At 71.4% G+C, this 57154-nt stretch carries 51 protein-coding genes and 1 pseudogene (2 of these 52 only partly in view); 15 read left to right on the top strand and 37 right to left on the bottom strand.

Going from position 1 to position 57154, the window contains the following annotated elements; genetic code table 11:
• Positions 1–517: the 3' portion of a LysR family transcriptional regulator gene (locus tag ACWC91_RS09560; RefSeq protein ID WP_450642337.1), read on the top strand. 407 nt of this gene lie to the left of the window's left edge; only the last 517 of its 924 coding nucleotides appear in the window; the start codon falls outside the window, past its left edge; it ends in the stop codon at positions 515–517.
• A gap of 39 nt (positions 518–556) precedes the next feature.
• Here the strand turns inward: ACWC91_RS09560 and ACWC91_RS09555 are convergent, their stop codons facing one another.
• The 8 genes from ACWC91_RS09555 to ACWC91_RS09520 form a co-directional block, all read right to left on the bottom strand.
• Positions 557–1165 (bottom strand): TetR/AcrR family transcriptional regulator, encoded by a 609-nt coding sequence (locus ACWC91_RS09555; RefSeq protein ID WP_450642339.1) that lies wholly within the window; start codon positions 1163–1165, stop codon positions 557–559.
• Positions 1166–1300: 135 nt separating this feature from the next.
• Complete coding sequence (locus ACWC91_RS09550) at positions 1301–1975, bottom strand: 3-oxoacid CoA-transferase subunit B (protein ID WP_225075850.1); 675 nt, start codon at positions 1973–1975, stop codon at positions 1301–1303.
• Positions 1975–2670, bottom strand: a complete 696-nt coding sequence (locus tag ACWC91_RS09545; protein WP_225075851.1) for a 3-oxoacid CoA-transferase subunit A — start codon at positions 2668–2670, stop codon at positions 1975–1977. Before ACWC91_RS09545 ends, ACWC91_RS09550 begins: the two co-directional genes overlap by 1 nt.
• On the bottom strand, positions 2667–3860 hold the full coding sequence (locus tag ACWC91_RS09540) for a thiolase family protein (RefSeq protein WP_450642341.1): 1194 nt from the start codon (positions 3858–3860) through the stop codon (positions 2667–2669). The genes ACWC91_RS09545 and ACWC91_RS09540 overlap by 4 nt, the downstream gene beginning before the upstream one ends.
• Positions 3857–5116, bottom strand: a complete 1260-nt coding sequence (locus tag ACWC91_RS09535; RefSeq protein ID WP_450642348.1) for an FAD-dependent oxidoreductase — start codon at positions 5114–5116, stop codon at positions 3857–3859. Before ACWC91_RS09535 ends, ACWC91_RS09540 begins: the two co-directional genes overlap by 4 nt.
• A gap of 28 nt (positions 5117–5144) precedes the next feature.
• Entirely contained in the window at positions 5145–5780 is a 636-nt protein-coding gene (locus tag ACWC91_RS09530) for a maleylpyruvate isomerase N-terminal domain-containing protein (protein ID WP_225075853.1), read from the bottom strand.
• A complete protein-coding gene (locus tag ACWC91_RS09525) occupies positions 5777–6604 on the bottom strand; it encodes a fumarylacetoacetate hydrolase family protein (RefSeq protein WP_450642343.1) in 828 nt (275 codons plus the stop codon). The genes ACWC91_RS09530 and ACWC91_RS09525 overlap by 4 nt, the downstream gene beginning before the upstream one ends.
• Positions 6605–6606: 2 nt before the next feature.
• Positions 6607–7767 (bottom strand): cupin domain-containing protein, encoded by a 1161-nt coding sequence (locus ACWC91_RS09520; protein WP_450642345.1) that lies wholly within the window; start codon positions 7765–7767, stop codon positions 6607–6609.
• 78 nt (positions 7768–7845) lie between these two features.
• On the opposite strand from ACWC91_RS09520, the gene ACWC91_RS09515 reads away from it, so the two are divergent.
• Complete coding sequence (locus ACWC91_RS09515) at positions 7846–8622, top strand: IclR family transcriptional regulator (protein WP_450642346.1); 777 nt, start codon at positions 7846–7848, stop codon at positions 8620–8622.
• Positions 8623–8849: 227 nt separating this feature from the next.
• Positions 8850–10496: an MFS transporter gene (locus ACWC91_RS09510; protein ID WP_450642347.1), complete on the top strand. Its 1647-nt coding sequence runs from the start codon at positions 8850–8852 to the stop codon at positions 10494–10496.
• A gap of 123 nt (positions 10497–10619) precedes the next feature.
• On the opposite strand, the gene ACWC91_RS09505 is transcribed toward ACWC91_RS09510, so the two are convergent.
• Both ACWC91_RS09505 and ACWC91_RS09500 read right to left on the bottom strand, forming a co-directional pair.
• Positions 10620–12212, bottom strand: coding sequence for an MFS transporter (locus ACWC91_RS09505; RefSeq protein WP_450640134.1), 1593 nt, complete (start codon positions 12210–12212; stop codon positions 10620–10622).
• 184 nt (positions 12213–12396) lie between these two features.
• Positions 12397–12867, bottom strand: coding sequence for a MarR family winged helix-turn-helix transcriptional regulator (locus tag ACWC91_RS09500; RefSeq protein ID WP_450640135.1), 471 nt, complete (start codon positions 12865–12867; stop codon positions 12397–12399).
• A 497-nt stretch (positions 12868–13364) separates the two neighbouring features.
• Here ACWC91_RS09500 and ACWC91_RS09495 point away from each other — a divergent pair, with 497 nt between their 5' ends.
• Positions 13365–13730, top strand: coding sequence for a hypothetical protein (locus tag ACWC91_RS09495; RefSeq protein ID WP_450640136.1), 366 nt, complete (start codon positions 13365–13367; stop codon positions 13728–13730).
• 405 nt (positions 13731–14135) lie between these two features.
• Here ACWC91_RS09495 and ACWC91_RS09490 read toward each other — a convergent pair whose 3' ends face one another.
• Together ACWC91_RS09490 and ACWC91_RS09485 are read right to left on the bottom strand one after the other, a co-directional pair.
• On the bottom strand, positions 14136–14579 hold the full coding sequence (locus ACWC91_RS09490; protein ID WP_225075862.1) for a PIN domain-containing protein: 444 nt from the start codon (positions 14577–14579) through the stop codon (positions 14136–14138).
• Complete coding sequence (locus ACWC91_RS09485) at positions 14576–14830, bottom strand: ribbon-helix-helix domain-containing protein (protein WP_225075863.1); 255 nt, start codon at positions 14828–14830, stop codon at positions 14576–14578. The genes ACWC91_RS09490 and ACWC91_RS09485 overlap by 4 nt, the downstream gene beginning before the upstream one ends.
• Positions 14831–15411: 581 nt before the next feature.
• Between ACWC91_RS09485 and ACWC91_RS09480 the strand changes: the two are divergent.
• Positions 15412–18845, top strand: a pseudogene (locus ACWC91_RS09480) (type ISP restriction/modification enzyme).
• A 147-nt stretch (positions 18846–18992) separates the two neighbouring features.
• Positions 18993–19397 carry a HEAT repeat domain-containing protein gene (locus ACWC91_RS09475; RefSeq protein WP_450640137.1) on the top strand — a complete coding sequence of 135 codons (405 nt, stop codon included), beginning with the start codon at positions 18993–18995 and terminating at the stop codon, positions 19395–19397.
• A 764-nt stretch (positions 19398–20161) separates the two neighbouring features.
• On the opposite strand, the gene ACWC91_RS09470 is transcribed toward ACWC91_RS09475, so the two are convergent.
• The gene (locus tag ACWC91_RS09470; RefSeq protein ID WP_376502323.1) at positions 20162–21547 is read right to left on the bottom strand and encodes a class I SAM-dependent RNA methyltransferase; all 1386 of its coding nucleotides are present in this window, start codon (positions 21545–21547) and stop codon (positions 20162–20164) included.
• Positions 21548–21657: 110 nt separating this feature from the next.
• Positions 21658–23718, bottom strand: a complete 2061-nt coding sequence (locus ACWC91_RS09465; RefSeq protein WP_225075867.1) for an APC family permease — start codon at positions 23716–23718, stop codon at positions 21658–21660.
• A gap of 410 nt (positions 23719–24128) precedes the next feature.
• On the opposite strand from ACWC91_RS09465, the gene ACWC91_RS09460 reads away from it, so the two are divergent.
• Positions 24129–24800, top strand: a complete 672-nt coding sequence (locus ACWC91_RS09460; protein ID WP_225075868.1) for a potassium channel family protein — start codon at positions 24129–24131, stop codon at positions 24798–24800.
• A complete protein-coding gene (locus ACWC91_RS09455) occupies positions 24800–25468 on the top strand; it encodes a potassium channel family protein (protein WP_141357530.1) in 669 nt (222 codons plus the stop codon). Before ACWC91_RS09460 ends, ACWC91_RS09455 begins: the two co-directional genes overlap by 1 nt.
• Before the next feature lie 126 nt (positions 25469–25594).
• Here ACWC91_RS09455 and ACWC91_RS09450 read toward each other — a convergent pair whose 3' ends face one another.
• The 8 genes from ACWC91_RS09450 to ACWC91_RS09415 form a co-directional block, all read right to left on the bottom strand.
• A complete protein-coding gene (locus ACWC91_RS09450; RefSeq protein ID WP_225075869.1) occupies positions 25595–26362 on the bottom strand; it encodes a DUF3159 domain-containing protein in 768 nt (255 codons plus the stop codon).
• Between the two features lie 3 nt (positions 26363–26365).
• On the bottom strand, positions 26366–26764 hold the full coding sequence (locus tag ACWC91_RS09445) for an OB-fold nucleic acid binding domain-containing protein (protein ID WP_141357534.1): 399 nt from the start codon (positions 26762–26764) through the stop codon (positions 26366–26368).
• Positions 26765–26805: 41 nt separating this feature from the next.
• A complete protein-coding gene (locus ACWC91_RS09440) occupies positions 26806–27489 on the bottom strand; it encodes a response regulator (protein WP_225075870.1) in 684 nt (227 codons plus the stop codon).
• Positions 27486–30029 (bottom strand): ATP-binding protein, encoded by a 2544-nt coding sequence (locus ACWC91_RS09435; RefSeq protein ID WP_450640141.1) that lies wholly within the window; start codon positions 30027–30029, stop codon positions 27486–27488. The genes ACWC91_RS09440 and ACWC91_RS09435 overlap by 4 nt, the downstream gene beginning before the upstream one ends.
• Positions 30030–30306: 277 nt before the next feature.
• Complete coding sequence (locus tag ACWC91_RS09430) at positions 30307–30999, bottom strand: ABC transporter ATP-binding protein (RefSeq protein ID WP_225075872.1); 693 nt, start codon at positions 30997–30999, stop codon at positions 30307–30309.
• A gap of 193 nt (positions 31000–31192) precedes the next feature.
• The gene (locus ACWC91_RS09425; protein ID WP_225075873.1) at positions 31193–31960 is read right to left on the bottom strand and encodes a DUF3710 domain-containing protein; all 768 of its coding nucleotides are present in this window, start codon (positions 31958–31960) and stop codon (positions 31193–31195) included.
• 1 nt (position 31961) lies between these two features.
• Positions 31962–32513 carry a dUTP diphosphatase gene (gene dut / locus ACWC91_RS09420; protein WP_225075874.1) on the bottom strand — a complete coding sequence of 184 codons (552 nt, stop codon included), beginning with the start codon at positions 32511–32513 and terminating at the stop codon, positions 31962–31964.
• The gene (locus ACWC91_RS09415) at positions 32510–33094 is read right to left on the bottom strand and encodes a PaaI family thioesterase (protein WP_225075875.1); all 585 of its coding nucleotides are present in this window, start codon (positions 33092–33094) and stop codon (positions 32510–32512) included. The genes dut and ACWC91_RS09415 overlap by 4 nt, the downstream gene beginning before the upstream one ends.
• 57 nt (positions 33095–33151) lie before the next feature.
• On the opposite strand from ACWC91_RS09415, the gene ACWC91_RS09410 reads away from it, so the two are divergent.
• Positions 33152–33628 carry a DUF3093 domain-containing protein gene (locus ACWC91_RS09410; RefSeq protein WP_376502329.1) on the top strand — a complete coding sequence of 159 codons (477 nt, stop codon included), beginning with the start codon at positions 33152–33154 and terminating at the stop codon, positions 33626–33628.
• Between the two features lie 45 nt (positions 33629–33673).
• Here ACWC91_RS09410 and ACWC91_RS09405 read toward each other — a convergent pair whose 3' ends face one another.
• The 4 genes from ACWC91_RS09405 to ACWC91_RS09390 form a co-directional block, all read right to left on the bottom strand.
• Positions 33674–34672, bottom strand: coding sequence for a hypothetical protein (locus tag ACWC91_RS09405; protein ID WP_450640144.1), 999 nt, complete (start codon positions 34670–34672; stop codon positions 33674–33676).
• Between the two features lie 13 nt (positions 34673–34685).
• On the bottom strand, positions 34686–34982 hold the full coding sequence (locus ACWC91_RS09400) for a DUF4193 domain-containing protein (protein WP_003997302.1): 297 nt from the start codon (positions 34980–34982) through the stop codon (positions 34686–34688).
• Between the two features lie 393 nt (positions 34983–35375).
• Positions 35376–36623 (bottom strand): sensor histidine kinase, encoded by a 1248-nt coding sequence (locus tag ACWC91_RS09395; protein ID WP_388478441.1) that lies wholly within the window; start codon positions 36621–36623, stop codon positions 35376–35378.
• A gap of 6 nt (positions 36624–36629) precedes the next feature.
• Positions 36630–37283 carry a response regulator transcription factor gene (locus ACWC91_RS09390; RefSeq protein WP_028424348.1) on the bottom strand — a complete coding sequence of 218 codons (654 nt, stop codon included), beginning with the start codon at positions 37281–37283 and terminating at the stop codon, positions 36630–36632.
• A 425-nt stretch (positions 37284–37708) separates the two neighbouring features.
• Here ACWC91_RS09390 and ACWC91_RS09385 point away from each other — a divergent pair, with 425 nt between their 5' ends.
• Positions 37709–37882 carry a hypothetical protein gene (locus tag ACWC91_RS09385; RefSeq protein ID WP_019981855.1) on the top strand — a complete coding sequence of 58 codons (174 nt, stop codon included), beginning with the start codon at positions 37709–37711 and terminating at the stop codon, positions 37880–37882.
• Between the two features lie 78 nt (positions 37883–37960).
• Here the strand turns inward: ACWC91_RS09385 and ACWC91_RS09380 are convergent, their stop codons facing one another.
• Both ACWC91_RS09380 and ACWC91_RS09375 read right to left on the bottom strand, forming a co-directional pair.
• Positions 37961–38776: an inositol monophosphatase family protein gene (locus tag ACWC91_RS09380; RefSeq protein ID WP_225075879.1), complete on the bottom strand. Its 816-nt coding sequence runs from the start codon at positions 38774–38776 to the stop codon at positions 37961–37963.
• 8 nt (positions 38777–38784) lie between these two features.
• Complete coding sequence (locus tag ACWC91_RS09375; protein ID WP_450640147.1) at positions 38785–39912, bottom strand: ferrochelatase; 1128 nt, start codon at positions 39910–39912, stop codon at positions 38785–38787.
• 151 nt (positions 39913–40063) lie between these two features.
• Between ACWC91_RS09375 and ACWC91_RS09370 the strand changes: the two genes are divergently transcribed.
• The gene (locus ACWC91_RS09370; RefSeq protein ID WP_450640149.1) at positions 40064–41302 is read left to right on the top strand and encodes an MFS transporter; all 1239 of its coding nucleotides are present in this window, start codon (positions 40064–40066) and stop codon (positions 41300–41302) included.
• Positions 41262–42581 carry a D-arabinono-1,4-lactone oxidase gene (locus tag ACWC91_RS09365; RefSeq protein WP_376502338.1) on the top strand — a complete coding sequence of 440 codons (1320 nt, stop codon included), beginning with the start codon at positions 41262–41264 and terminating at the stop codon, positions 42579–42581. Before ACWC91_RS09370 ends, ACWC91_RS09365 begins: the two co-directional genes overlap by 41 nt.
• On the opposite strand, the gene ACWC91_RS09360 is transcribed toward ACWC91_RS09365, so the two are convergent.
• Positions 42505–43344 carry a hypothetical protein gene (locus tag ACWC91_RS09360; RefSeq protein WP_450640150.1) on the bottom strand — a complete coding sequence of 280 codons (840 nt, stop codon included), beginning with the start codon at positions 43342–43344 and terminating at the stop codon, positions 42505–42507. The two genes, ACWC91_RS09365 and ACWC91_RS09360, sit on opposite strands and share 77 nt — an antisense overlap.
• 488 nt (positions 43345–43832) lie before the next feature.
• Here ACWC91_RS09360 and sepH point away from each other — a divergent pair, with 488 nt between their 5' ends.
• Positions 43833–44858 carry a septation protein SepH gene (gene sepH, locus ACWC91_RS09355; protein WP_141357563.1) on the top strand — a complete coding sequence of 342 codons (1026 nt, stop codon included), beginning with the start codon at positions 43833–43835 and terminating at the stop codon, positions 44856–44858.
• A gap of 124 nt (positions 44859–44982) precedes the next feature.
• Here sepH and ACWC91_RS09350 read toward each other — a convergent pair whose 3' ends face one another.
• Positions 44983–45834 (bottom strand): sulfurtransferase, encoded by an 852-nt coding sequence (locus ACWC91_RS09350; RefSeq protein WP_225075884.1) that lies wholly within the window; start codon positions 45832–45834, stop codon positions 44983–44985.
• A 300-nt stretch (positions 45835–46134) separates the two neighbouring features.
• Here ACWC91_RS09350 and ACWC91_RS09345 point away from each other — a divergent pair, with 300 nt between their 5' ends.
• Positions 46135–46938 (top strand): VOC family protein, encoded by an 804-nt coding sequence (locus tag ACWC91_RS09345; RefSeq protein WP_450640153.1) that lies wholly within the window; start codon positions 46135–46137, stop codon positions 46936–46938.
• Between the two features lie 140 nt (positions 46939–47078).
• On the opposite strand, the gene ACWC91_RS09340 is transcribed toward ACWC91_RS09345, so the two are convergent.
• From ACWC91_RS09340 to ACWC91_RS09315, 6 genes are all read right to left on the bottom strand, one after another.
• On the bottom strand, positions 47079–47483 hold the full coding sequence (locus ACWC91_RS09340; RefSeq protein ID WP_225075886.1) for a hypothetical protein: 405 nt from the start codon (positions 47481–47483) through the stop codon (positions 47079–47081).
• Between the two features lie 562 nt (positions 47484–48045).
• On the bottom strand, positions 48046–48696 hold the full coding sequence (locus ACWC91_RS09335; RefSeq protein WP_225075887.1) for a thymidine kinase: 651 nt from the start codon (positions 48694–48696) through the stop codon (positions 48046–48048).
• A gap of 62 nt (positions 48697–48758) precedes the next feature.
• Positions 48759–49970, bottom strand: a complete 1212-nt coding sequence (locus tag ACWC91_RS09330; RefSeq protein WP_225075888.1) for an alkaline phosphatase family protein — start codon at positions 49968–49970, stop codon at positions 48759–48761.
• Positions 49970–50566 (bottom strand): DUF5998 family protein, encoded by a 597-nt coding sequence (locus ACWC91_RS09325; RefSeq protein ID WP_141357577.1) that lies wholly within the window; start codon positions 50564–50566, stop codon positions 49970–49972. Before ACWC91_RS09325 ends, ACWC91_RS09330 begins: the two co-directional genes overlap by 1 nt.
• 161 nt (positions 50567–50727) lie before the next feature.
• The gene (locus ACWC91_RS09320; protein ID WP_450640156.1) at positions 50728–51969 is read right to left on the bottom strand and encodes an amidohydrolase; all 1242 of its coding nucleotides are present in this window, start codon (positions 51967–51969) and stop codon (positions 50728–50730) included.
• The gene (locus ACWC91_RS09315; protein WP_450640157.1) at positions 51966–53387 is read right to left on the bottom strand and encodes an MFS transporter; all 1422 of its coding nucleotides are present in this window, start codon (positions 53385–53387) and stop codon (positions 51966–51968) included. The genes ACWC91_RS09320 and ACWC91_RS09315 overlap by 4 nt, the downstream gene beginning before the upstream one ends.
• Before the next feature lie 109 nt (positions 53388–53496).
• Here ACWC91_RS09315 and ACWC91_RS09310 point away from each other — a divergent pair, with 109 nt between their 5' ends.
• On the top strand, positions 53497–54516 hold the full coding sequence (locus ACWC91_RS09310; protein ID WP_225075891.1) for an Lrp/AsnC family transcriptional regulator: 1020 nt from the start codon (positions 53497–53499) through the stop codon (positions 54514–54516).
• A gap of 44 nt (positions 54517–54560) precedes the next feature.
• Here ACWC91_RS09310 and ACWC91_RS09305 read toward each other — a convergent pair whose 3' ends face one another.
• Positions 54561–57154: the 3' portion of a bifunctional acetate--CoA ligase family protein/GNAT family N-acetyltransferase gene (locus tag ACWC91_RS09305; protein WP_450640158.1), read on the bottom strand. It continues 613 nt past the right edge of the window; only the last 2594 of its 3207 coding nucleotides appear in the window; the start codon falls outside the window, past its right edge — the gene reads right to left on this strand; the stop codon is at positions 54561–54563.

Raw genomic sequence — 57154 nt, 5'->3', positions numbered from 1 at the left:
ACGCGCCACGCTGCGCGTGCGGACGATCACGGTGCCGACCGAGGCCACCTTCACCGAAGGGGGTGTCGACGCCGTACTGATCTCCGAGGGGCACTTCTCGCCGTATCCGCGCGAGCGGCTGTACAACGACCGCTGCGTGGTGGTGGCCTCGCCGGACACCCCGCCGCGAGCGAGTGCGCTCGACCTGCTCACCACCGAGCCGCACATCGTGGTCGACACCGACCGGCGGGTCTTCCCCTACTCGGTGCTGGAGGACAAGGGGATCCCCTACCGCGTCGGCCAGTGGATCTCCGACTTCCTGCTGGTGCCGTTCCTCGTGGCCCGCGCCGGCGGCGTCGCGCTCCTGCGGTACCGGGTCGCCGCCACCATGCGGACGCTCGCCGACGTGCGGATCGAGGAGTTCCCGTTCCCGCTGCCCGGGCTCGGCATCGACATGGTGTTCAACCCGCGCCTGTCCGACCGGTCCTTCGTCGCATGGCTCCGGGCGCTGCTGTTCGACGCCGCGGCCGAGAACTGAGACCGGCCCGGCCCGCGGCGGCGGTCAGGTCAGGTCAGGTCAGGTCAGCAACCGCACCCAGCTGGTGCTGAGCTCGTCGAGCATCTGCTCGCGCGTGAGCTTCCAGTCCGCACCGTCCCAGTGCTGGGCGACGTAGTCCAGCTCGGCCATCGCCAGTACACCCCGGAAGCGGCGCTGATGGGGGGCGAAGCGCCCGGCCGCCGCCAGTCCGTCCTCGATGTCGCTGATGGCCTCCTCCAGCCATCGCTCCACCAGGTCGACAAGTTCCGGGTCGACCGCCGCGGCATCCCGGCCCACGCGGATGATCGGCCGGATCGCCGGCCAGCTGTCGGCGGTACGCCGCAGCCAGGCGGTGATCGCCTCCGGCGTCCCGTCGGCCACGGTCGCGACCAGGCCCTGGGCCGTGGAGCCGTGCTCGGGGGAACTGACGCGCTGCAACGCCTCGTTGAGCTGCTCGTCGATGAGCGCCTTCATCAGCTCGCTGCGGGAGGGGAAGTACGCGTAGAACGTCACCCGGGTGGTGCCCGCCGCGGTCGCGATGTCGTCGACCGTGGTGGCGGCGTACCCCTTCGTCTTGAACAGCTCGAGTCCCGACTCCAGCAGCAAGCGGCGCGTCATCTGCTTCTGCGCCTGTCGAAGGTTCGCCATGGCGGGATCCTAACGCGCCGCCGCACGGCGACCGTACACACCGGCTCCGCGCTGCACAGGCCGCACAATCCCTTGACGGACCGTAAAGCATGTTGGGGCGGCCGGTGCCGGGCGGCGCACGGCACCGGCCGCGGCTCAGTCGAGCAGGTCGACGGAGAGCCGCTCGCGCAGCTCGGCCACCGTGATGCCGTACGTCTCCCGCACACGGACCCCGTCCGGGCCGGGCTCGAAGACACCGTGGTCGGTGTAGACGAGGCTCACGCAGGCGGCGCCGGTGAGCGGATACGTGCACGCGGGCACCAGCTTGGGGGCACCGTCCCGGGTGAACAGCCTCATCATCACCAGCACCCGCCGCGCCCCGACGGCGAGGTCCATCGCTCCGCCCACGGCCGGGATGGCGTCCGGGTCGCCGGTGTGCCAGTTGGCCAGGTCGCCGTGGCGCGAGACCTGGAACGCCCCGAGGACGCACACGTCCAGGTGACCGCCGCGCATCATCGCGAAGGAGTCCGCGTGGTGGAAGTACGCCGCCCCGGGCAGCTCGGTGACCGGCACCTTCCCGGCGTTGGTGAGGTCGGTGTCCACCTCGTCGCCCACCGCGGCCGGCCCCATGCCGAGCATGCCGTTCTCGGTGTGCAGCACGATCCCGGCGTCGGCCGGCAGGTGCTCGGCGATCCGGGTCGGCTGCCCGATGCCGAGGTTGACGTACGCGCCGGGCGGGATGTCGCGGGCGATGCGGGCCGCGAGCTCGTCGGTGGTGAGCGGCCCCCGGTCGGCGTGCTCGACGGGGGCTGCGGCGTGGGTCGTCGTCATCAGCGGGCTCCTTGCACGGTGAGCCGGCGGGCCTCGGCCCGGACCAGACGGTCGACGTAGATGCCCGGGGTGACCACGGCCTCCGGGTCGATCTCCCCCGCGGGCACGATCTCGGTGACCTGGGCGACCACCGTGCCGGCCGCGGTGGCCATCACGGGCCCGAAGTTCCGGGCCGTCTTGCGGTGGACGAGGTTGCCCATGGTGTCCGCGCGATGCGCGGAGATCAGGGCCACGTCACCCTTGATCGGGTGCTCCAGGACGTAGGCGCGCCCGTCGATCTCCCGGATCTCCTTGCCCTCGGCGAGCGGGGTGCCCACGCCGACGGGGCTGTAGAAGCCGCCGATGCCCGCACCGGCGGCCCGCATCCGCTCCGCCAGGGTGCCCTGCGGCACCACCTCCAGCTCCACCCGGCCGGCCCGGTACAGGTCGTCGAAGACGTAGGAGTCGCTCTGCCGGGGGAAGGAGCAGATCACCTTGCGCACCCGTCCGGCCTTGAGCAGCGCGGCCAGGCCCACGTCCCCGTTGCCGGCGTTGTTGGACACCACGGTCAGGTCGCCTGCGCCCTGCCGGATGAGGGCGTCGATCAGGTCGAACGGCATGCCCGCCAGGCCGAACCCGCCCACCAGGACCGTGGAGCCGTCCTCGACGCCGGCCACGGCCTCGTCGGGCGTGGCGGCGACGGTCGTCGCGCTCATCGTCCGCTCACCTCGCCGGTGACGTTCTCCAGCACGACGGCGAGGGCCTGGCCCACGCCGATGCAGATGGCCGCGACACCCCAGCGCTCCCGCCGCTCGCGCAGCACCTTCGCCAGGGTGGCGAGGAGCCGGCCGCCCGAGGCGCCCAGCGGATGGCCGATCGCGATGGCGCCGCCCCGGGTGTTGACGATCTCCGGGTCGATGCCCCAGGCGTCGGCACAAGCCAGGGACTGCACCGCGAACGCCTCGTTCAGCTCCACGGCGCCGACGTCGCCCCAGCCGACGCCGGCCCGGCGCAGCGCCTTCTCGGCGGCCTCCACGGGCGCGTAGCCGAACATCTGCGGTTCGACGGCGTGCACGCCGCGCCCGGCGATGCGGGCCACGGGGTCCAGGCCGATCCGGTCGGCGGCAGCGGCGGTGCCCAGCAGCAGCGCCGACGCGCCGTCGCTGAGCGGGGAGGCGTTGCCCGCGGTGATCGTCCCGTCCGGGCGGAACGACGGCTTCAGGGCCGCCAGCTTCCCGGGGTCGGTGTCGGGGCGGATGCCCTCGTCGCGGGCGAGCCCGTCCACGGGCAGGACCAGGTCGTCGTAGAAGCCCTCGTCCCAGGCGCGCGCGGCGAGCCGGTGGGAGCGCACCGCGAAAGCGTCCTGCCGCTCCCGGGAGATGGAGAACTTCTCCTGGAGCAGTTCGTTGCACTCCCCCAGCGAGACCGTCCACTCCTTCGGCATCGCGGGGTTGACCAGCCGCCAGCCCAGCGTCGTGGAGACGGCCGTGACATGACCGGCGGGGAAGGCCCGGTCCGGCTTGGGCAGCACCCAGGGCGCCCGGGTCATGGACTCCACTCCGCCGGCGACGACGACGTCCGCGTCGCCTGACTCCAGGGTGCGTGAGGCGGCGATCGCCGCGTCAAGGCTGGAGCCGCACAGCCGGTTGACGGTCGTGGCGGGCACGCTCACCGGCAGCCCGGCCAGCAGCACCGCCATCCTGCCGACGTCGCGGTTGTCCTCGCCGGCGCCGTTGGCGTTGCCCCACACCACGTCGCCGACGGCGGCGCGGTCCAGGTCCGGGGCCTTGTCCAGCAGTCCGCTCAGCGCGGTGGCGGCGAGGTCGTCGGGCCGCACCCCGGCGAGGGCACCGTTGAACCGGCCGAACGGGGTGCGGGCCGCCGCGTAGAGATAGGCGTCGCTCACAGTGCGCCGCCACCCCCGACGGGCACCGGATCCTCGACGACCGCCGAGGACAGCGGGATCGGGGCGAACATCGCCGGCTCCTCGTCCGGCGTCAGCGCGGTCGGGCCGTACAGCCAGTCGACGAACGAGTAGTCGTAGGTGTCGCGTGCGCGCAGCAGCACGTTGCGCTGCTCGCGGGCCGTCCCGTCGAGGTGCCACAGCTCGCCCCACTTGCGGGAGGTGCTCAGCACACGGCGGCAGTGCTCGGGACGGACCGCCTCGTAGGCGGCGAGGGCGGCGTCCCAGTCGACCGTGCCGCTCTCGGCGCGGTTGCGGGCGACGTGCTCGCCGAGCACCCAGCCGTCCTCGATCGCCATGATCGCGCCCTGTGCGATGTACTGCAGCGGCGGGTGCGCGGAGTCGCCGAGCAGCACGGTCCGGCCGTGCACCCAGTTCATGACCGGGTCGCGGTCGAACATCCGCCACCACTTGTCCCGCCACATGAACGGCAGGCCGTCCTGGACGAAGCCGCAGGTCTTGGCGAACGCGGCGTCCAGTTCGTCGGGCGTGCCCCAGTCCTCCTGCCCGGCCAGCGCCTTGGGCGACTCGAAGACGGCGACCTGGTTGAGCAGTTCGCCGCCGCGCAGGCCGTAGTGCACGAAGTGGCAGGCGGGACCGACGTACACCACGACCTCGCTGAGGTCCACGGACCGCACCCGCGGCAGCTCGGCGGGCACGGTGCCGCGGTAGGCGACGTACGCCGAGGAGACGGGCTCGTCGTCGACGAGCAGCTTGCGGGCGAGGGAGTGCAGCCCGTCGGCCGCGATCACGACACCGGCCTCGTGCGTCTCGCCGGAGGCGAGGGTCACGCGGGCGCCGCCGTCGGTGTTCTCGTACGAGACCACCTGCGCGTCGGTGATCAGCTCGACGCCGGCCCGCTCGCACGCGCGCAGAAGCAGGCCGTGCAGGTCGCTGCGGTGGATGACCAGGTACGGGTAGCCGTAGCGCTTCTCCAGGTCGCGCAGGTCGAGCCGGGTCAGTTCGTCGCCGTCGACCGCGTCGCGCATCACCATCGCGTCCGGGACGACGCCCAGGCTCTTGGCCTCCTCCAGGAGGCCGTAGTCGTCGAGTATGCGGGTGCAGTTCGGCGCGAGCTGGATGCCGGCGCCGACCTCGCCGAAGGCGGGGGCGCGTTCCAGCAGGCGGACGCTCAGGCCCTGGCGGTACAGCGAGAACGCCGCGCCGAGGCCGCCGATGCCGCCGCCGACGACGATCACATCAGGGTGGGACATGGGATGCACTCCTCTACAGCCACGGGCCGAGCTCGGGGGCGTCGGCGAGCGAGTGGGGACGGCCGGCCAGCCAGGCGGCGACCTCGGGCAGCGGGCCGTCGGGGAGCTCGGTCAGCCCGCGTTTGGCGCTGATCTCGGCGACCAGGGCGGTCAGGAAGCCCTTCGGGAGGTCGGCGAAGGTGACGACGCCGGTGCCGAGGTCGACGGCGTGGACGCACACCTCGCGGGCGCGCATCCACGGGAGCTCGGTGGCGGGGACGGTACGGCCCTGGGCGGTGACGACCTTGTGCTGCCACTGCTCGTCGGTGAGCCCGTCCAGTCCCTCCGCGAGCCGGTGCGCGGAGCCGGTCAGCCAGGAGCGGAGCTCGTCGGCCGGCAGGGTGGAGCCCTTGGCGATACCGGCGGCGCGCTCCCCGGCGGAGGCGTACATCGGCGTCTCCGCGCCGGTGGCCGCCCAGCGCACCAGGTTGCACAGGGCGTCGGCGTTGGCGGCGACGTGCGCCACGAGGTGTCCCCGGGTCCACTCCGGCAGCACGCTCGGGGCCGAGAAGCCGCCCTCGCCGAGGCCCGCGACGGCGTCGAGCATCAGCTCGGTGCCCGTGCGGGCCCACGCGCACGCGTCGGCGAAGGTCCGCGTGACCTCGGTCATTCCGCGACCACCTTGTTGGTGCAGGCGCCCAGGCCGGCGATTTCGGTGACGACGGTCCGGCCGGGGAGCAGGAACACCTTGGGGTCGCGGGCGTTGCCCACGCCGGCCGGGGTGCCGGTGGCGATGATGTCGCCGGGGCGCAGGGTGATGACGGTGGAGATGTACTGCACCAGGAACACCGGGTCGAACAGCAGCGTGCCGGTGTCGTCCTGCTGCATGACCTGTCCGTCGACGACCGTCTTCACTTCGAGCGAGGGGCGGACGCCGCCGACCTCGTCGGGGGTGACGACGTAGGGGCCGACCGGGGTGGAGGCTTCCCAGATCTTGCCCTGGGTCCACTCGATGGTGCGGAACTGCCAGTCGCGCACCGAGATGTCGTTCATGACGGTGAAGCCGGCGATGGCGTCGACGGCCTGCTGCTCGTCGGCGCGGCGCACCTCCTTGCCGATCACGACGGCCAGCTCGACCTCCCAGTCGAGCGCGTCGGTCTCGGCCGGCTTGACGATGTCGTCGCCCGCGCCGAGCAGGGTGTCGGCGAACTTCGGGAAGAGGGTCGGGTAGTCCGGCAGCTCCCGGCCCATCTCCTTGATGTGGTTGGTGTAGTTGTGCCCGACACAGATGATCTTGGACGGGTTGGGCACGACCGGCGCGAAGTCGGCACCCTCGACGGGGTGGGTGGCGCCGGAGGCGGAGGCGGCCCTGGCCTGCCAGTCGGCCTCGGCGACCAGCTCACCCAGGTCGGCGTACCCGAGATCGGTCAGGAGGTCGCCGTCGAGGCGGACCGCCCTGGTGCCGTCGGCGGTGCGGATGGTGGCGAGCTTCATGATCAGGCGTCCTTCTGGGTGCGGTTGAGCCGGAGCGCCTCGAAGACGGGCGCGTCGGAGAAGCGGAAGAGGTCGAGGGCTCCCTCGTCGGAGTCGGTCGTGCCGGCCTCGGACCGGGCGGCGAACGGCTCCCAGGACGGGACGACGAACAGGTCGCCGCGGGTCACCGTCCAGGACTTGTCGCCGACGGTCACCACACCGGAGCCGTCGAAGACCTGGTACACCGACGAACCGGTCTCGCGCACCGGCGCGGTCTCGGCGCCGCGGGCGATGCGGTGGAACTCGGCGCGGACCGTTGGCAGGACGTCGGCGCCGTCACACGGGTTGGAGTAGCGCACCGCGGCGTGGCCGGGCTCGACGGTGCCGCCGAAGCCCTCCTTCTCCAGCAGGAGCTGGTCGCGCAGAGCGGCGTTGGTGTACTCCCACTTGTAGGACAGCAGCGGGCTGCCCGGCGTGGCCGGGGCGGCCGACAGCGGGCGCAGGCCGGGGTGGCCCCACAGGCGCTCGGAGCGCGAACGCTCGGGGGTGATGCGCTCGGCGTCGCTGATCTCGTCGCGGCCGAACTCGAAGAACTGCGCCTCGGTGACGTACTGGAAGGGGATGTCGAGGCCGTCGATCCACGCCATTGGTTCGGAGGTGGCGTTGTGGTGGGCGTGCCAGTTCCAGCCCGCCTGCGGGAGGAAGTCACCACGGTTCATGGGAACCGGATCGCCGCCGACGACCGTCCACACGCCCGAGCCCTCGACGACGAAGCGGAAGGCGTGCTGGGTGTGCCGGTGCTCGGGAGCGTCCTCGCCGGGCATGAGGTACTGGATGGCCCCCCACAGCGTCGGGGTGGCGAAGGGCATTCCGCCGAGGGAGGGGTTGGCCAGCGCGATGGCCCGGCGCTCCCCGCCGCGCCCGACGGGGACCAGGTCTCCGGCCCGGCCCGCCAACTGCCGCAGCCGCTCCCAGCGCCACAGGTGCGGCACGGCGCGCGAGCGCGGGTGCGCCGGCATCAGGTCGCCGATCTCGGTCCACAGCGGGACCAGCAGCTCCTGTTCGAAGCCCCGGTAGAGCTCTTCGAGCGCCGGGGTGACCTCGGGCTGCCCCTCCGCGGCGACGGCCTGGAGCCGGACCGGGGAACCCGTGGCGGTGTCTTGGGCTATGGAGGTCTCAGTCACGCCATCAGCGTGCGCCGCGTCTGGTGAGAGAACATGGAGATTCTGGAGAGCAGAATCAGAGGACGACAGGACGACACCATGGACAAGCCGCTGAAGACACCGCCGCCCTACCCGATCGCCAGCGTGGACCACGCGCTGAGGGCGGCGACCATCCTGCAGATGGAGGGCGGCGCGACCGTCTCGCAGATCGCCGAGCGCCTCGGCGTCGCCCGGTCCACCGCCCACCGGATCCTGGCGATGCTGGTCTACCGGGACTTCGCCGTGCAGGACGAGGACCGCGTCTACCGCGCGGGACCGGTGCTGGAACTCGCCGCGCACTCCCAGTCCCTGGTCTCGCGGCTGCGCGCGGCGGCCCTGCCCCACCTGCACCGGGTCGTCGACCTGCTCGACGAGACCGCGAACCTGACGGTGCGCACCGGGGACACGGCCCGGTTCATCGCCAGCGTCGAGTGCCGGCAGGCCCTGCGGGTCGGCTCCCGGGAGGGCATGGTCTTCCCGGCGCACCGCACCACGGCGGGACTGCTCCTGCTCGCCGACCTCGCCGACGAGGAACTGGACGAGGTGTACGCCCCCGAGCGCTACCGCGACCGTCCGGCCGACCGCCCGGACCTCCCCCGCCTGCGCACGGAACTGAGACGGCTGCGGCGCAACGGGTTCGCCGTCAACAGGGAACGGTCCGAGCGGGGCCTGGTCGCCGTCGGCGTACCGGTGCGCGACCGGGACGGCACCGCGCTGGCCGGCCTGTCGGTGTCGATGCCCAGCGTGCGCTACGACCCGCACCGCCTTCAGTCCCTGGTCGCCGCCCTGGACGCCACGGCGCACGCCCTGGAGAAGGACCTGGCCGAGCCGCGCTGAATCCCGACCGCACAACAAAGCGAACGCTCATCTTACGACAACAATGCTCATCTTAGTTTGCGAACAAATCATTGACGTGACGTAAAGCGAGTGTCATTCTCCACGGAACCGCGCCCGACTCGCGTCGTGCTTCGCTCTCCCCACCGCGTACGCAGAGCCGAGCCCTTCCACGCTCTCCGGGCTCCCGTTTCCGGGATGCCCTTCTTTCCCAGCCAGGGAGAACAGCAATGACGCTCAACAACGGGACGACGACGTCCCACGGCCCAACCGCGGGGGCCGCCCGGACGCCGGGCTACGCGGGAACACTGGCTGCCGCCTGCGGCGCGGTCTTCGTGGCCCAGGTCGCGAACGCGCTGCCGGCCTCGCTCCTCGGACTCCTCCAGGAGGACCTGCGCACGCGCGGATCCCAACTCACGTGGATCACCGCCGCGTTCATGATCGCCGTCGTCTGCTTCGAGTTCACCTTCGGTGTCCTCGGTGACCTCTTCGGACGGCGAAGACTCGTCGCGGCCGGCACGGCCCTGGTCGCCGTGGGCAGCACCGTGGCCGCGCTCGCGCCCACCGTCCAGGTGCTGTGGATCGGCGCCGCCCTGAACGGACTGGGCGCAGGCGCCATGTTCCCCGGCTCGCTGACCGCGATCACCGCCGTCACCCGCAGCATGCGGGAACGGGCGCACGCGGTGGCACTCTGGAGCGGCTTCCTGTCCGCCGGCGCCGCCGTCTCACCTCTGCTCGGCGGCATGTTCGCCACGGTCGGATCGTGGCGCGGTTCCTTCTGGGTGCTCGTCGGGCTCGCCCTCGTGAGCATGGTGCTCACCCTGGTGCTGGTCACGGAGTCGAAGGCGCCCGAGGGCCGCAAGCTCGACGTGGCCGGTCAGATCACGTTCGCCCTGGGTCTCATCCTGGTGCTGTACGGCGCCGTCGAGGGGCCCGAGTCGGGCTGGACCACCCTCCCCGTCATACTCGCCCTCGCCCTCGGCACCTGCTTCCTCGCCGGTTTCGTCGTGGTGGAACTGGGGGCCGAGTCCCCGATCTTCGACCTGAAGCTGTTCCGCAACCGGGCCTTCACCGTGTCGTCGATCGTCGCGGTCATCGGCATGCTCGCCTTCCTCGGCGCCTGCTTCGCGATGAGCATGTGGATGGGCCCGGTGCAGCACCAGGACCCGATCCGCGTCGCGATCCTGTTCCTGTTCCTCCAGGGACCCGCCTTCCTGCTCATCCCGGTCGTCTCGCGGCTGCTCCACCGGGTCGCCGCGTCCTGGCTGCTGACCTCTGGATTCGTCCTGATGGCGATCGGCTGCCTGCTGTTCACCCGCCTGGACGTGACCGACCCCCGACTCGGCCCGTTCGTCGCGCCCGCCCTGCTGATCGGCATCGGTTTCGCCCTCGCCGTCAGCTCGGTGACGGCCGTGGCACTGAACAGCGTGCCCCTGAACCTGGCGGGCATGGCCAGCGCCACCACCAACATGCTCCGCGACCTGGGCTTCGCCCTCGGCCCCGTCGTCGTCGGCGCGGTCGCCCTCAGCAACGCGGGGTCGGCGTTCACGCGGAACCTGTCCGGCGCGGACCTGCCGGCCGGCCAGCTCGCCGCGGCACGCGAGATCGCCGCGGCCGGAGGACCCATCGCCGTGAACAGCGTGCCGCCCGGCGCCCCGGGGTCCGCGGCGCACGGCCTGGCCCTGGACGCCCTGGGCAGTGGTTTCGGCACCGCGTTCCTGGTGTGCGGTGTGGCAGCCGCCGTCGCCGCGGCCCTGGCCGCCTTCGGCATGATCGGGGTCCACGCCCGCCGATCCGCCGAGGACGGGGCGCCCGTACCCCCGGCCCCCGGAAGCGGCGGCAGGGCGGAATCGGCCCCCACCCTCCTCCATCCCTGACCTCCGCCGCTTCCGGACGTCACCGGCGCTGGTCGACGCGCACGGCCCCGTCCGCCGCACACCGGTGTGCGGCGGACGGGGCCGTGCGCACGGCCTTGGCGCACCTCTCCGCCCGACCCGCCTTCAGCCGTCGGTGGCGGGCGAGCCGGCGCCGCGGCGCAGGCCAACGGCGGCGAGCAGGGCACCCACGACGCACAGGACGGCGGTGACGAGAACGGCGGCGTGCACACCGTTCATGAAGGCATGGCCGCTGCCCTCGACGACGGCGGCCCTCAGCTGCGCGGGCATGCCGTCCGCGACGGGCGCCACGCCCATCGCCACGGCGTCCTTCGCCTCCTCGAAGCCATGTGCCGCGGAGGCCGGCACCCCGGCGCCGGTCAGCTCGCCGACGAGCGTCGAGCCCACGCGGCTGCTGATCAGCGAGATCAGTACGGACGTGCCGAGGGCGCCGCCGATCTGCAGTGCGGTGGACTGCAGGCCGCTCGCCACACCGCCGTCCCTGACGGGTGCGTTGCCGACGATCGCGTCCGAGGACGCCGACATGACCATGCCCACACCCAGACCGAGCAGCACGAACGGCGGCCACATGGCCGCGTACGAGGAGTGCGCGTCCCAGGTCAGCATCCACAGGGACGCCACCGCCTCCAGCAGCATGCCCAGCGGCATGGACAGACGCGCGCCGAACCGCTCGGTCAGCGCCGCGCCCAGCGGTGCCGCGACCACGGAGGCGAGACTCAGCGGCAGGGTGCGCACACCCACCTCGACCGGGGACAGGCCCCGGACGTTCTGCAGGTACAGCATCAGGAAGAAGATGACACCGAGCAGCACGAAGAAGTTGATCGCGGTGACGAGGGTGCCGATGGTCAGCGCCGGGCTGCGGAACAGCCGCATGGGCAGCAGCGGGTGCCGGACACGGGTCTCGTACCGGCCGAAGAGCACCAGCAGGACCAGTCCGGCGGCGAGGGATGCCAGCGTTCCTCCCGAGGTCCAGCCCCAGGTCTCGCCCTTGATCACGCCGAAGACCAACGCCACCAGGCCGAGCGCCAGCAGGATCACGCCGGGGATGTCGAAGCGGTGGCGGCCGGTGGAGTCCTTGCTCTCCGGCAGCACGAACGCGCTGAAGACCAGGGTCGCGACACCGATGGGCGCGTTGATGTAGAACACGGACTCCCAGTTGACGTGCTCGACCAGCAGGCCGCCGACGATCGGTCCGAGCGCGGTCGAGCAGGAGGCCACCATGGCCCACAGGCCCACCGCCGTGCCGAACTTCTCCGGCGGGAAAACCGCACGCAGCAGGCCGAGCGTGTTGGGGATCAGCAGCGCGGCGCAGAGTCCCTGCAGCGCGCGGAAGGCGATCACGCCTTCGACGGAGCCGATCAGGCCGATCATGACGGAGGTCACGACGAAGCCCGCGACTCCGGCCGTGTAGTACGTGCGCCGCCCGAACCGGTCACCCAGCTTGCCGCCCAGGATCAGGGCGGCGGCCATGGCGATGAGGTACGAGTTGGTGACCCACTGGAGGTCGGCGGTGGACGCGTGCAGGTCCCGGCCGATCTCCGGGTTCGCGATCGAGACCACGGATCCGTCGAGGTTGACCATGAAGAGTCCGATCGCGACGGCGATCAGCGTCAGCCACGGATTGGAGCGCGGGCCCCGCTCGGCGCCCAGAGGCGACGGAGCGTGCGGGGTGGAGTGGTCCACGCAGGTGGAGGGCATGCAGGTGCCTTGTCTGTGATGAGAATGTCGACAAGTCGATGAAGTGGATCAGAGCCCTCGGCACAGGCGTAGGTACGGCGGCGTTCGGCCACCGAGGCGGGAATCGCGGCAGGAGAACGGCCGGGTCGAGGTGCGCACTGCGCACGGGACCCGGCGTTCTCGCCTCTGAACCGGTGCCGGAGGGTCAGTCGGCGGAGGAGGAGCGCCGGGTCAACGCCAGCAGCGCGCCGCAGGCCGAGCCGAGGGCGTCCTGCTCGCCGTCGGTGAGGGTCTCCAGCAGGCGCGCCATGTGGGCTTCCTTCAGCCCCCGCGCTTCGGCGAGCCGCTCCGCGGCCAGGGCCGTGGGATGCAGATGAGCGACCCGCTTGTCGACGGCGTCCCGCCTGCGCTCCAGCAGCCCCAGTTCGGTGAGCTGGGAGACGAGGGCGCTGACGTTGTTCGACTTCATCAGCAGGGCGTCCGCCGCGTCACGGACCGTGACGCCCGCACGCTCCTCGACAAGCCGCAGCAGAGTGAGCTGCCCCTCCGGCAACGTCGGATACGGAAAGTCCTGAGCCACCCGCCGCTCGAGCACCCTGTTCAGCACAGGCAGAACCGCCACGAGCACGGAGGCCACGTGATCGCTCTGCGAGCCGGAGGGGCTGGGATGGGTCACGCGTCGACTATAGGTATGCCGAGATACCTATGTCAACATACAGAACCCGTCCCAAAAGGCGGTGATCAGCACGATGAGCGCGACCGGTATCAGCAGCATGAGGTGGCTCGAATGCCACGGCTGCCCCAGGCCCGTCACACGTTGACTCCTCGCGCCCATGACTAACACAGTGCAACTGTGTGGCCCGGCGTGCGAGGGCGCGCTGGCAAAGAAGCCGGAAACGGCGGTCCGGACCATGGCCACAATTTGTCACCAAAACGGCGTTCCAGGGAAGGCGGGTGCGACGTGTTTCGGCTGGACAAAGGACGGGGTGGCTTGGCGGCCGGCCGCGGCTTCGTCGGTGCAGCAGACGACAGGAGTCGTGGCGCAGCCATTGGGAGAGGTGGTCCGACGCCGGACCACCAGCCGATTCGTCATCTCTGCCGCACGGTTGCGATCACCTGTCGGCGAGCGTTACCTGGCAGATGACCGGCACGACGCGGCGTCGCCGTGAACGAGTGCACCGTATTCCGCGGGGCCCGGTGCGGCACTCCGACGGACGCCGACCAAAGAGCGGTCTCTGCGGTCGTCAGGGCGCTGCCACCCGGACCGGCGGGCACCTGACCGTTTTCCTGGCCCGCACGCGCGGCCCGTTCTGGTCCTACCGTCCGTCCTGGATCCTGCTCACGGCCGTGATCGGCACCCAGACCCTCGCCACCGCGATCGCCCTCACCGGCTTCCTGATGCAGCCCATCGGCTGGAACCTGGCCGGGCTCGCCTGGGGCTGGGCCTTGACGGAGTTCCTGCTGCTCGACCCGCTCAAGCTGCTCGCCTACCGCGTTCTGGAACGGCACGGAAAGGCGGCCGGAACCGTCAGCGCCTGACCATCCCGCCCGCCGCGGCCGACCGCCGACGGAAGATGAGCGTCAAACGAGCGTCACGAGTCCCGAAATTCGAGCACCCCGCTGCCGCCCCACCGGTCACTCCACTACAAAACGCAGGTGAAACAGGAGTAGAGACCTTGACCTGTTGGACGCGGGGAAACAGGTCAAGAAACCACCCCGAAAACAGAAAACCGCAGGTCAGGCACCCTTTGTCGCAGGTTCCAGAATAGCCACGCACTCCACATGCGAGGTCATCGGAAAGATGTCTGCCGGAACCGTACCCGGGAAACTGCAGGTCAGGTAGGGAGTCCCGCTCCCACCAGGTAGCCCGCGAGGGCCACGAGCGTCAAACGAGCGTCACGACCGACGGAATCCGACGGACGACACAACAGACACCATCCGAAATCAGATCGGCAGGTCGTCAGGCAGCACCCGGAAGACCTTGTGCCGGCCCAATGGGCGCACAGCCCGGAAATCGCGCCGGTCGAGCGTGAGTACCGCGTCGGTGTCGTACTCCGCAGCAATGGCCACGTTCACCGCGTCCGCGAGGTCCAGGTCCAAGTCGCGATACCGGGCGCGCACCGACTGGGCGACACCCAGATGGTCCTCCGTGATCTCGGGCAGAACGACACGGCCTCGTCGCACCCAATGGCGGATGTCGTCGATCGCGCTGAGCGCCGCTTCACGGCCGAGCTCGCGCGTGGCGACGTGGTCGATCTCTGCGAGCAGCAGCGGGGACATCACCAGGAGCCCTGCAGCCATGATGGCTTCGTTCGACGCTTGGTGCTCGGGGTGGGCGAAGTCGAGCGCCGCGAGCAGCCCGGAGGTGTCCGCGATGACGACGATCACGCAGCGGTCCCGGTCTCGCGGCGCACCGCATCGGCGACAGCGTCACGCACGTCATGCTTACCGGGAGTGCGTCCCGCTCCCCGGAAGGTGCGGGAGAAGAGAGGCTCGTCCCATACACGGTTGGCCATGGCCGCGAGATGGATACCCTGGCGGATGATCTCTGCCTCGCTGATACCGCGCCGCTTCGCAGCCTCTTTGATGATCGCGAGGTCTTCCGGATCAGCGTAGACGTTGGTGCGCTTCATCGACATGTACCAAGAATAGCGTATGTACCACAATGATGTATGTCCGCTGCGTCCGGGCACTCCATGAGCGATGCATCCCGACCGGGCAGCAGACAGTCGTATCCCGCGCGTGATGCACGGGATCAAGGGCTTGGCGTTCCGGTTCGCGGCCGACGACGGTCGCCGCGAAGGGAGCAACCCGCAAGGCTCCCGTCAGGGCGGGTCGGCCCCCTGTCCCGACATGGCCACTGCCCCCGACCTGCAGATTTCGATGCCTTGATCACCTACACCACGTTGCGGTCACTTGGCGCGACGCCATCAGGGACACCGCCGACCGTCTCCAGGGGCGCGAGTTCGACGCCCGTCACGTAGCCGACGCCGCTCGTCATACGCGGCCACCTCCAGGTTCGTACGCGCGCTGCTCCTCGCGATCGACTCACCCAGCGCGCCGGCAAGATCGCCGTACCGTCCACCGATTGCGCTCCGCACGCTGACGCACCGCACGGAACGCACTTCTGGCTCGCGCTCCAACACCCCTCCGTGCACCGGATTTTCGCTACAGGCCGCTAATCGACCTACATCCACCGGTGTTTGCTGCTTGGGATGTCATGGGCATTCTGTATGGGTCTGATCGTCGGCGTGGGTGCAACCTTGGGGGGCCGATGGCAAGAGGGGACGTCTGGGCGGGGAAGGGCACGACTGAATCGGTCGCGGACCTCGTCGCCCGGTTCGGCGAGGAGGTCAGGGCCAAGCTGCGAGGTCCCGCAGGGACGGTCAGCAGTAAGGAGGACAGCCTCACCGCGCCGGTGGAGCAACTGCTGCGCGGCATGGCCTCGCGGCAACGGCTCAAGCTCATCGCCCACGGTCAGAGTCGTGTCAAGGAACTCGGGATCCGGCCCGACTTCGCCATCGCCTGCGGAGGCAGGACCATAGGGCACGTCGAGCTGAAGCAGCCGGGCTCGGGAGCCGATCCGGGGAAGTGGTCGGTGAAGAGCCACGACCGGAAGCAGTGGGAGAAGATCAAGGCACTCCACAACGTGCTGTACACCGACGGATACCAGTGGGCGGTCTACCGTTTCGGCGTGCAGGTCGGCCCGACCGGAATCCTGGTCGGAGACCTGGAAACCGGCAGTCGGCAACTCATCGCCCCGGACACCGGGTTCGAGCGCGCCCTCACGCACTTCTTCCTGCCGGCGCCCATCGACCACAGCAGCATCGACGAACTGGTCAGGCGCATCGCGGGAATCTGCGCCCTGCTGCGCGACGAGGTCACCGAACGTCTCACCCGCGAGGAGCACGGGGAGGCCGACGCGGCGTTCTCGATCCTGGCCGGCAACTGGAAAGACCTACTCTTTCCCGACGCCCGTCCGGAGGAGTTCGCGGACCATTACAGTCAGACACTGACCTTCGCCATTCTGCTGGCGCGCCTTGAGCGCATCGATCTCGACCGGCTCTCCCTCCCCGAGGTCGCGATCCGATTAGACAAACGGCACTCCCTGATGGGAAAGGCGCTGGCGGTGCTGACGGACGACGCCCTCGACGATCTGCGAGGGGTCATCGATCCTCTGATCGACGTCATATCGGCCGTCGACCCCGAGATGTTCAAGGACGAGACCGGAGACGCATACCTCCACCTGTACGAGGGCTTTCTGAGCGCCTACGACCCAGAACTGCGACGGCGGACGGGGACCTACTACACACCTGGGGAAGTCGTCCGCTTCATGGTCGGGTTCACCGACGCGATACTGCGCGACCGGCTCGGCCAGGCGGACGGGTACGGAAGCGAGGACGTCACCGTGGTCGACCCCGCCATGGGCACCGGGACCTTCCTCATCAACATCATCGACCACGTCGCCAAGTCCCTGTCGCTGAAGTACGGCAAGACGCTGAAGTCCGGGCTTCTCCGGGAACTCTCGGGCCGACTGGTCGGGTTGGAGAAACAGACCGGGCCGTACGCGGTCGCCGAACTCCGTGTGCACCACGCCTTCCAGTCCCACGACGCCGATGTCACGCGCCGCCCGCCGAGGCTTCTGGTGGCCGACACACTCGACGATCCCGCCGTCGAGCACCACTTGGGCTTCATGTACGAGGCGATCGCCCGCCACCGCCGCATGGCGAACAAGATCAAGGCGGACGAGAAGGTCATGGTGGTCATCGGCAATCCGCCCTACCTTCGGGGTGCGAGGCAGTCGGGCGTCGGACGCTGGGTCACCGAGGGCAACCCGAACGGCCAAGGCCCGATCCTCGCCCGCTTCCACCCCGAGGACAACGGGCGCATCGGATACGCCCTCGACAACCTCTACGTCTACTTCTGGGCGTGGTCCACCTGGAAGGTCTTCGACCAGGTGACGACCTTGGGAGCACCGAAGGCCCCCAGCGGGATCGTCGCCCTCATCACCAACTCCGGGTACCTGGACAGCGAGGGCGCGGCCGGCATGCGCCACTACCTGCGCGAGGCCGCCGACGAGGGCTGGATCATCGGCCTCTCCCCTGAAGGCCCCTACTCCGACACGCGCACCCGCGCCTTCCAAGGAGTCAAGCGCGAGGTCTGTATCGCCGTCTTCGTCCGCCGGGGTGCGCCGGACACGAGGAACCCAGCCCGGATGTGGCGACTCGACGTCCCCGCAGGCACACGCGAGGAGAAGTTCGGCTGGCTGGAAGGGCTCGGCCTCGACGGCCACCGCGACGGGACCTCCTGGCAGCTCTGTCCCGCACAGTGGACCGCGCCCTTTCACGTCACGTCCGACTCCGAGTGGTCGGCCATTCCACCGGTGGACGCCTTGCTGCCCTGGACGAGCTCCGGCAACAAGAACAACCGCAACTGGCCCGTCTCACCCAGCCGGGACGTTCTGGAGAGGCGCTGGCGCAGACTCGTCCAGGCTCCGGCAGCGGACAAGGCAGCACTGCTGAAAACACCAGAGACCGCCGTCCGGACAAGCCGGAACCACCACTGCCCGGCCAGCAGGAAAGAGCCAGCCTCACGGCAGAGAAGGGGACAGTGCCGGTCGTCGTTCCCTACGGCCGGATGACCTTCGACCGGCAGTACATCATCGCGGACAGGAGAGTGATCGACTTTCCGCGACCGGCCCCGTGGTTCGCCCACAACGACCGACGTCAGATCTACCTCTCCGAGCTTCATACGGAGTCGGGGCGCGCCGGCCCGGCGGTGGGGTTCACCGCACTCCTGCCCGACATGCATCACTTCAAAGGCACCGAAGGCGGCCGCGTCGCCCCCCTCTACCGCCACCCTCACCAGGCAGAACCGAACGTGGCCCCCGGCCTGCTGCACTTGCTCACCAAGACACACGGAATGACGGTCACCGCCGAAGACCTCTTCGCGTACATCGCGGGAACAGCCGGCCACAGCGGCTACACCCGACGCTTCTCCGCGAACCTGGCCGAGCGGGGCGCCCGTATCCCTCTGACGCGCGACCCGGCCCTGTGGGCGGAGATGGTGGAAGTGGGCAGACGCACGGTGTGGATCCACACGTACGGCCAGCGCTTCGCCTCTCACCACCCTGACAGTCCGCCTGGATCGGCCCCGAGGCTTCCACCGGAGGAGCAACCGGAACTTGTCGTCGCGATCGGGGAGGGCGACGGGCTACCGGAGGACATCTCCTACGACGCTCCCACACGAACCCTCACGGTGGGCACCGGCTGCATACGTCCGGTGGCGCCGGAAGTCTGGGACTACCGGATCGGCGGGGTGCAGGTGATCCGCAAGTGGTTCAGCTTCCGAAAACGCAGACCGGACGTGGAGCGGCAGACGCCGTTGAACGACATCCTGCCTCCGACCTGGCCTCCCCGGTGGGCCATTGACCTGCTGGACCTCATCAACGCACTCGGGCTCCTCGTAGCCCTCGAACCCAGACAGGCCCGGCTCTTGGGCGCCGTGAGCAGTGGCCCGCTCATCACCACCGACGACCTACGGGGCGAGGGCATCCTGCCCGTACCTGCCTACGCGACCAAGGAACCGAAACCGCCGCGGAAGTCCCGGCGTACCCCTGGACCTGGTCAGGAGAGCCTCGACTTCCCGGGCTGACACTCGCCCAGCCTGAGTGCCGGACACCCGCAGCATCAAGGGAATGTATCCACGCGATGACGCACAGTGCGGGCTTATGAATGACCGGAAACAGGTCGAGTAGCCGACGAACACCGCAAAACCGCAACTGGCGCGGCAGCGACGGGAGTGGTCGCCCTCGGTCTGCTCGGCGATCCGGCGACCGTCCCCTTTGTCGAGCGCTACCTGGACAGCCCGGTCGTCGAGCTGCGCTGGGCCTCCGCCTGCGCGTTGACGCGGCTCGGCATCACCGGACCGGCCGTCGTCGACGTGCTGACGCAGGTCGTCGCCCGGCCGCCCGAGAAGACCGAGACCATGTCGTTCCTGAGCGACTCTTACATCAGCCTCGCGGCGATGGCCCTGGCCGAAACGCCCGAAGCCACGACGCTCCAGGTGGTCGATGCCATGCTGGTCGGCCTGGCTGACTGTACGGGCGTCGAAGGGTTCGACGACAGGTACTACACGGCGCTTACGCTGTTCACACTGGTTTTCCCGGGCGCTCCCGCCGAACCGCCGCGGCCCTCGGCGACTTGAGCAACGTGCAGCAGCGTGCCGTGCGCTTCATCGCCGCCCAGGACCAGACCGGCTGGCCAACCGGTGGGATGGACGCTCTGCGCCGGTGGATGGTGCCGACCAAGCCCTCTGACCTGCGTGCATACGCCGGGATTGGCCAAGCCGGCCAATAGGCCGGCGCCCGACGCCTCACCATGCTCGCGCCGGCCTTATTCGTTCGTCCCCGCAGAAAACCAACCCGGGCCGCCAACAACCGCACCCCGATCGACCTGACAGTCCCCGAGATCCGTCGAATCATCGGCACGCCCTTCCTCGCCTGCGCGGACCCTCACCACGCTGCTGCACTGATGCACCTGGTGCAGGCAGCACTACCAAGCCGCCGCCGACCGCAGCCACTACCAGCGACGACTCATCACCAGATCACGGGAGACCGGCGGCCTCGCTTTGCGGCTGGCGATCGATCCGACAGGGCAGGACTGGCAGGAGTTGACCGAATCACAATGGGGCCAATCCCGCTGATTGACGCCGGACACCCGGCAACCACGGGCCCCTATCAGCCGAGCCACACGACGACGTCGAACCCCGCCCGCCCAATGTGATGGGCTTTCAGAACGAGCGTCACACGAGCGTCAAGAACCTGAGGGGGTGCAGCCACGGCTCGCGCCGTCGTCGTCGGCCCCCAATGAAGCCGCAGGTCAGGTTCGTATGCCCGACCAGCCCAGCGCTTCACCTGTTGGACTGGCGGAAACAGGTGAAGCGGATGACGACCACCACAAAACCGCAGGTCAGCGGCTCTTTCCGGCAGGCTCCAGGATCGCCACGCACTCCACGTGATGCGTCATCGGAAACAGGTCGAACGCCCGCAGGGTCCGCACCCGGTAGCCGCCCTCGCGGAAGTACGCCAGGTCTCGGGCCAGGGCGGCCGGGTCGCAGGCCACGTAGGCAATGCGGCGGGCGGCGAGGGAGGTGAGGTGGGCGACCGTGGTGCGGCCGGCGCCCGCGCGGGGCGGGTCGAGGACGATCAGGTCGACCTCGGTGATGCCGGTGCGCGGGAGGACGGACTCGACCTTGCCCTGCTCGATGCGCACGCGCGGGAAGTCGGCGAGGTTGTGGCGGGCATCCTCCACCGCGCGCTTGCCGGACTCGATGCCGAGCACCGCTCCCTTGTCGCCGACGCGGTCGGCCAGGGCGCCGGCGAAGAGGCCGACGCCGCAGTACAGGTCGAGGGCCATGTCGCCCTTGCGGGGCAGGAGGCCCTGCATGACCGCCGTGACCAGGGTGTCCGCCGCCTTCGGGTGGACCTGCCAGAAGCCGCCCCCGCCCACGCGGTGGGTGCGGCCGTCGGCGCGTTCGCGGACGAACGGGCGGCCGTGCACGCGGTGGACGCCGCCGGTCTTCTCGTCGATCCGGAGGACGGAGACCGGCTTGTCCAGTTCCACCAGCGGCAGGCGGGCGCCCGGGCGCGGGGTCAGGATCACCTGGCGGTCCTGGGAGCCCGTGGCCGCGATCGCCTCGACGGACTCCATGCCGGTCCAGTCGCGCCGCTCGACGCCCAGTTCGCTCACTCCGGGAGCCGCGATCATGCAGTGGTCGACCGGCTCGACCTCGTGGGAGCGGTGGCGGCGCAGGCCGGCCTTCCCCGTGGCGGGGTCGACCGCGTACTGCACACGGGTGCGCCACTGCGGGACCTCGCCCGCGGGCAGCTTGTCGCCCTCGGCGGGCATCACCGTGCCGTCCCAGCCGGCCTCCTCGGGCGTGAGGCCCGCGAGCCGCTTCAGCTGCTCGGCGATCACCTCGCCCTTGAGCCGGCGCTGGGCTCCCGGCTTGGCGTGCTGCCAGTCGCAGCCGCCGCAGCGGCCGGGGCCGGCGTAGGGGCAGGGGGCCTCGACGCGGTCCTTGGAGGCGTCGATGATCCGTACCGCGTCCGCGCGCAGGAAGCGTGCGCCCTCCTCGCCCTCGGTCACCCGGGCCACGACCCGCTCGCCGGGCAGCGCGTGCCGTACGAACAGCACCTGGCCCTCGGCGGTACGGGCGATGCAGTGGCCGCCGTGGGCGACGGGGCCGATCTCGACCTCGTACTCCCGCCCCACCAGCGAGCCGTCAGGCTGCCGGCCCGCCCCCGAGCCGCCCGGCTCCGGTCCCACCTGCGAGTTCTTCGGTTCTGCCTGCATGGTGGGGTGACTCCAGATCGGGAAAGGCGTACGGCCGGACAACAGCCCACCAGTCTACGTGGGTGCCGTCCGGCCGTTCACCATCAGGTGCGGGGCAGGGCAGAAGCCCGTCAGCCCTTCGCGGCCGGCGACTCCTTCGGCTCCTTCGGGCGGTCCTGGGCCGGGCCGCGCCGCACCGCGCCGGGCGCGCTCCAGTCCTGGCGCCTGCGGGCACGCTGCTTGGCCGCCTCGGAGGACGCCAGCTGGTAGGGCACCGAGGTGACCATCACGCCCGGTGTGAACAGCAGCCGGCCCTTCAGGCGCAGCGCGCTCTGGTTGTGCAGCAGGTGCTCGTACCAGTGACCGACGACGTACTCGGGGATGATCACCGAGACGGCGTCGCGCGGGGACTCCTTGCGCAGGCTCTTCACGTACTCGATGACCGGGCGGGTGACCTCGCGGTAGGGCGAGTCGAGCACCTTCAGGGGTACGTCGATGCCGCGCCGCTCCCACTCCTCGCGCAGCGCCCGGGTCTCGGCCGGGTCCACGTTGACGGTGAGCCCCTCCAGGGTGTCCGAGCGCATCAGCTTGGCGTAGGCCAGGGCGCGCAGGGTGGGACGGTGGATCTTGGAGATGAGGACCACGGAGTGGACGCGGGAGGGCCGGACGGTGTCGTCGCCCGGACCGTCGGGGGCCGTGAGCTCCTCGGCGACCCGGTCGTAGTGCTTGCGGATCGCGGTCATCGTCGCGAAGAAGATGCACATGCCGAGCAGGGCCACCCAGGCGCCGTGGGTGAACTTGGTGACGAGGACGACGACCAGCACCGTGCTGGTGAGGAAGGCCCCGAAGGTGTTGATGGCGCGGGAGCGGATCATGTGGCTGCGCTTCGCCGGGTCCCGCTCGGTGGCCAGGTGGCGGTTCCAGTGCTTGACCATGCCGACCTGGCTGAGGGTGAAGGACACGAACACGCCGACGATGTAGAGCTGGATCAGCCGGGTGGAGTCGGCGCCGTAGACGACGGTCAGCAGGGCGGCGGCGCCCGCGAGCAGCACGATGCCGTTGGAGAAGGCGAGCCGGTCGCCGCGGGTGTGCAGCTGGCGGGGCAGGAAGCGGTCCTGGGCGAGGATCGAGCCGAGCACCGGGAAGCCGTTGTAGGCGGTGTTGGCGGCCAGGAAGAGGACCAGCGCCGTCGCCGCGGCCAGGACGAGGAACAGGAAGCTGCCCTTGCCGAAGACGGCCTCGGCGACCTGGGAGATCACCGGGTTCTGCACATAGTCCGGGCCGACCGGGACGCCGCCCCGCAGGAGGTTGGCGGCCGGGTTGTCGGACATGCGGACGCCGGTCGTCATGGCCAGCGTGATGATGCCGCAGAACATCGTCACGGCCAGCAGGCCGATCATCGCCAGCGTGCTCGCCGCGTTCCTGGACTTCGGCTTGCGGAAGGCGGGGACGCCGTTGGAGATCGCCTCGACGCCGGTGAGCGCGGCGCAGCCGGAGGAGAAGGCCCGCAGCAGCAGGAAGACGAGGGCGAATCCGGCGAGTCCCTGGTGTTCGGCCTTGACGTGGAAGTCGGCGGTCGGCGCCCGCATGGTGTCGCCGAGGACGAGCCCGCGGACGGCGCCCCACACGATCATGATGAAGACGCCGGAGACGAACACGTACGTGGGGATGGCGAAGAGCGTGCCCGACTCCTTCACCCCGCGCAGGTTCATCAGCGTCAGCAGCACGATCACGACGACCGCGCACAGCACCTTGTGCTGGACGACGAAGGGGACGGCGGAGCCGAGGTTCTCGATGCCGGAGGAGATGGAGACGGCGACGGTCAGGACGTAGTCGACCAGCAGCGCGCTGGCGACGGTCAGGCCGGCCTTGGAACCGAGGTTGGTGGTCGCCACCTCGTAGTCGCCGCCGCCGCTCGGGTAGGCGTGCACGTTCTGCCGGTAGGAGGCGACCACGGTCAGCATCAGCACGGCGACCGCGACCGCGATCCAGGGGCTGAAGTGGTACGCCGACACTCCCGCGACGGACAGGACCAGCAGGACCTCGCCGGGCGCGTACGCGACGGAGGACAGCGAGTCGGAGGCGAAGACGGGTAGGGCGATGCGCTTCGGCAGGAGCGTCTCGCTCAGCCGGTCACTGCGCAGTGCGCGCCCGATCAGAATACGTTTGGGCACGTCGGTCAGTTTGGACACAACAGAGGATCGTAGGCCTTTACCCCCCGGGTCGTGCACCTGCCGTCCCGGATCTGCCTCACGGGTGAATTCCGGCACCCGGGACCCTGCGGATTCCGCAGGTGGGGTGAGCGCCGTGCCTAGATGTGCGGACCCCGCTTCCCGCCGACCCCCCGGAGGCCCCATGTCCTCGACCTCGGAGCTGATCGGTGCCGCCGCCGCGTTGCCCGGCCTCGGATTCCTGACCCTGCGCAGCGTGCGCAGCATCACTCGGCGCCGGCCCTTCGCGGCCGGGTGAGACGCCGCCCACGGCGGAGGCGTTAAGGATGCGGTAGGAGGGTGCCCGCCCCGAACCGGGCATGTGTAGCTTGTCCCTCTGTCTGAGACCCTGATGGGACTGAGCAGTCGCTATTGACATCGGAAGGACGGTCGTGCACATCGTCATCATGGGCTGCGGGAGAGTGGGTTCCGCTCTCGCCCAGACCCTGGAGCAACAGGGGCACACGGTCGCCGTGATCGACCAGGACCCCACCGCCTTCCGCCGGCTGGGCCCCGGGTTCGGTGGCCGCCGGGTCACCGGGATCGGCTTCGACCAGGACACCCTGCGCGAGGCGGGCATCGAGGAGGCCGGTGCCTTCGCGGCCGTCTCCAGCGGCGACAACTCGAACATCATCTCCGCGCGGGTGGCCCGCGAGATGTTCGGCGTGCAGAACGTCGCGGCCCGTATCTACGACCCTCGCCGCGCCGAGGTGTACCAGCGCCTGGGCATCCCGACCGTGGCCACGGTCCGCTGGACGGCCGACCAGATGCTCCGCCGGCTGCTGCCCTCGGGCGCCGAGCCGCTGTGGCGCGACCCCACCGGCGGCGTCCAGCTCGCCGAGGTGCACGCCTCCCCGAAGTGGGTGGGCCACAAGATCAGCACGCTCCAGGAGGAGACGGGCGTCCGGGTGGCGTTCCTGACCCGCCTCGGCGAGGCGATCCTGCCGAGCTCGCAGACGGTGCTCCAGGAGGGCGACCTGGTGCACGTGATGATGCGGACGGACGACGTGGAGAAGGTCGAGGCGGCGTTCGCCGAGGGCCCGGAAGAGGAGAGCGGTCACTGATGAGGGTCGCCATTGCCGGTGCCGGCGCGGTCGGTCGCTCGATCGCGGGCGAGCTGCTGGAGAACGGCCACGAGGTCCTTCTCATCGACAAGGCGCCGACCGCCATCTCGGTCGAGCGCGTGCCGCAGGCCGAGTGGCTGCTGGCCGACGCCTGCGAGATCACCTCGCTGGACGAGGCGGCGCTTCAGCGCTGCAACGTGGTGATCGCCGCGACGGGCGACGACAAGGTGAACCTGGTCGTCTCCCTGCTGGCGAGGACGGAGTACGGCGTGCCGCGGGTGGTGGCCCGCGTGAACAACCCGAAGAACGAGTGGCTGTTCAACGAGTCCTGGGGCGTGGACGTGGCGGTGTCCACCCCGCGTCTGATGTCCGCGCTGGTCGAGGAGGCGGTGAGCGTCGGCGACCTGGTCCGGCTGCTGCGCTTCAGCCACGGCGACGCCAACCTCGTGGAGCTGACCCTGCCGGAGGAGTCGGCGCTGGCCGGCACCCAGGTCGGGGACGTGGAGTGGCCCGAGGACACCTCGCTGGTCACCATCATCCGCGGCACCCGGGTGCTCACGCCGTCCCGGGAGGACTCCCTGGAGCCGGGTGACGAGCTGCTGTTCGTGGCCGCTCAGGCCCGTGAGGAGCAGTTGGAGGACCTGCTGTCGGTCCGCCGGGAACGCTGACGCCCGGTACGAACGGCGTGGGGCGCCCGGTAAGCGTACCGACGCCCGCATACGGGCGAGGGGCGCCCGGAGATCCGGGCGCCCCTCGCCGTTCGTACGGGCGTTGCTCAGGTCTGGCGGCGGTGCTCAGCTCTGGCGGCGGTGACGGCCGGCGGCCGGTGCCTCGCCGGGCTCCTCCTGTTCCAGGGCCGCCTTGCGCTCCTCCTCAGCCTTCTCCTCCGCCTCCATCTCCGCGAACACGTCGATGGGCGCGGGCGCCTTCGCCAGGAAGACCCAGGTCAGCCAGACCGCCAGCAGGAACGGCGGGATCTTGAGCGTGATCAGGACCCAGCCGAACTTCGTGGTGTCGGCCCACCAGTACAGCGGGAAGAGGATCGCGCACTTGGCGAGCAGGATCAGGCCCCAGGCCCAGCTCGCCTTGGCGTAGGCCTTCTTGCGGCCCGGGTTGCGGGTGCGCCAGGAGAGGTTCTCCTTGAAGACCGGTCCGAGCATCAGGCCGATCAGCGGGACCCCGGCCAGCGTGGTCACGATGTACGCCACGGCCAGGCCCAGCGTGTAGAGCATGCCCGGCAGGTAGAAGTCCTTGGCGTTGCCGGTCATCATCGCGAAGACGACACCGAAGGCGACGCCGAAGACACCGCTGAAGGCGTGCTTGACGGTGTCCCGCATCGCGAGCCGGACCACGACCAGCAGCAGCGACACGACCAGCGCGGCGATCGCCGACCAGTGCAGGTCCTTGTTGATCGTGAAGATGGTGACGAAGAGCAGGCCGGGCAGCACCGTCTCGACCATGCCCCGCACCCCGCCGAACGCCTCGAACAGCGCGGCCTCCGTCACCGCCCGGGCATCGTCTTCGGCAGTCGTGTTCTGGGTCGGCTTGTCGAGTGACGTCACCGGCTACTCCCGTCCGAGGGGTCGCAGTTCGTACTTGGGGTTGAACAGCACCCGGCGGCCCCGGCTCATCGAGATCCGGCCCGATGCGATCAGCCTGCGCCCCGGTTCTATACCGACGATGGAGCGCCTGCCGAGCCACACCACGTCCAGGGCGGCCGTGCCGTCGAACAACTCGGCCTCCAGGGCCGGGACTCCGGCACGTGGACGCAGGGTGACCGTGCGCAAGGTACCAGTAACCGTGACGATCTGCCGGTCGGTGCAGTCGCCGATCCGCGTACAGCCGGCGGTCTCGGCGTCCTCCCGCAGTTCCTCGGACTCCAGGTCCTCCTGCGACGAGGAGAGCCGGTCGAGCATGCGCCGGAACCGGCCCGCCGGCTTTTCGGAACGAGGAACAGCACTCATGTCTGAAGCGTACCGGGGCACCCCGAGGGCGACGTAACCGCTCACTTCTCGAAGCGGTAGCCCATCCCCGGCTCCGTGACGAAGTGCTTGGGGTGCGAGGGGTCGGCCTCCAGTTTCCTGCGCAGCTGTGCCATGTACACGCGCAGATAGTTCGTCTCCGTGCCGTACGACGGCCCCCACACCTCCTGGAGGAGCTGCTTCTGGCTGACGAGCCGGCCGGTGTTGCGCACCAGCACCTCCAGCAGATGCCATTCGGTCGGGGTGAGCCGCACGTCCTTGCCGCCCCGGTTGACCTTCTTCGCGGCCAGGTCGACGGTGAAGTCCTCGGTCTCCACCAGCACGCCGTCCTCGCCGTTCCCCACGGGCTCGGCGCGGCGGACGGCGGCCCGCAGCCGGGCCAGCAGCTCGTCCATGCCGAAGGGCTTGGTGACGTAGTCGTCGGCGCCCGCGTCCAGCGCCTGGACCTTCTCGTCGGAGGAGTGGCGGGCGGACAGCACCAGGATCGGCACCCGGGTCCAGCCGCGCAGGCCCCTGATCACCTCGACGCCGTCCATGTCGGGCAGGCCGAGGTCGAGGACGACCACGTCGGGGTGGCGGGAGGCGGCGAGGTCGAGGGCGCTCCGGCCGTCGGAGGCGGCGTCGACCTCGTACTTGCGTGCCTTGAGGTTGATCACGAGGGCGCGCACGATCTGCGGCTCGTCGTCGACCACCAGCACCCGCGTCATGTGGTTTGCCTTTCTGGTTCGGCGAGTCGTGCGGGGACGCGAAGGCTCTTCGCGGCCCGCAGGGTGAGGACCATCGTCAGACCGCCGCCGGGTGTGTCCTCGGCGTTGAGCGTGCCGCCCATGGCCTCGGCGAAGCCGCGCGCCACGGCGAGGCCGAGGCCGACGCCGGCTCCGCGCGGGGCGTCGCCGTGCCGCTGGAACGGCTCGAAGATCCGCTCCTTGGCCTCGTCCGGGACGCCCGGTCCTCGGTCGACGACCCGGACCTCGACCCGGTCGGCCATGGCGCTGGCGGACACCAGCACCGGCTCGTCCGGCGGACTGTACTTCACGGCGTTCTCCACCAGGTTGGCGACCGCGCGCTCCAGCAGCCCGGGGTCGACGGCGACCATCGGCAGGGACTCCGGGATGTCCAGGTGCGCGCTGCCCTCGGGCACCCCGCCCAGCGCCATCGGCACCACCTCGTCGAGGTCGATCTCGCGGATCAGCGGGGTGACCGTGCCGGTCTGGAGGCGGGACATGTCCAGCAGGTTGCCCACGAGGTGGTCGAGCCGGTCGGCGCCCTCCTCGATGCCCTGGAGCAGTTCCGCGCGGTCCTCCTCGGACCACTCGACGTCCTCGGACCTGAGCGAGGAGACGGCGGCCTTGATCCCGGCGAGCGGCGTGCGCAGATCGTGGCTGACGGCGGCGAGCAGGGCGGTGCGGATGCGGTTGCCCTCCGCGAGGGCGCGCGCCTGGTCGGCCTCCTCCTGGAGGCGCCGGCGCTCCAGGACGACGGCGGCCTGGGCGGCGAAGGCGGCCAGCACCCGGCGGTCGGAGGCGGGCAGCACCCGTCCGGTCAGCGCCAGCGCCATGTGGTCGCCGACGGGCATGTCCACGTCGGCGTCCTCCGGGCGCTGGAGCGGTCCGCCCGTGCCCACGCGGCCGGCGCAGGTCCAGGGGTCCACGTCGCTCTGCCGTTCGAGCAGCGCCACCGACTCCATGCCGAAGGTCTCGCGGACCCGCTCCAGGAGCGCTTCCAGGCTGGTCTCGCCGCGCAGCACGCTGCCCGCGAGGAACGACAGTATCTCCGCCTCGGCGCGCAGCCGGGCGGCCTGGTGGGTGCGGCGGGCCGCGAGGTCCACCACGGAGGCCACGGACACGGCGACCCCGACGAAGATCGCGATGGCGACGATGTTCTTGGGGTCGGCGATGGTCAGCCAGTGCAGGGGCGGGGTGTAGTAGTAGTTCAGCAGAAACGATCCGACGGCTGCCGAGGCGAGCGCCGGCAGCAGCCCGCCCAGCAGGGCGGCGGCCACCGTCAGGGCCAGGAACAGCAGCATGTCGTTGGCCAGGCCGATGTCCCCGGTGTTCAGCAGCAGCGCGAGGACCACCGGTCCGGCGACCGCGACCGTCCAGCCCCAGACGATCCGGGCGCGGCCGAGCCGGGCACCGCGGGCCACCGGCAGCCCCCGCCCCTTGGCGACCTGTCCGTGGGTGACGATGTGCACGTCGAGGTCGGGGCCCGACTCGCGGGCCACCGTGGCGCCCACGCCCGGTCCGAACACGTACTGCCAGGTCTTGCGGCGCGAGGAGCCCAGCACGATCTGGGTGGCGTTGACCCCACGGGCGAAGTCGAGCAGCGCGGCCGGTATGTCGTCGCCGACGACGTGGTGGAAGGTGCCGCCCAGGTCCTCCACGAGGGTGCGCTGGACGGTCAGTTCCTTCGGGGAGGCGGAGGTCAGTCCGTCGCTGCGGGCGATGTAGACGGCCATGACCTCCCCTCCGGCGCCCTTCTCGGCCAGCCGGGCCGCCCGGCGGATCAGCGTGCGCCCCTCGGGGCCGCCGGTCAGGCCGACCACGATCCGCTCGCGCGAGCCCCAGATCCTGGAGACCTGGTGCTCGCTGCGGTAGCGCTGGAGGTACTCGTCGACCCGGTCGGCCACCCACAGCAGGGCGAGTTCGCGCAGCGCGGTGAGGTTGCCGGGCCGGAAGTAGTTGGACAGGGCGGCGTCGACCTTCTCCGGCTTGTAGATGTTGCCGTGCGCCATCCGGCGGCGCAGGGCCTCCGGCGACATGTCGACCAGCTCGATCTGGTCGGCCCGCCGCACCACCTCGTCCGGGACGGTCTCGCGCTGCCGTATGCCCGTGATCGACTCGACGACGTCGCCGAGGGACTCCAGGTGCTGGATGTTGACCGTGGAGATGACGTCGACGCCTGCCGCGAGCAGTTCCTCCACGTCCTGCCAGCGCTTGGCGTTGCGGGAGCCGGGGATGTTGGTGTGGGCGAGCTCGTCCACCAGGGCGACGGCCGGGGCGCGGCGCAGCGCGGCGTCGACGTCCATCTCGGTGAAGGTGGTCCCGCGGTACTCCAGTTCCTTGCGGGGGACCTGCTCCAGGCCGTGCAGCATCACCTCGGTGCGCGTCCGGTCGTGGTGCTCGACGAACGCCACGACGCAGTCGGTGCCCCGCTCCACCCGGCGGTGTGCCTCGGACAGCATCGCGTACGTCTTGCCGACGCCCGGTGCCGCACCGAGGTAGATCCGTAGCTTGCCGCGTCCCATGGCCCCATTGTCTTCCCGTCACGGCTGTGCATGCCGTGTGTGTGCCGCGTCGACCCTACGGCCGATATTCGCGACATAAGGGGTCGCGCGGGGGCGGATGGCCGTCTTTGACGCAACCCTGACGTGCACGGCGTCACGGCTTACGACGTGAGGGCGCCACAGCGTCACGGCGCGAGGCGCCGCGTCACGGCGTCACCGCGCGACGTCACGACGTCACGGCGTCACGACGACGCGACGTCACGACGACACGACGCGACAGTGAGACGGCGCCAGGGCGTCACGATTCGACGATCTTGCCGTCGCGCAGCTCCAGAACCCGGTCGGCGAGGTCCAGGAGGGTCGCGTCGTGGGTGGCGACCAGTGCGGTGACCCGCTCGCTGCGGACGACCGCGCGCAGCAGTTCCATCACGGCGTGGCCGGTCTCCGCGTCGAGCTGGCCGGTCGGCTCGTCGGCTATCAGGAGCGCCGGCTCGTTGGCGAGGGCGCGGGCGATGGCCACGCGCTGCTGCTGGCCGCCGGAGAGCTCACCGGGCCGCTGCCGGGCGTGGTCGGCGAGGCCGACCAGGGACAGCAGCAGCTCGACGCGCTCCTCCCGGGCGCGCGGATCGGCGCGGCGCAGCCGCATCGGCACGCCGACGTTCTCCGCGGCGGTGAGGATCGGGATGAGCCCGAAGGACTGGAAGACGAACCCGATGCGGTCCCGGCGCAGGGCGAGGAGGCCGTCCTCGCCGAGTTCGGACAGTTCGCGGCCTTCGACGTGGACCCGTCCCCGGTCCGGCTCGTCGAGCCCGCCGACGATGTTGAGCAGCGTGGTCTTGCCGGAGCCGGAGCGGCCCTTGAGGGCGACCAGTTCGCCCCGCGGCACCTCGAAGGAGACTCCGCGCAGGGCGTGCACGGCTGCCGCCCCCTGTCCGTACGACTTGTGGACGTCCTCGACGCGCACCATGGTCTCGGTGATCACCTGGCTCATGTGCCCTCCCCGTTCCCGTCCCCCGTGGACCGGGCGCCAGTATCACCAGCCGCGCCCGTACCTTCAAGATCCGAACACCATTCAAACGCACGGATGTCCGCAAAGGTTTCCGGCCGGGACCGCCGGGAAGCCCGCGCACAACGGAGGGCCGCACCCCGGAGGGTACGGCCCTGAGCCCTGTCGGTGACCGTTCTCAGCGGACCTCGGTGATCTCCGGTCCGCGCTGGAGCTGGCCCATCCCGCCGGAGAAGCGGGACTGGCCCTCGTCCTGCTGGACGCCCTCGGGCACCATCTGCGCGTCGTTCGGCAGCTTCAGGACGATCGGGTCGCGGGGCGCCATCGGGCCCTCGCCGCGAACCACGACCGTGTCCCGGAAGATCTGCTCGAGCACTCCGGCCGCCTGCGGCTGCACCGCGCCCTGCCCGGAGATCACCCCGCGCAGGAACCAGCGCGGACCGTCCACGCCGACGAACCGCACGACCTGGTAACCGCCCGTGCCGTCCGGCAGCTGCACCGGGACCTGCGCGCGCAGCTCCCAGCCCAGCGGCCCCTCGACCTCGTCGACGATGCCGCCCTGCTGGGTGATGCCGCTGCCGATCTCCTCGCGCACCTCGCCCCAGATGCCCTCGCGCTTGGGCGCGGCGAAGGCCTGCAACTGGATGGCGCTGTCGTGCAGGACGACGGTCGCCGCGACGATCGCGTCGCCCGCGACCTCGACCCGCAGCTCCATGCCCTCGACGCCGGGCACGAACATGCCGCCGAGGTCCACACGGCCCTCGGCCGGCTCGCGCACCTCGGAGCCGTCCCAGGGCCCGTCGGGCCGCGGTCCGGGCTCGAGCCTCACACGCTCGCGCTCGCCCTCCACGTCTACGTCCGCCTCGGTGTCGACGCTGTCGACGACCTGCTCGGCCTCGCCGGCCGCGTCCTCGGCGGCACCCTTCTTCTTGCGACGTCCGAACACGTCACTGTCCTTCCCGGTCGGATACGACCGAAGCGTATCGATTCCCACCCGCCGGTCCACCCACGGCGGACCGGCCGTTCGTGCCGCTCGCGCCGTCCACGGCGGCGTGGCCGCCGGTGGACCCGAAGCCCCCCTCGGCCCGCGCCGAGCCGGGAAGTTCCGCCACCTCCTGGAAGCGGACCCTCTCGACCTGCTGGACGACCAGTTGGGCAATCCGGTCGAAGCGCTCGAACCGCACGGACTCGCGCGGGTCGAGATTCACCACGATCACCTTGATCTCCCCACGGTACCCGGCATCAACCGTCCCCGGGGCATTCACGAGGGCGACACCGCAGCGGGCGGCGAGTCCGGATCGCGGGTGCACGAAGGCCGCGTACCCCTCCGGGAGCGCGACAGACACACCCGTGGGCAGTAGGGCGCGCTCCCCCGGCGCCAGTTCGCACGCCACGGTGGTGCGCAGATCGGCGCCCGCGTCACCGGGGTGCGCGTACGCCGGAAGCGGTACGTCGGCGTCGACACGCCGGATCAGGACGTTCAGGGGCTCACGGCTCACGGGTTCACCTCGAAGGCGCGGACGCGACGGACCTGGTCCGGGTCGTTCATGGCGGCCTGGATCTCCCGGTCGCGGCCGTGATCGACGAAGTGGTCGACCTTGACTTCGACGAAAAGGGCCTCGGCGCGGACGGCGACCGGCCCGTCGGGGCCGCCGACGCGTCCGGTGGCCCTGGAGTAGATCTTCCGTCCGGCCACCGCGGTGACCTCGGCCTCCAGGTGCAGGGTGGTGCCGACCGGCACCGGGCGCACGTAGTCCGTCTCCAGCCGCCCGGTCACGGCGATCGTCCGCAGCAGCCAGTTCAGCGAGCCGAGGGTCTCGTCGAGGGCGGTCGCGAGGACCCCGCCGTGGGCGAGGCCGGGCGCGCCCTGGTGGGAGGGCTGCACGGTGAACTCGGCGGTGATGCGGACACCCTCGCCGGCCCGCGCCTGGAGGTGCAGTCCGTGCGGCTGCTCCCCGCCGCAGCCGAAACACGCCGCGTAGTGCGAGCCGAGGAGTTCGCCGGGCGCGGGGGCGTCGGGGTGCCGGACCGGATCAACGGCGTCGGGCGGGGGCTGAAGAGCTGCGGAACTACCACTCACAGGCGCAGACCTTACCCGCGCGTCGGCGTGCGCCCGACACCGTGCCAAGCTGGGTTCATGCAGCTTTCCGCCCAGCCGTACGAAGAACGCCTCACCGCGCCCCGTTCCTGGTGGCTGATCAGCCTTCTGATGGGCATCTCCTGCGCCCTGATCCTGCTCCCCTTCGGCACCCTGCCGATGCTGGGCGGCCTGGTCGGCGGCACCGCGGCGGCGGCGGTCGTGGTGAGCTCCTACGGCTCGCCGCGCATCCGGGTCGTGGGCGGTCTGCTGATCGCGGGCGAGGCGAAGATCCCGGTCACGGCGCTCGGCGAGGCGGAGGTGCTGGACGCGGAGGAGGCGCGCGCCTGGCGCACCCACAAGGCCGACACCCGCGCCTTCCTGCTGCTGCGCGCCTACGTTCCCGGGGCGCTGCGGGTCATGGTCACCGACCCCGAGGACCCCACGCCCTACCTGTACCTGTCGACGCGGGAGCCGGAGCGGCTGGCCCAGGCGCTGAGCGCGGCCCGGGCGGCCGTGGAGCCCGAGGCCGCGTAGCCGGGGGCCGCACGGCCCCGTACGGGTGTTCCCGGGCGGGGCTCGTCAGCTCCCGGGGTCCCCGGAGCCTCCAGTGGTGTCGGGGCCTTCAACCCCGTCGGAGCCGTCGCCGGCGTCCTGGAGCGGCAGTGGACGCCCGGGCTTCTCCAGGGGCGGCAGCGGGGGCAGTTCGTCCCACGGGACCTGGATCTTGCGCAGGTCGGAGCGGATGCGGGCGGCGAGCCTTCTGGTCTCGCGCCGGTTCATGACGGCACCGGCCGCGGCGCCCACCATGAAGGGCGTCAGCTTGGGCAGGCCCCGCGCCGTCCGCTTCATGATCTGCCGGCGCAGCTGGCGCCTCATCCTGCCCCCGAGGGCGATGTCGATCGTCGACGGATTCCGCACGTCGATCCGGCGCTCGTGCGACCAGACGTTCAGATACGCGGTACTGCGGGCCTTCAGACTTCCGGGGGGCCGCACCCCGTACACCTCGTGGAGTTCCGCGATCAGCTTGAGTTCGATCGCCGCGACTCCGGTGACCTCCGCGGCCAGCTGGGTCGGCATCGCGGGCGGTACCGGCAGCATCGCCGCGGCCCCGACGCCCGCTCCGACCGTGGAGGAGGCGCCCGCCGCACCCGCCACCAGCTTGTCCGCGAGCTGTTCGGGCCCGAGGCCCGGGAACTGCCGGCGCAGCGTGGTGAGGTCCCGTACGGGGATCCGCGGGGCCATGTCGATGACGCGGTCGGTGAGGTACGAGAGGGCCGCCCTGGCGTGGCCTCCGCTCACGCGGGCGCCGTCTCTGGCCGCCTGCCCGGCCTTCCGGGCCCGGTGCCGGATCGCCGCGGCCTGCCGCCGGGCCACGGGCGCGGATCCACCCGCCGGGACGGCGGGGTCACCGCGCCCGGAGACCGATGCGAGCACGGGCGATCCCGCCGATCCGTTCGGGTCGGATGTACGGGATGGCCCTCGCTCGTCGTCACGCGCGCCGTGGGAGCCGTCGGACGGCCCCGAGTCCGCTCCCCCGCTGGGGGTGCGGCGCTTCCAAGGAGGGGTCGAGCCAGTCACGGCCGACCCTGCCTCAGTCGCAGTCGCGGCAGATCGGCTGACCGTTCTTCTCGCGGGCCAGCTGGCTGCGGTGGTGCACCAGGAAGCAGCTCATGCAGGTGAACTCGTCCTGCTGCTTGGGCAGCACCCGGACGGCCAGTTCCTCGTTCGAGAGGTCCGCGCCGGGCAGCTCCAGGCCTTCGGCGGCCTCGAACTCGTCGACGTCCACGGAGGAGGTCGACTTGTCATTCCGCCTGGCCTTCAGCTCTTCCAGGCTGTCCGAGTCGACGTCGTCGTCGGTCTTGCGTGGGGTGTCGTAATCGGTTGCCATGTCGCTCTCCCCCTCTGGGTGTATGCGGTGTCTCCAGCGCACGTAACGCGTGAGAGGCCGGACTTGTGCCCGACCTGAGGCGGAGATTTTGCCTCACATCAAGGTCTGTTACTCAATCGACACCCAACCGCACTCCTCAAGAGTGATCGGCTTGGATGGCGATCGGGACCGTACACGGTCCGGATGCCCCGCTCCAAAGCGGTCTCACCGTGTACTTCCCGTGATCATGCCCCCTGAAAACCGGGATTTTTCCGGCATTTACAAGGCTCGCGTGGCCACGGAGAGTAGATGGCTGGAAAACCGCCCATGTGATCGATCACACACGGTGAGGCCGGGAACGGCCCCGGGAATTTCCGCGCAAAGCGAACATCCCCGCGTGTCGGCGCAATGATCTCAGATCGGCAGGGCCACCCGCATCACGAGCCCACCCCCCTCACGCGGCTGGGCCGAAATGTGCCCGCCGTGCGCCCTCGCCACGGAGCGGGCGATGGACAGGCCCAGGCCGACGCCCTTGTCACTGCCGGTGCGCTCGGTGCGCAGCCGTCTGAACGGCTCGAAGAGGTTGTCGATCTCGTACGCCGGGACGACCGGTCCGGTGTTCGCGACGACGAGGATCGCCTGACCGTGCTGGACGTCCGTGACGACCTCCACCCATCCCTCCTCGGCCACGTTGTACCGCACCGCGTTCTGCACCAGGTTCAGGGCGATCCGCTCCAGCAGCACCCCGTTGCCCTGGACGACCGCCGGCTTGCGCTCACCGCGGATCTCGACCCCCTTGGCCTCCGCCTCCCCGTGCACCTGGTCGATGGCCTGCGAGGCGACCTCGGCGAGGTCCACCGGCTTGCGCTCGACGATCTGGTTGTCGCTTCGGGCGAGCAGCAGCAGGCCCTCGACGAGCTGTTCGCTGCGCTCGTTGGTGGCCAGCAGGGTCTTGCCGAGCTGCTGGAGCTCCATCGGCGCGTGCGGGTCGGAGAGCTGCACCTCCAAAAGCGTGCGGTTGATCGCGAGCGGTGTGCGCAGCTCGTGCGAGGCGTTGCCGACGAAGCGCTGCTGGGCGGTGAAGGCCCGCTGCAGCCGCTCCAGCATGTCGTCGAAGGTGTCCGCGAGCTCCTTCAGCTCGTCGTCCGGGCCGTCCAGCTCGATCCGCCGGGACAGGTCGGAGCCGGCCACGGCGCGGGCGGTGCGGGTGATCCGGCCGAGCGGGGACAGCACGCGGCCGGCCATCGCGTAGCCGAACGCGAAGGCGATCACGGCGAGGCCGAGCAGGGCGAGGAGCGAGCGGCTGAGCAGGCTGTCCAGGGCGGCCTGGCGCTGGTGGTCGATGCAGGCGCTGATCGCGGCGTTGAACTCCGACAGCGACAGGTTGCCGTTGTCGACGCCCGGACAGTCGGTGCTGGTGACCCTCAGGGCGTTGAAGTCGACGATCTTGAACAGCGGTTGGTTGCCGGTGCGCAGGGCCTGTGCGGCGAGCAGGTAGATGATCGACAGCAGCAGGATGCCGGCGATCAGGAACATGCCGCCGTACAGCAGCGTCAGCCGTATCCGGATGGTCGGGCGCAGCCACGGGAAGGCCGGCTCCGGCCTTCTGGGGTCCCAGGTGGGTTTCGGGGGCGCCTGGGGCGGCGCCGGGGTCGCGGCCACGGCGGATCAGATCCGGTAGCCGGAGCCGGGCACGGTGACGATCACCGGGGGCTCACCGAGCTTGCGCCGCAGGGTCATCACCGTGACGCGCACGACGTTGGTGAACGGGTCGGTGTTCTCGTCCCAGGCCTTCTCCAGCAGCTGCTCCGCGGAGACCACGGCGCCCTCGCTGCGCATGAGGACCTCCAGGACCGCGAACTCCTTCGGCGCCAGCTGGACCTCCCTGCCGTCGCGGAAGACCTCGCGGCGGTTGGGGTCGAGCTTGATCCCGGCGCGCTCCAGGACGGGCGGCAGGGGCACGCTGGTACGCCGGCCCAGGGCTCGCACGCGTGCCGTCAGCTCGCTGAACGCGAAGGGCTTGGGCAGGTAGTCGTCGGCGCCGATCTCCAGGCCCTCGACACGGTCGCTGACGTCGCCGGAGGCGGTGAGCATCAGGACGCGCGTGGGCATGCCCAGCTCGACGATCTTGCGGCAGACGTCGTCGCCGTGCACCAGCGGGAGGTCCCGGTCGAGGACGACCACGTCGTAGTCGTTGACTCCGATGCGCTCCAGGGCGGCCGCGCCGTCGTACACGACGTCGACGGCCATGGCCTCCCGGCGCAGTCCGGTGGCCACCGCATCGGCGAGCAGCTGCTCGTCCTCGACGACGAGTACGCGCACGTCTTGTCCTTCCTGTGTCCACCCGCGTAGCGCCGCTCGGGGCGCACGCCGGCAGGGGTCTTCGTGAGTGTGTGCTTCCATCCTGCCCTTTTCGGCCGTAAGTCGGCGGTAAGCCGTGGAAGCGGCCGGTGGACGAGAGGCGAGCGGCGGGCGAAGGGGGCGCGAATCCCGAATTTTCTTGTCCGGTCGAGGTTTCCGCCGCGAGGAGTCGGGGGAGGACGGGTTTACACCCCGCGATCACGCTCTGCATGTGCCGCAGCACCATGCGGTACTCCGCGATCCGCTTCCGCAGAGTGGGTGTGGGTGTCCAGCGCCGTCGCCGCCCGGTCGGGCAGCGCCGGGCACCTGCTGAGACGTGATCGCCCCTTCCGAACGGCACACCCCCGTGCCACCGACCCACCGACCCAGGACGAGGGGGCGCAAGCATGGACGCATTCACCGCAGGACTTCTGCAGCGCATAAAGGCGACCGAGTCCGACCTGACGCGGGCTCGTGACGAGGGCGACGACTTCCTCGTCGAGGTCGAGCTGGCCGAACTCGACGACCTGCGCCGCCTCGCCGCCGAACACGGTGTGGAGGTCGGCGTGTCCGGCGTCTGACCAGCCTGCACGCGCGAAGCGGGACCCCGGCGAATCCAGCGCCGGGGTCCCGCTGTGCGTTGTGCTCCCGCCCTGCCCTCAGTCGTGCCAGGCGCCGTACTCCTCCAGGAGGCTCTGGAGGGGCTCGAAGACGCCCGGGGTGGCCGCGACCGTCAGCTCGCGGGACGGACGCTCTCCCGGGCGGCCACCCGTCACGACGCCCGACTCTCTGGCGATCAGGTCGCCGGCGGCGAAGTCCCACGCGTTCAGTCCGCGCTCGTAGTAGCCGTCCAGGCGGCCCATCGCCACGTCGCACAGGTCCACCGCGGCCGAGCCGCTGCGGCGGATGTCGCGCAGCAGCGGGATCAGCCGGCGGGCCACGTCGGCCTGGTGGGCGCGGACCTCGGCGACGTAGTTGAAGCCGGTGGCGACCAGGGCCTGGTCCAGGGGCGGCGCGGCGCGGCCGGCCAGCTTGCGCTCGCCGGCCCAGGCTCCGGTGGCCCAGGCCCCGCGGCCGCGCACGGCGTGGAACGCCTCGCCGCGCATCGGGACGGCCACCACCCCGACGACGGCCTCGCCGTCCACCTCGGCCGCGATGGAGACGGCCCAGGTCGGCAGTCCGTACAGGTAGTTCACGGTGCCGTCGAGCGGGTCGATCACCCACCGGACGCCGCTCGTGCCCTCGACGGAGGCGCCCTCCTCGCCGAGGAAGCCGTCGTCGGGACGCCGGTCGGCGATCAGGCCGGTGATCAGCTTCTCGGCGGCGATGTCCATCTCGGTGACGACGTCGATCGGGCTGGACTTGGTGGCGGCCACCGCCAGGTCCGCCGGGCGGCCGTCCCGCAGCAGCTCTCCGGCGCGTGCGGCCGCCTGACGGGCGAGTTGCAGCAGTTCCGCGGGCAGGGTGTCGGTCACGGGGATCCTCACGCGTAGGGGCTGTCGGCGCCCGCGGCGGCGGGCCGGGGTGTGCGGGCCGGGCAGCAGCCCACCGGACACAGATTGTGGTCCGCGCCGAGCGAGCCCGGGGCGCACGGCGTGACCTGCTGTCCGCGCTCGGTGGCGGCACGCTCCACGATCAGGTCGCGGACGGCGGCGGCGAACCGCGGGTCGGCGCCGACGGTGGCGGAGCGGCCCACCGGAAGGCCCAGTTCCGCGGCCTTGGCCGTGGCCTCGGTGTCGAGGTCGTACAGGACCTCCATGTGGTCGGAGACGAAGCCGATGGGCGCCATGACGACGGCCGGGGCCCCCGCGGCGTGCCGCTCCTCGAGGTGGTCGCAGATGTCGGGCTCCAGCCACGGGATGTGCGGGGCACCGGAGCGCGACTGGTAGACGAGCTGCCAGGGGTGGTCGTTGCCGGTGCGCTCGCGGACGGCGTCGGCGATCAGCCGCGCCACGTCCAGGTGCTGGCGGACGTACGCCCCGCCGTCCCCGTGGCCGGGGACCGGGCCGGAGGTGTCCGCGGCGGAGATCGGGATCGAGTGGGTGCAGAAGGCGATGTGCGCGCCGTCGCGGACGTCCTCGGGGAGGCCGGCGAGCGACTCCAGCACTCCGTCGATCATGGGCTGGAGGAAGCCGGGGTGGTTGAAGTAGTGCCGCAGCTTGTCGACCTTCGGCAGGTCCAGGCCCTCGGCCTCGAGGGCGGCGAGCGAGTCCGCGAGGTTCTCGCGGTACTGGCGGCAGCCGGAGTACGAGGCGTAGGCGCTGGTGGCCAGGACCAGGATGCGGCGGCGGCCGTCGCGGACCATCTCCCGCAGGGTGTCCGTCAGGTACGGGGCCCAGTTGCGGTTGCCCCAGTGGACCGGCAGGTCGAGGCCGTGGTCGGCGAAGTCCTTGCGCAGGGCGTCGAGCAGGGCGCGGTTCTGGTCGTTGATCGGGCTGACCCCGCCGAACAGGAAGTAGTGTTCGCCCACTTCCTTCAGGCGCTCGGTGGGGATGCCGCGCCCGCGCGTCACGTTCTCCAGGAACGGGATCACGTCGTCCGGGCCCTCGGGGCCGCCGAACGAGAGCAGGAGCAGGGCGTCGTACGGGGTGGCGTCGAGCACGTCAGGCATGCCTCGATCCTGCCACCCCGCCACCACGGGCGGGATCCCGGCCCATTGGGGGAAGGTGCGCGGGAGCCCGTAGGGGGGTGGTGCGCCGGAGTCGCCCGGTCCGTAAGCTGTATCAGCTTCCTTCACGCCTTACCGGATCCGCGGAGTCCCTGTGCCCAGCCCGTACCGTGCCCTGTTCGCCGCTCCAGGCTCCAAGGGTTTCTCCGCCGCGGGGTTCCTCGGCCGGATGCCCCTGTCGATGATGGGCATCGGCGTGGTCACGATGATCTCGCAGCTGACCGGGCGCTACGGGCTCGCGGGCGCGCTGTCGGCCACCATCGCGCTGGCCGCCGCGGTCCTCGGCCCGCAGATCTCCCGGCTGGTCGACCGGCACGGGCAGCGCCGGGTGCTGCGTCCCGCGACGCTCGTCGCGCTGACCGCCTCGGCGGTCCTGCTGTTCGCGGCGCACTTCCGGTGGCCGGACTGGGTGCTGTTCGTCTGCGCCGCCGGGATCGGCTCCGTGCCCAGTCTGGGCGCCATGGTCCGCGCGCGCTGGGCGGCCCTGTACCGGGGGACGCCGCAACTGCACACCGCCTACTCGTTCGAGTCGGTGATGGACGAGGCGTGCTTCATCTTCGGGCCGATCGTCTCCATCGGGCTGTCCACGGCCTGGTTCCCGGAGGCGGGGCCGCTGCTGGCCGCCTGCTTCCTGGCGGTGGGCGTGTTCTGGCTGACCGCGCAGCGCGCCACCGAGCCCGCGCCGCACCCGCGCGAGCACCACGGCGGCGGTTCGGCCCTGCGTGCGCGCGGGCTCCAGGTGCTGGTGTCGACCTTCGTGGCGACCGGGACGATCTTCGGGGCGGTCGACGTGGTCACCGTCGCCTTCGCCGACCAGCAGGGACACAAGGGCGCCGCGAGCGTCGTGCTCGCCGTGTACGCGGCGGGCTCCTGCACCGCGGGCGTCGTGTTCGGCCTGCTGCGCTTCGCGGGACCGCCCGCCCGGCGCTGGCTGCTGGGCATCTGTGCGATGGCCGTGAGTATGATCCCCCTCCTACTGGTCGGAAACTTGCCGTTCCTGGCCGTGGCGCTGTTCGTTGCGGGCCTGTCCGTCGCTCCCACGATGATCACGACGATGGCCCTCGTCGAAGAGCACGTACCACGCTCGCACCTGACCGAGGGCATGACCTGGGTGAGCACCGGGCTCGCGGTCGGGGTGGCACTGGGCTCCTCCGTGGCCGGCTGGGTGATCGACACGGCCGGGGCGCGAGCCGGGTACGGGGTTCCGGCGGTGTCCGGGGCCGTCGCGGTCGCGGTCGGTTTCCTCGGGTACCGCCGGCTCAGCAGGCCGGCTCCGCGGCGGGGAGGCTTCGTTGAGCAGCACGACGAGCGCGAAGAACGGCACGTGGCGTAACTGGGGCGGCAATGTCGGCGCGCGCCCCGCGCGGGAGGTCACGCCGGCGACGGTGGAGGACGTCGCCGCCGCCGTGCGGAGGGCCGCCGAGGACGGGCTGAGGGTGAAGGCGGTCGGCACCGGTCACTCCTTCACGAGCATCGCCGCGACGGACGGCGTCATGATCCGCCCCCAGCTGCTGACCGGCATACGCGGGATCGACCGCGAGGCCATGACGGTGACCGTCGAGGCCGGCACTCCGCTCAAGCGGCTCAACGCCGCTCTCGCGCGCGAGGGCCTCTCGCTCACCAACATGGGCGACATCATGGAGCAGACGGTGTCCGGGGCGACCAGCACCGGCACCCACGGCACGGGCCGCGAATCGGCCTCGATCGCCGCCCAGATCAGGGGACTGGAGCTGGTCACGGCGGACGGCTCGGTACTCACCTGCTCCGCGAAGGAGAATCCGGACGTCTTCGCGGCCGCCCGCGTCGGCCTGGGCGCGCTGGGGATCGTCACGGCCATCACCTTCGCGGTGGAGCCGATCTTCCTGCTCACGGCCCGCGAGGAACCGATGAGCCTGGACCGGGTGCTCGCGGAGTTCGACCGGCTCTGGGCGGAGAACGAGCACTTCGAGTTCTACTGGTTCCCGCACACCGGCAGCACCAACACCAAGCGCAACAACCGCAGCGCCGGACCGGAGCAGCCGGTGGGGCGGCTGTCCGGCTGGTTCGAGGACGAGTTCCTCTCCAACGGCGTCTTCCAGGTGGCCAACTGGGTCGGCCGCGCGGTGCCTGCCACCATCCCGTCGATCGCCGGGATCTCCAGCCGCGCGCTGTCCGCGCGGACGTACACCGACATCCCCTACAAGGTCTTCACCTCGCCGCGCCGGGTGCGCTTCGTGGAGATGGAGTACGCCGTGCCGCGCGAGGCCCTGGCCGACGCCCTGCGCGAGCTGAAGGCGATGGTCGACCGCTCCGGACTGCGGGTGAGCTTCCCCGTGGAGGTGCGCACCGCGCCCGCCGACGACATCACCCTGTCCACCGCCTCGGGCCGGGACAGCGCGTACATCGCGGTCCACATGTTCCGGGGCACCCCCTACCAGCGGTACTTCACGGCCGCGGAGAACATCTTCACCGCGTACGAGGGCCGGCCGCACTGGGGCAAGATCCACACCAGCGACGCCGGACGGCTCGCCGCGGTCTACCCGCGCTTCGGGGAATTCACGGCGCTGCGGGACCGGCTGGATCCCCAGCGGCTGTTCCAGAACGACTACTTGCGGAGGGTGCTGGGGCCGTAGCGCTCGCGCCGGGTGCCGGGGCGGTGGTGCCGGCGTCGGACGGTCTGCCCGGCCCGGTACCGTCGGTGGCCGCGCTCCCGGTGTCCCCCGTGCCGCCGCCGCTCCCGCTGTTCCCCGTGACCTCGGGGGTGGGAGCCGGGCTCACCTCGGTGCCCCGGTCGGGGCGGCCGGAGGCGGCATCGCCCGGCGGTGTCCCGTCCCCGGTCCCCGGCGTCCCCGTGGGCGAGGAGGTGGGAGCCGGCGCGTCGGGCGTCACGGACGGGGTGCGGTGGCCGGTCACGGCGTAGCCGACCGTCGTGCCCCTGCCGCCGCTGAAACTGTCGCCCGACACCAGCTCGTAGGCGGTGATTCCGGCCATGGTGACCCCGAAGACCAGGGCGGCCGCGAGCACGGGTCGCTTCCAGCTCTTGATCCGGGCCCGGTAGACGGTCCCCTCGGTGAACTCGCCCACCGGCGGCGGGATCCGCCCGGCGGGGACGGTCGCCGGGGCCGGTACCGGTCCCGGGGAGGCGGCCACTCCGCGCAACTGCTCGCCGGTACGCCGGAAGAAGTGCTGGAAGACCGAGCCGCCGCAGGTGGCCAGGACGCTGACGACACCGGCCCCGAGGATCGTGCCGTAGACGCCGAAGTACGACGCGAGCTTCGCGGCCACCACCGCCGCCACGGCGCTGCCCGCGACCTGAGCGACGCTCAACTCGATCCGTCTCCTCGTCGCCTCCTCCCCGGCACTCTGCTCACCACCGCCATCGAACCTTTCACGCATTACCGGACCTTGCCTGCCTCTGTCGGACACAGCCGCATCTTCCGTATGTGATCGGCCGACTGCACGAGAAAGGGACGTACGGACGAAACCGTTAGTTCCGTTTGCGGTGAATAAGTGAAGTTCGCCACGGGCATGATCGAAAAAGGGGTCGAGGGCGGTCGAGTACCGCCTCCGGCGAGAAGTTGGGCGGCGCGCCAATCCACGCACGTGGCCCGAATGGAGTACCGTAATGAGCCCTGGGCCCGGCCTCCCTTCGGGGTGTCCGGGACCTTGCTGGAGCGCCGGGAGGGGGCTGGTTGCACAGGGTGACGGAGTTGGTCACTTAGCGTTGTAAACAGGTAACCGTGCCATAACGGCGTTCCAGGGCCCGTGCCCGACACGCCGGGCAACTCGGCAAGGTTGTGGCAGGCTGCACCCGGGCAGGCCACACTCGACTAGCGGAAGCAGCGACGCACGTGACGTCGGCAGGCACCACCCGGGAGGTCCCCATGCCCGAACTGCGTGTCGTGGCCGTCTCCAATGACGGCACACGGCTGGTGCTCAAGGCTGCGGACAGCACGGAGTACACGCTTCCGATCGACGAACGGCTCCGCGCCGCCGTGCGCGGCGACCGTCCCCGCCTCGGCCAGATCGAGATCGAGGTGGAGAGCCATCTCCGCCCCCGCGACATCCAGGCCCGCATACGAGCCGGAGCGACCGCGGAAGAGGTGGCCCAGCTCGCCGGCATCCCCGTCGACCGGGTACGGCGCTTCGAGGGACCCGTGCTCGCAGAGCGCGCCTTCATGGCCGAGCGCGCCCGCAAGACTCCCGTCCGCCGCCCCGGCGAGAACTCAGGTCCGCTGCTCGGCGAGACCGTCCAGGAGCGGCTGCTGCTGCGCGGCGCCGAGAAGGAGACCGCCCAGTGGGACTCCTGGCGCCGCGACGACGGCACCTGGGAGGTCCTGCTGGTCTACCGGGTCGCGGGCGAACCGCACTCGGCGAGCTGGACGTACGACCCGCCGCGGCGCCTGGTGCAGGCCGTCGACGACGAGGCCCGCGCCCTGATCGGGGAGTCCGACGACCTCGGCGCCCCGGAACCCAGCTTCCCGTTCGTGCCGCGCATCGCGCGTCTGCCGCGCGAGCGTTCCTTCGACCGGGACCGCGACCGTCCGGCGCTGCCGGGACAGGCGCCCGAGCCCGCCGAGGAGAGCGTGGGCGAGCGCGACACGCTGACCAGCCTGCTGGAGGCGGTGCCGAGCTTCCGCGGCGACCTGGTGGTGCCCGAGCGCGCGCCGGAACCCGTGGAGGAGCCCGAGGAGGACCTGGTGGCCGAGGAGCCCCCGGCTCCCGCGGCCTCGGCCGGGTCCGCCTACGCGGACGTCCTCATGCCGCGCTCCGTCACCAGCCACCGCGACCGCCTCACCGGCGCCACCGACCGTCAGGCCGAGGCGGACGGGGTCCGGCCCGGCCGCCGGGCCGCGGTGCCGAGCTGGGACGAGATCGTGTTCGGCACGCGCCGCAAGAAGCAGGATTAGCAAGGCCGTACGAGGCTGGAGGGCCGCGCCCGTCGGGTGCGGCCCTTCCTCGTGCGCGCTCCTCGTGGCCGTACGGGCCGACCGGCCGTCGCCCCCTATGGGTGACCGGCCGACCGACGTCCGGTCACTGCGGGTCCGGCCCCACCGCGACCGGCCGGGACGGATCCGAGGACCACTCCGACCACGAGCCGACATACAGGGCCGCCGGGATCCCGGCGGCGGCCAGCGCCAGCACCTCGTGCGCGGCGGAGACGCCGGAGCCGCAGTAGACGCCGACGTCTCGTCCGTCGGCCGCGCCCAACGCCGTGAACCGCGCCCTGAGTTGCGCGGCCGGCAGGAACCTGCCGTCCGGGCCCGCGTTCTCGGTGGTCGGCGCGGACACCGCGCCCGGGATGTGGCCGCCCACCGGGTCGATCGGCTCCACTTCGCCCCGGTACCGCTCCCCCGCGCGCGCGTCGAACAGCACTCCGGACCGCGCGAGCGCCGCGGCCCCGTCGGCGTCGAGCAGCGGCAGCGCGCCGGGCTTCGGCACGAAGTCGCCCTCGGCCGGTTCGGGCACGGCGGTCTCCAGGGGGCCCTCCCAGGCCGCGAGACCGCCGTCCAGGACCCGCACGTCGGGGTGCCCGGTCCAGCGCAGCAGCCACCACGCGCGGGCCGCCGCCCAGCCCTGGCCGCCGTCGTAGACGACGACCGGCCGGTCGTCGGACACCCCGGCACGGCGCATCGCGGCGCCGAACACCTCCGTGTCCGGCAGGGGATGGCGGCCGTTTCCACCCGGCGCCGAGGCCAGTTCGCGGTCCAGGTCGACGAAGACGGCACCGGGGATGTGCCCGGCCGCGTGGGCGGCACGCCCGTCGAAGGGCGCCGCGCCGGCCGCCGTCGCCAGACTGAGCTGCCAGCGGACGTCGAGCAGCACCGGCGGCCGGGGCCCCGCGAGGGCGCTCGCGAGATCGGATGCGGAGATGATGGCGTTCATGGCCACCATCCTTGCGCACGGGGTGGCCACGGCGTCCAGGTCCGGCTACTCTGCTCGGCCGGACAGGTCCGATCACGATGCGTACGGGATCGGCCACATGCTGTACAGCCGATCGACATCCTTCGGTAAACGTGGCGAAACGGGCGGGACACCGCACACCGGGCACCCTCCGGACGGGACCCTGCCCCGCCGGCGCCTCGGAAGCGCGCCCGGCACCGGGGGCGGCGCATCGGCTCGGGGTCCGGAGAACGGAATAGAGGCGGCCGTCGAGCGGCCCTGGAGGCCGAGGAGAAGGTGACGATGACCGAGGCACCGGAGCCGGGCGTCCCGAACGGCCGGGCACCCGCCCGGAACAGGCCCGGCACACCGTGCCGGGTGAGCCTGATGGCGCACGGGTTGGCCGCCGCCCAGGCCTTCTACGGGGAGCTCTTCGGCTGGGAGTTCCAGCCCGGGCCGAGCCGGCTCGGCCCCTGTGTGCGGGTCCTGCTGAACGGCCGCGAGGTGGGCGGTGTCGGGCAACTGCCGCCCGGTCGGCGCCTGCCCGTGGCGTGGACGCCCTATCTCGCCTCGGACGACGTGGATCTGACGGCCGAAACGGTACGGCTGTGCGGCGGCACCGTCGGGGTGGGTCCGCTGGACGCGGGCGGCATCGGGCGGCTGACGATCGGTTCGGACCCGTGGGGTGCGGTTTTCGGCCTGTTGCGGGCCCGGTCACACCCGGGCGCGGAGACCACCGGGCTGCCCGGCGCACCGGTGTGGCACGAGCTGCTGACCTACGAGACCACGGGCGTCGCCACGTTCTACAGCAGGCTGTTCGGCTACGAACGGAAGCCGGACGGCTCCGCCGGCGTCGACCGCGTGACCCTGCACCTCGACGGCCGCCCGGTCGCCGGAGTCCACGGGGTGGGCCGGGCCCTGCCCCACGACCGGGGCCCGCACTGGATGACGCACTTCGAGGTCACCGACACCGACGAGGCGACCGAACACCTCGTCGCCCTGGGCGGCCGGATCCTCACTCCCACGCGGGACACCGCCCTGGGCCGCGTGGCCACCGTGGCTGATCCCGAAGGGGCACGGTTCGCCCTGATCCAGGGGTCGCGTTGATTCCGTCAAGCCGTGTTGACGGCAGGTGTCGCTCAGAAGAGCGACATCAGCAGGACACTCGGTGACAGCGCCGCGGCGCGGGCCTCGGCAGCGGCCGCACGGCGGCGGTGCCGCGATGCGCGCTTCCGTCCCGACTCTGTTCACTCTTCGTCGCGGTGGGTGAGGTGGCCGTCGGAGAGGCGCCAGTAGTGCTGGTGAGGAGTCAGTTGCCAGGTCTCGTCGGCAGCGATGGCCTGAGTGATCCAATCACGCAGTTGCGGGAGGGCCTGCGCCCGTAGAACGGCGCGGACGGCTGCACGTCGAGTGGCATCGACCGGGTGGACGTCTATGTAGAAACCGACCATGTCCGGGTGGATACCTCGGCCGTAGTTGCGGGGGTTCGGAGCGACCCATTCTGCTCCCAGGACGATGGTCCCGCTGTCATGTCCTGTGAGGAAGTACAGGCCCTTGACGCGTTTCATGTCAGGGCCGAGACACTCGTTGATGTCGCTGGTGGTCAGTGGCCAGGCGCGGTGCCGGGGCAGTCTTCGGTTTCGTGCGGACATGGGGAAGAAGAATGGCAGGAGATCACTGCCGACCCAAACGGGCCCCGGCGTTCGCGCGGGTGGTCCGGGAGGGCGGCTCATCACTGAGGTCGCGACGCAAACGCGTACTCCGCCCACACGGTCTTGCCCGGCCCGTCCGGGTGCGGGTGCCAGTCCCAGCGGGTCGCAAGGCGCGACACGAGGACCAGCCCGCGGCCGGCCTCCGCCTCGGCCCCGGCGGCGGGCCTGGGGTGGTGTTCAAGGGAGCGCAGGGGGCGGTGGGTTTGGTCGTCATGCCGACACGGTTCCGTTGGTCGCGTAGCGTAACCGGCAGTGACGCAGCGACAGGGAACGGTCGTACGCGCGTTGTCCGCCCGAGTAGGAGCCGCACACCGTAACGGCGTCCCTTGCCGGGGAGTTGAGGCAAGGCGGCGGTGATGCACATGGCGGAGCACGAGGGCACGGAGGCGGGGGCGGAAGGACGTCGCCGGGCCCATCATCACGGTCTCGCGTGAAGCGTGGGCGGGATTCGTCGGGCCGGCCTCGTCGGAGCGGCGCGTCTGACGCAGGTGCAGGTGCTCGGTCAGTCCGCGGTCACGGGCAGGACGTCCGGGGACAGCGCCGCCGCGCGGGCCGAGGCGGCCGTCATGCGGCGGCGGTGGTGCCGGCGGCACAGCACCTCGTAGCCGATCTCGTCCGCCGAGCGGGTCACGTCGCCGACGAAGACCTGGGCGCCCTCGAGCACCATGACGCCGCCCACGGTACGGGCGTTGTGGGTGGCGCGGGCGCCGCACCAGCACAGGGCCTCGACCTGGAGGACCTCGACGCGGTCGGCCAGTTCGACCAGGCGCTGCGAGCCGGGGAACAGCTTGGATCGGAAGTCCGTCGTGATGCCGAAGGCGTAGACGTCCATGTCCAGGTCGTCGACCACGCGCGCGAGCTGGTCGATCTGCTCGGGCGCGAGGAACTGCGCCTCGTCCGCGATCACGTAGTCCGCGCGCCGGCCCTGCGAGAGGTGGTCGACGATGTAGGCGTACAGGTCCACGCCGTCCTCGACCTCCACCGCGTCGGTCACCAGGCCGAGGCGTGAGGACAGCTTGCCCTCCCCGGCCCGGTCGTCACGGGTGAAGATCATGCCCGTCAGTCCGCGCGCGGAGCGGTTGTGCTCGATCTGGAGAGCCAGTGTCGACTTCCCGCAGTCCATGGTTCCGGAGAAGAACACCAGCTCGGGCATGGGCAGTTGGGCACCTTTCGGTGAGTGTGGAGGACGGTGGTGCACAGCGAGAGGGGAAGGGCTCAGGAGCGTACTTCCAGCAGCGGGACCAACTGCTCGGCAGGGGTCATCGAACCGTGGTTGCCGACCATCAACGACTCCTTCGGCTCCTGCTCGGAGGCGATGAGCAGGACGTCGTCGCGGGCGGCGGCGACCACGTCGCCGATCCGCGCGTACACCCGCTCTTCGACGCGCGGCCCGAACCAGCCCGCCGCGAGGGCCTCGTCCCGGGAGGCGACCCAGAACTGCTCGCCGAGCACCTCGCGCCAGCAGGTGAGCACGTCGTCCTCGGCGCCCGGCACCGCGTACACGTGCCGCGCGCGTCCCTCGCCGCCGAGCAGGGCGACGCCCGCGCGCAGCTCCCAGTCCTCGTCGAAGTCGATGCGGTGCTGCTCGTCGAACGGGACGTCGACCATGCCGTGGTCGGCGGTGACGTAGAGCACGCTGTGCGGCGGCAGCTGCTCGGCCAGGCGCTGGACGAGCCGGTCGACGTGCATCAGCTGTCCGCGCCAGGTGTCGGAGTCGACGCCGTAGCGGTGGCCGGCGCCGTCGAGTTCGGAGTAGTACGTGTAGACCAGCGCCCGGTCGGCGGCGGCGAGCTGCTCGGCCGCGACGTCCATGCGCTCCTCGCCGGTCAGCCGCCCCAGGAACGTGCCGCCGCTGAGCGCGACCTTGGTCAGCGGCGTGTTCTGGAAGGCCGGGGAGGACACCTGGGCGGCGTGCACGCCCGCATGCTGGGCGAGCTGGAAGACCGTGGGGTGGGGCTGCCAGGCGCGCGGATCGCTGTACGGCTGCCAGCGGAGCTGGTTCATCAGCTCGCCGGTGGCCGGGTTGCGCACGGTGTAGCCGGGCAGTCCGTGCGCGCCCGGGGGCAGGCCGGTGCCGACGGAGGCGAGCGAGGTCGCCGTGGTCGCCGGGTACCCGGCGGTGATCGGGCGGCCGGTGCCGCCGCGCGAGCTGCCGAGCAGGGAGGTCAGGTAGGGCGCCTCCGCGGGGTGCGCCTTCAGCTGCTCCCAGCCGAGGCCGTCGATCAGGAAGACGCAGGCGCGGTCGGCGGGGGCCAGCTCGCCGATCGCGGCCGTCATCCGCGGTACGCCCATGCCGGCGGCCAGCGTGGGCAGCAGGTCGGCGAGTGAGCCGGTCCCGTACTCGGGGACGGGTGCGGTCTCGACGGCCAGCGGCTCCGGGTGGCCCCAGGCGGTGGCGGCGTCGTCGGGGGAGAAGGGACGGGTCATCAGCGGGTCGGGTCCGCGGTGGCCTCGGAGATGGACTGCGCGAACGCGAGGGCCTGCCGCACCGTCTCGGGGCCGTCGCCGGCCTCGCTGACGCGCAGGCTGAGGTCGTCCGCCGTCGAGTTGCCCGTGTAGCCGTGGTCGGCCTCGCAGTTGGGGTCGCCGCAGGCGGCGGGCTCCAGGTCGATCCGGGACACGGCGCCCCAGCCGATGGTCAGCACGACCTCCCGCGGCAGCGTGCCCGGCGTGTACTGCTCCGGGTTGGCGACCACGCGGCTGACCACGACCGACGAGATCCGGTCGAGCTTCACCGACTCCGTGGACGTGGTGGCGTACGGCGTCGGGGAGGTGCTGTCGGCGGCCTGCTCGTCGGTGTGGCTGACGATGAAGCGGTTGCCGGTGAGGACGAGCACCGTCACGTGCCGCCGCACCTCGTTCTGGTCGAACGTGGTCTCCTGGTGGACCAGGTACGACCGGATGGGCTCACCGCCCACGGCGGCCTCCACCGCCTCGGCCACGAGAGCCGGGTAGTAGCCGCTGCGTTCGATCGCCGAACGCAGCCCCTGGGTCGTCGTACTGGTCTTGGCCATGCCGTCCATCCTAATCCGTGGGTGAGGGCGGTCCGGGCCAGTCAAGGGCAACCCGGTCCCTTCGGACAGCCGGGCCGTGACGCACGTGCCGAATCGGGCGAGCATGCGCGGGGGCGGCCTGCCGACAACGAGGTCGGCAGGCCCGCACGGAGAGTGATACCCGAACGTTTTCAACAGGGCGGCCGAGCGGCAGCCGAACCGCCGGGGCGGAGGCGGCGGTCGGCGACACCCTCCAGAAGCCGGCGTCGCCGCACGGCGTCGGTGGCCAGTTCCACCCCCACGTGTGCGAGGGCCGTCGCCCCGTCGACGACGGCCCGGTCGGCGCCCTGGCTCTTGCCGTACCGGGCGAACTCGGCCGTGTGCTGTTTCGCGCCCCCGGTGTCGTACCCGATGGTCGGGTGGATCGTCGGCACCACGTGCGAGATGTTGCCCATGTCGGTCGAGGCCATCAGTTCACCGTGCAGCGGTACCGGTGTGCGGCCCAGCTCCCTGAGCGCCCGCACGTAGGACTCCGTCATGGAGGCGTCCTGTCGCAGATCGGCGAAATCGTGGCCGTGCGGGACGAGTTCGAGCTCCGCGCCGGTCGCGAGGGCGCCCGCCTCGAAGCAGGACCGGACCCGGCGCCGGGCGTACGCGAGCTGTTCGGACGTGGGAGCCCGCAGCTCGTAGCGGGCCCGGGCGAGTGCCGGGATCACGTTCACGGCCTGCCCGGCCTCGGAGACGACGCCGTGCACCAGGGTGCCGGGCGGGAGTTGCTGACGCAGCAGGCCGATCGCCGTGTGCGCGAGCGTCATCGCGTCGAGCGCGTTGACTCCCTCCCAGGGGGCCAGAGCGGCGTGGGAGGGCCTGCCCCGGTAGGTGACGTCCCAGGCGCCGACGGCCAGCGACGAGGCGCCGACCGTGTCCTGCGCCGCCGCGTGCACCATCATGGCCGCCGCCACGTCGTCGAACACTCCGGCTTCGAGGAGCAGCGCCTTGCCGCCCATGTCCTCCTCCGCCGGCGTGCCGACGAGCTTCACCCTGATGCCGAGCCGATCCGCGACGGCCGCGAGGCCGAGCGCGGCGCCGACCGCGGCGGCCCCGTTCACGTTGTGACCGCAGGCGTGTCCGATGCCCGGCAGCGCGTCGTACTCCGCGCACAGGGCCACGACCAGGTCGCCGGTTCCGTGGGTGGCGACCACCGCGGTGGGCAGGTCCGCGACGCCCTGGGTGACGGTGAAGCCGGCATCGGCGAGGAGACCGGCGATCTTGGCGGCCGACCTGTACTCCTGCAGAGCCGTCTCCGGCTCGTCGTGCAGACTGTGGCTCAGGGCGACGAGGCGTTCCCGCCGGCCGCGTACGGTTGCGGTCACCTCGGCCAGCGCCTGTTCCCGAACCTCCTGCCGGTGCGTTCCCTGCCGCGTTCGCGTCATGCCGGCTCTCCGCCCTGTGCGAGGGGCTGACCCACTCGCCCGGTCCCGGTGGCGGGCACACCGCGGAAGGCCAGGCCCAGCACCGCGCCCAGCAGGGCGACGCCGGCGCACACCCCCCAGGACCACAGGTAGCCCGCGAGCGCGATGTGGCCGCCGGCCAGCTGGTGGCCGACGAACAGCGCGCCGATCACGGCCGCTCCGATGGCCGCGCCCAGGGAGAGCGCCAGTTCGTTGAGGCCGACGGAGAGCGCGGTCTCGGTCTCGGCGACGACCTCCGCCGACAGGGTGCGCGTGATCGACTCGAACATGCCGGTGGCCAGGCCCACGACAAGGGCGCCGACGAGGTACTGGGACAGGGAACCGTGGAAGACGATCAAGGAGAGGAAGCCCGCCGCGCCGATGACGCCCACCGCGCCGAGCACCGCGCGGTCCCCGATGCGCCGTGCCAGTCGCGGGGTCGCCGTGGACCCGAGGCATCCGGCGACGACCATGGCGAGGGAGACGACCGCGATGGCCTGGGATCCCAGGCCCATGCCGTAGCCCGTCCCGTCCGGGTCGGTCCCGAGGAACACGGCGTTCGCGGCCAGGAACCCGATGGTGCCGAAGGCGGCGCAGAAGGTGTGGGCGCTGACCACCGCCAGGCGTGGGTCGCGCAGGAGCCGCACGTTGACCAGAGGATGCGTGGAGCGTCGCTCGACCATCACCCAGGCCGCCAGCAGGAGCACCGCGAGGACGGCGGTGACCAGGGATTCGGACGACGTCCAGCCCCAGGTCTCGCCCTGGGCCATGACGAGGACGAGTGCCACCAGGCCCAGGGTGAGCAGCGTCGCCGCCCGGAAGTTGAAGTCCCCGCCGCGCGGAGCGGTGCTGTCCGGCAGGACCAGGGCGGCGGTCACCGCGAGCCCGCCGAAGGGCACCGCCGTCCACAGCCCGGCGACGGCGTGTTCCTCGCTGAGCGCGCCCGCGACGAGGCCGCCGACGCCGATCGATATGAGCAGAGCGCCGACCAGGACCGACATGCCGACCCGTCCGTGCTCCGGTGCTCGGGACCGCAGGATGCCCGCGAGCAGCGGAAAGAAGCCGACGACGGCTCCTTGCAGGGCCATGCCGACGGCGAGGGTCGCGGTCGTCGGCCACACCGCTATCAGCAGGGAGCCGCCGGCCACCATGCCGACACAGGCGCGCAGGAGCGTGCGATGCCCGTGGATGTCCCCCAGTCGCGACAGCAGTGGCGTCATGACCGCGAACGCGACCTGGGACAGAAGGTAGAGGTTGTTCTGACCGACGCTGCCGATGCCGACGTGATGGCCGACTCTCGGCAGGAGCGGGGTCAGATACCCCTGCACGACGCCACTGCACACCACGATCAGCGTCATGGTCGCGAGCAGTCCGCGGCTGGAGTCGATGCCTCTGATCACCGTTGTCTCACCTCTTCTGGTGGCTGGAACCCGACGTGGGCGCTACTGTGCGGGCGCCGGCCCAAGCGGCCCGGAACTTCGTGGAAATCGTGCGAGGAGGGCACGCTCGATGCGGGAAACGAGCATTCCGAGCGAGTTGGACCTCGCCCTCGTACACGCGCTGCAGTTGCAGCCCCGGGCGTCCTGGTCGGAACTGGCACCCCTGCTGGGGGTGACCTCGGGCACGCTCGCGCGGCGTTGGGAGCGGCTGACCGCGGAGGGGCTCGCCTGGGTGTACGCGGCGCCGGGCCGTGCGTTCTCCCGCACCCGTTGCACCGCGTTCGTACTGCTGCGCTGCCGCCCAGGCGCACGGCAACGACTCGCCGAACAGGTATCGGCCTTCGAGGAGGTCGTCACCGTCGAACTCACCGCACCCGGCACGGCGGATCTCCTGCTGGACGTGCTGGTCCCGGACGTGGCCTCACTGACGCACTCCCTCACGGAGCGCCTCGCCGGACTCCCCGAGGTGAGCGCGGTGGAGTGCCTCTTCGCCACCTCCCTCTACACGGAGGGCAGCCGTTGGCGGCTGCACTCCCTCGACTCAGCCCAACGGGGCGCGCTCGGCCCTCCTGGTGCCGGACCCCGCGAGGCGGCTTCCTCCGGTGAACTGGACCACCTCGACCGTGCTCTCCTCGACGCCCTGGTCCGCGACGGCCGTCTGGGGCTCGCGGCGCTCGCCGAGCGCATCGGCACCAGTGCCGCGACCGTCCGCCGCAGGGTGCACCGGCTCATCGACTCCGAGACGATCGCCTTCCGCTGCGACATGGCCCCGCGCCTGACCGGACTGCCCGTGTCGGTCACCTTTCGCGGCCAGGTTCCCACCCGCGATCTGAACACCCTGCACCGAACGCCGGCCGCGCTGCCCGAATGCCGTCTGGTCGCCGCCGTCACCGGGACCACGAACGTCCTCGCCACGTTCTGGCTGCGCGACATCGGGGACATCCAGCGCCGTGAGACGGCGATGTGCGCCCGGCTCCCCTCCCTCACGGTCGTCGACCGGATCGTCGGAGTGCGGACGGTCAAGCGGATGGGGCACCTGCTCGACGGGGACGGACGACGCACGGGAACGCGGCCCATACGGCCCTGGTAGGGCGCGCACCGGGTCCGAGCCCGGACGAGCCCCCGGTAGCCGATTCAGTACACCGGAAGCGTGCGCGGGCCGAGGTCGTCGCGGGCGGGCGGGGGTGCCAGGCGCACGGTGGCGTCGAGGACGGTCAGCCCGCGCGGGGCGACGACGACCGGCTCCAGGGTGACGGCGACGACCTCCGGGTGGTCGTGGACCAGCCGTGACACGCGCAGCAGCAGCTCCTGCAACGCGGGCGTGTCGACCGGTGCCGAGCCGCGCCAGCCGAAGAGCAGGGGTGCCGTGCGGATGGAGCGGATCAGGGAGGTGGCCTCGCGGTCGGTGACCGGGATCAGCCGGTGCGCCATGTCGCCGAGCAGCTGGGAGGCGACTCCGGCGAGCCCGAAGGAGAGCACCGCGCCGGCCGCCGGGTCGATGACCGCGCGCACGACGGTGTCGACCCCTCGGGGTGCCATCGCCTGCACCACCGGCCGCAGCTCCTCGGGCTTGCCGAAGAGGTCCGTCAACTCGGCGTAGGCCCAGCGGAGTTGATCCTCGTCGGTGAGGTCGAGGCGTACGCCTCCGAGGTCGGCGCGGTGCCGCAGGTGCGGGGCGGTGGCCTTCAGGGCGACGGGGTAGCCGAGGGCGCGGGCGGCTTCCGCGGCGGCGTCGGGCGTGGGGGCGGGCAGGGCCCGGCGCACGTGGATGCCGTACCGGCCGAGCAGCTCGCAGGTCTCCTCCGTACCGAGCGTGAGGCCCTGCCCGCGCTCGAGCAGTCCGCCGATGAAGGCGGCGGCGCCCTTCTCGTCGATGTCCTCGTACTCCGGCACCTTCCCCGGCTCCGCGGCCTCCCGCCGCCACTGGCCGTACCGGACCGCTTCGGCGAGGGCCCGCACGGCGCGCTCGGCGGCGGGATAGGCGGTGATCAGCCGCGGCCCGGTGGGGGCCGGCCCGGAACCGGCACCGCCCGCCGTCACGCCCGCGGGGTCTACGCTCCCGGCCGCGCCCCTTTCAGGCGCGTCGGGGAACGGCCTCCGGGGGCCGGGCTGCGGGCCCGTGGCGGAAGCTTGGCCCGGTCCCGGTGCCTGGCCCGGGCGAGAGGTATGGCCGGGAGCCGATGCCGGCGCCGGGCCGGGGGCGTGGCCAGGAACGGAGGCGTGGCCAGGAGCGCCGGTGTGCCCCTGGCCGGGGGCGTAAGCCGGACCCGGGGCGTGACCCGGACCTCGCCCGGGTCCTGTGCACGCCTTCGGACCGGTGCCGGTCTCCGGGTTCGGGTCGGCCGGGGAAGCCCCGCCCGCACCAGCGGGGGAAGCCCCGACCGCCTGGTGACCCGGACCCGCCGGGGCGGATCGGGGTGTCGTGGGAGGGGGCAGCAGCGGGGTCGCCCCCGGGTGGGGGCCCGGGCCGGGTGGCGGGGCCGTGCTGGTGGCGGCGGAGAGGGCTTCCGCCAGACCGCCGAACTCGACGTGCACGACCAGGACCGGCTTGCCGGGGAACTCCTGCGCGGCCGAGCGCAGTGCCTCGGCCAGGGCCGAGTCCTCGGCGGCCCCCTCCCCCAGCGCCGGTATCAGCGTGACGACCACCGCGTCGGCGGTCTCGTCGGCGAGCGCCCGGGACAGCGCGATCCGGAAGTCCTCCGCCGACGCCGCCGTCGTCAGGTCCCGCGGCGGCTGGGGGCGCAGCCCCTCCGCGAGGCAGCGGTCGTAGGTCAGCACTCCCAGCGACTCGGAGTTGCCGAGGATCGCCACCCGCGGCCCCGGCGGCAGCGGCTGCCGGGCGAGCAGCAGGCCGGTGTCGACCAGTTCGGTGATGGTGTCGACCCGGATCACGCCGGCCTGCCGCAGCAGCGCGGACACCGTCGCGTGCGGCAGCCGCGTCGCCCGTACCGCGTGCCCCTGCGGGGCGGAGCCCGCGCTCTGCACCACGACCAGCGGCTTCACCGCCGCCGTACGCCGGGCCAGGCGGGTGAACTTGCGCGGGTTGCCGATGGACTCCAGGTACATCAGGGCGACGTCGGTGTCGGGGTCGTCGTACCAGAACTGCATGACGTCGTTGCCGGAGACGTCCGCCCTGTTGCCGGCCGACACGAAGGTCGACACGCCCGTGACCCCGGTGACCCCGCCACCGCGCCGGTGCAGCCGGGACAGCAGCGCGATGCCGATGGCCCCGGACTGGGCGAACAGCCCGATGCGGCCGGGCCGGGGCAGCTCGGGGGCGAGCGAGGCGTTCAGACGGACGTCCGGCGAGGTGTTGATGATCCCGAAGGTGTTGGGCCCGATGATCCGCATGCCGTACGTGCGCGCCTGCCGCACGAGGGCGCGCTGCCGCTCACGTCCCTCGGGGCCGCTCTCCGCGTAGCCCGCGGAGATCACGACGAGCCCCTGCACCCCGTGCTCGCCGCACTCGGTGACCGCGTCCGGGACGCGCTCTGCCGGCACGGCGACGACGGCGAGGTCCACGGGCCCGTCGATGTCCCGCACCGAGCGGTGGGCGGGCACCCCGTCGATCTCCTGGCAGTCCTCGCCGAAGGCCCGGTTCACGGCGTGGAGCCGGCCCGTGAACCCGGCGTCGCGGATGTTGTCGAGGATGCTGCGGCCCACGCCGCCGCGCGAGCGGCCCACTCCGATGACGGCGACCGAGCCGGGCGCCAGGAGCCGCCGTACCG

It is taken from the genome of Streptomyces sp. NPDC001204, from assembly GCF_053598035.1.
Note: the sequence above shows the minus strand (reverse complement) of the source record. Positions and strands in the feature narration are given on the sequence as shown.

Bases quoted from the DNA above. Each gene is read 5' to 3' on its own strand.
- ACWC91_RS09555 (WP_450642339.1), bottom strand. From the start codon at position 1,165: ATGGCGAACCTTCGACAGGCGCAGAAGCAGATGACGCGCCGCTTGCTG.
- ACWC91_RS09550 (WP_225075850.1), bottom strand. From the start codon at position 1,975: ATGACGACGACCCACGCCGCAGCCCCCGTCGAGCACGCCGACCGGGGG.
- ACWC91_RS09545 (WP_225075851.1), bottom strand. From the start codon at position 2,670: ATGAGCGCGACGACCGTCGCCGCCACGCCCGACGAGGCCGTGGCCGGC.
- ACWC91_RS09530 (WP_225075853.1), bottom strand. From the start codon at position 5,780: ATGACCGAGGTCACGCGGACCTTCGCCGACGCGTGCGCGTGGGCCCGC.
- ACWC91_RS09525 (WP_450642343.1), bottom strand. From the start codon at position 6,604: ATGAAGCTCGCCACCATCCGCACCGCCGACGGCACCAGGGCGGTCCGC.
- ACWC91_RS09515 (WP_450642346.1), top strand. From the start codon at position 7,846: ATGGACAAGCCGCTGAAGACACCGCCGCCCTACCCGATCGCCAGCGTG.
- ACWC91_RS09510 (WP_450642347.1), top strand. From the start codon at position 8,850: ATGACGCTCAACAACGGGACGACGACGTCCCACGGCCCAACCGCGGGG.
- ACWC91_RS09505 (WP_450640134.1), bottom strand. From the start codon at position 12,212: ATGCCCTCCACCTGCGTGGACCACTCCACCCCGCACGCTCCGTCGCCT.
- ACWC91_RS09485 (WP_225075863.1), bottom strand. From the start codon at position 14,830: ATGTCGATGAAGCGCACCAACGTCTACGCTGATCCGGAAGACCTCGCG.
- ACWC91_RS09470 (WP_376502323.1), bottom strand. From the start codon at position 21,547: ATGCAGGCAGAACCGAAGAACTCGCAGGTGGGACCGGAGCCGGGCGGC.
- ACWC91_RS09455 (WP_141357530.1), top strand. From the start codon at position 24,800: ATGAGGGTCGCCATTGCCGGTGCCGGCGCGGTCGGTCGCTCGATCGCG.
- ACWC91_RS09445 (WP_141357534.1), bottom strand. From the start codon at position 26,764: ATGAGTGCTGTTCCTCGTTCCGAAAAGCCGGCGGGCCGGTTCCGGCGC.
- ACWC91_RS09440 (WP_225075870.1), bottom strand. From the start codon at position 27,489: ATGACGCGGGTGCTGGTGGTCGACGACGAGCCGCAGATCGTGCGCGCC.
- ACWC91_RS09435 (WP_450640141.1), bottom strand. From the start codon at position 30,029: ATGGGACGCGGCAAGCTACGGATCTACCTCGGTGCGGCACCGGGCGTC.
- ACWC91_RS09430 (WP_225075872.1), bottom strand. From the start codon at position 30,999: ATGAGCCAGGTGATCACCGAGACCATGGTGCGCGTCGAGGACGTCCAC.
- ACWC91_RS09410 (WP_376502329.1), top strand. From the start codon at position 33,152: ATGCAGCTTTCCGCCCAGCCGTACGAAGAACGCCTCACCGCGCCCCGT.
- ACWC91_RS09400 (WP_003997302.1), bottom strand. From the start codon at position 34,982: ATGGCAACCGATTACGACACCCCACGCAAGACCGACGACGACGTCGAC.
- ACWC91_RS09385 (WP_019981855.1), top strand. From the start codon at position 37,709: ATGGACGCATTCACCGCAGGACTTCTGCAGCGCATAAAGGCGACCGAG.
- ACWC91_RS09375 (WP_450640147.1), bottom strand. From the start codon at position 39,912: ATGCCTGACGTGCTCGACGCCACCCCGTACGACGCCCTGCTCCTGCTC.
- ACWC91_RS09360 (WP_450640150.1), bottom strand. From the start codon at position 43,344: ATGCGTGAAAGGTTCGATGGCGGTGGTGAGCAGAGTGCCGGGGAGGAG.
- sepH (WP_141357563.1), top strand. From the start codon at position 43,833: ATGCCCGAACTGCGTGTCGTGGCCGTCTCCAATGACGGCACACGGCTG.
- ACWC91_RS09350 (WP_225075884.1), bottom strand. From the start codon at position 45,834: ATGAACGCCATCATCTCCGCATCCGATCTCGCGAGCGCCCTCGCGGGG.
- ACWC91_RS09345 (WP_450640153.1), top strand. From the start codon at position 46,135: ATGACCGAGGCACCGGAGCCGGGCGTCCCGAACGGCCGGGCACCCGCC.
- ACWC91_RS09340 (WP_225075886.1), bottom strand. From the start codon at position 47,483: ATGTCCGCACGAAACCGAAGACTGCCCCGGCACCGCGCCTGGCCACTG.
- ACWC91_RS09335 (WP_225075887.1), bottom strand. From the start codon at position 48,696: ATGCCCGAGCTGGTGTTCTTCTCCGGAACCATGGACTGCGGGAAGTCG.
- ACWC91_RS09330 (WP_225075888.1), bottom strand. From the start codon at position 49,970: ATGACCCGTCCCTTCTCCCCCGACGACGCCGCCACCGCCTGGGGCCAC.
- ACWC91_RS09325 (WP_141357577.1), bottom strand. From the start codon at position 50,566: ATGGACGGCATGGCCAAGACCAGTACGACGACCCAGGGGCTGCGTTCG.
- ACWC91_RS09320 (WP_450640156.1), bottom strand. From the start codon at position 51,969: ATGACGCGAACGCGGCAGGGAACGCACCGGCAGGAGGTTCGGGAACAG.
- ACWC91_RS09310 (WP_225075891.1), top strand. From the start codon at position 53,497: ATGCGGGAAACGAGCATTCCGAGCGAGTTGGACCTCGCCCTCGTACAC.